Annotated in this window: 60 protein-coding genes (2 of these 60 running past the window's edge); 32 read left to right on the top strand and 28 right to left on the bottom strand. The window is 69.4% G+C overall.

Annotated features, from left to right (window positions below; translation table 11 throughout):
* The 3 genes from H284_RS0108430 to H284_RS0108440 all read left to right on the top strand — a co-directional run.
* Positions 1–775, top strand: partial view of a TrkH family potassium uptake protein gene (locus H284_RS0108430; protein WP_020075900.1) — the 3' portion only. The gene continues 665 nt to the left of window position 1, outside the view; only the last 775 of its 1,440 coding nucleotides appear in the window; its start codon lies off the left edge, out of view; its stop codon occupies positions 773–775.
* On the top strand, positions 768–1,439 hold the full coding sequence (locus H284_RS0108435; RefSeq protein ID WP_018189412.1) for a potassium channel family protein: 672 nt from the start codon (positions 768–770) through the stop codon (positions 1,437–1,439). Before H284_RS0108430 ends, H284_RS0108435 begins: the two co-directional genes overlap by 8 nt.
* Positions 1,440–1,586: 147 nt before the next feature.
* Positions 1,587–2,474, top strand: a complete 888-nt coding sequence (locus H284_RS0108440) for a putative endonuclease domain-containing protein (RefSeq protein WP_020075901.1) — start codon at positions 1,587–1,589, stop codon at positions 2,472–2,474.
* An 84-nt stretch (positions 2,475–2,558) separates the two neighbouring features.
* Here the strand turns inward: H284_RS0108440 and proC are convergent, their stop codons facing one another.
* Positions 2,559–3,404, bottom strand: a complete 846-nt coding sequence (proC, locus tag H284_RS0108445; protein ID WP_020075902.1) for a pyrroline-5-carboxylate reductase — start codon at positions 3,402–3,404, stop codon at positions 2,559–2,561.
* Positions 3,405–3,427: 23 nt separating this feature from the next.
* Here proC and H284_RS0108450 point away from each other — a divergent pair, with 23 nt between their 5' ends.
* Complete coding sequence (locus H284_RS0108450; protein WP_020075903.1) at positions 3,428–4,390, top strand: cation diffusion facilitator family transporter; 963 nt, start codon at positions 3,428–3,430, stop codon at positions 4,388–4,390.
* Positions 4,387–5,088 (top strand): glutamine amidotransferase, encoded by a 702-nt coding sequence (locus H284_RS0108455; RefSeq protein ID WP_018189408.1) that lies wholly within the window; start codon positions 4,387–4,389, stop codon positions 5,086–5,088. Before H284_RS0108450 ends, H284_RS0108455 begins: the two co-directional genes overlap by 4 nt.
* Positions 5,089–5,128: 40 nt before the next feature.
* Here H284_RS0108455 and tadA read toward each other — a convergent pair whose 3' ends face one another.
* Entirely contained in the window at positions 5,129–5,596 is a 468-nt protein-coding gene (tadA, locus tag H284_RS0108460; protein WP_020075904.1) for a tRNA adenosine(34) deaminase TadA, read from the bottom strand.
* A gap of 43 nt (positions 5,597–5,639) precedes the next feature.
* Here tadA and upp point away from each other — a divergent pair, with 43 nt between their 5' ends.
* Both upp and H284_RS0108470 read left to right on the top strand, forming a co-directional pair.
* Positions 5,640–6,272 carry a uracil phosphoribosyltransferase gene (gene upp / locus H284_RS0108465; protein ID WP_026307013.1) on the top strand — a complete coding sequence of 211 codons (633 nt, stop codon included), beginning with the start codon at positions 5,640–5,642 and terminating at the stop codon, positions 6,270–6,272.
* A 379-nt stretch (positions 6,273–6,651) separates the two neighbouring features.
* Complete coding sequence (locus H284_RS0108470) at positions 6,652–7,383, top strand: winged helix-turn-helix domain-containing protein (protein ID WP_020075905.1); 732 nt, start codon at positions 6,652–6,654, stop codon at positions 7,381–7,383.
* A 116-nt stretch (positions 7,384–7,499) separates the two neighbouring features.
* Here the strand turns inward: H284_RS0108470 and H284_RS0108475 are convergent, their stop codons facing one another.
* The 3 genes from H284_RS0108475 to H284_RS0108485 form a co-directional block, all read right to left on the bottom strand.
* Positions 7,500–8,324 carry an ABC transporter permease gene (locus H284_RS0108475; protein ID WP_020075906.1) on the bottom strand — a complete coding sequence of 275 codons (825 nt, stop codon included), beginning with the start codon at positions 8,322–8,324 and terminating at the stop codon, positions 7,500–7,502.
* Positions 8,321–9,334, bottom strand: coding sequence for an ABC transporter ATP-binding protein (locus H284_RS0108480; RefSeq protein ID WP_020075907.1), 1,014 nt, complete (start codon positions 9,332–9,334; stop codon positions 8,321–8,323). The genes H284_RS0108475 and H284_RS0108480 overlap by 4 nt, the downstream gene beginning before the upstream one ends.
* A gap of 154 nt (positions 9,335–9,488) precedes the next feature.
* Entirely contained in the window at positions 9,489–10,163 is a 675-nt protein-coding gene (locus H284_RS0108485) for a PadR family transcriptional regulator (protein ID WP_020075908.1), read from the bottom strand.
* 136 nt (positions 10,164–10,299) lie between these two features.
* On the opposite strand from H284_RS0108485, the gene H284_RS0108490 reads away from it, so the two are divergent.
* The gene (locus H284_RS0108490) at positions 10,300–10,485 is read left to right on the top strand and encodes a MerR family transcriptional regulator (protein WP_020075909.1); all 186 of its coding nucleotides are present in this window, start codon (positions 10,300–10,302) and stop codon (positions 10,483–10,485) included.
* Here H284_RS0108490 and H284_RS0108495 read toward each other — a convergent pair.
* The 13 genes from H284_RS0108495 to H284_RS0108555 are packed head-to-tail and all read right to left on the bottom strand — an operon-like array spanning position 10,474 to position 24,208.
* The gene (locus tag H284_RS0108495; protein ID WP_020075910.1) at positions 10,474–11,928 is read right to left on the bottom strand and encodes an aldehyde dehydrogenase (NADP(+)); all 1,455 of its coding nucleotides are present in this window, start codon (positions 11,926–11,928) and stop codon (positions 10,474–10,476) included. The genes H284_RS0108490 and H284_RS0108495 overlap by 12 nt on opposite strands.
* Positions 11,925–13,088 carry an acyl-CoA dehydrogenase family protein gene (locus H284_RS0108500; RefSeq protein ID WP_020075911.1) on the bottom strand — a complete coding sequence of 388 codons (1,164 nt, stop codon included), beginning with the start codon at positions 13,086–13,088 and terminating at the stop codon, positions 11,925–11,927. The genes H284_RS0108495 and H284_RS0108500 overlap by 4 nt, the downstream gene beginning before the upstream one ends.
* 31 nt (positions 13,089–13,119) lie before the next feature.
* Positions 13,120–14,238, bottom strand: coding sequence for a CaiB/BaiF CoA transferase family protein (locus H284_RS0108505; RefSeq protein ID WP_020075912.1), 1,119 nt, complete (start codon positions 14,236–14,238; stop codon positions 13,120–13,122).
* Complete coding sequence (locus H284_RS0108510; RefSeq protein WP_020075913.1) at positions 14,239–15,690, bottom strand: aldehyde dehydrogenase family protein; 1,452 nt, start codon at positions 15,688–15,690, stop codon at positions 14,239–14,241.
* A gap of 3 nt (positions 15,691–15,693) precedes the next feature.
* Entirely contained in the window at positions 15,694–16,482 is a 789-nt protein-coding gene (locus tag H284_RS0108515) for a sugar isomerase domain-containing protein (protein WP_018189396.1), read from the bottom strand.
* 32 nt (positions 16,483–16,514) lie between these two features.
* Positions 16,515–17,270: a nucleoside phosphorylase gene (locus H284_RS0108520; protein ID WP_018189395.1), complete on the bottom strand. Its 756-nt coding sequence runs from the start codon at positions 17,268–17,270 to the stop codon at positions 16,515–16,517.
* Positions 17,267–18,187 carry a PfkB family carbohydrate kinase gene (locus tag H284_RS0108525; protein WP_018189394.1) on the bottom strand — a complete coding sequence of 307 codons (921 nt, stop codon included), beginning with the start codon at positions 18,185–18,187 and terminating at the stop codon, positions 17,267–17,269. The genes H284_RS0108520 and H284_RS0108525 overlap by 4 nt, the downstream gene beginning before the upstream one ends.
* Positions 18,184–18,759, bottom strand: coding sequence for a cysteine hydrolase family protein (locus H284_RS0108530; RefSeq protein WP_018189393.1), 576 nt, complete (start codon positions 18,757–18,759; stop codon positions 18,184–18,186). Before H284_RS0108530 ends, H284_RS0108525 begins: the two co-directional genes overlap by 4 nt.
* A 22-nt stretch (positions 18,760–18,781) precedes the next feature.
* Positions 18,782–19,684, bottom strand: coding sequence for an ABC transporter permease (locus H284_RS0108535; protein WP_018189392.1), 903 nt, complete (start codon positions 19,682–19,684; stop codon positions 18,782–18,784).
* Entirely contained in the window at positions 19,681–20,790 is a 1,110-nt protein-coding gene (locus H284_RS0108540; protein ID WP_020075915.1) for an ABC transporter permease, read from the bottom strand. The genes H284_RS0108535 and H284_RS0108540 overlap by 4 nt, the downstream gene beginning before the upstream one ends.
* Positions 20,787–22,361 (bottom strand): ABC transporter ATP-binding protein, encoded by a 1,575-nt coding sequence (locus tag H284_RS0108545; protein WP_020075916.1) that lies wholly within the window; start codon positions 22,359–22,361, stop codon positions 20,787–20,789. The genes H284_RS0108540 and H284_RS0108545 overlap by 4 nt, the downstream gene beginning before the upstream one ends.
* Before the next feature lie 13 nt (positions 22,362–22,374).
* A complete protein-coding gene (locus H284_RS0108550; RefSeq protein ID WP_018189389.1) occupies positions 22,375–23,445 on the bottom strand; it encodes a BMP family lipoprotein in 1,071 nt (356 codons plus the stop codon).
* On the bottom strand, positions 23,366–24,208 hold the full coding sequence (locus H284_RS0108555; protein ID WP_231371124.1) for a GntR family transcriptional regulator: 843 nt from the start codon (positions 24,206–24,208) through the stop codon (positions 23,366–23,368). The genes H284_RS0108550 and H284_RS0108555 overlap by 80 nt, the downstream gene beginning before the upstream one ends.
* Positions 24,209–24,497: 289 nt before the next feature.
* Between H284_RS0108555 and H284_RS0108560 the strand changes: the two genes are divergently transcribed.
* The 6 genes from H284_RS0108560 (at position 24,498) to H284_RS0108585 (ending at position 29,656) form a co-directional block, all read left to right on the top strand.
* The gene (locus tag H284_RS0108560; protein ID WP_231371125.1) at positions 24,498–24,731 is read left to right on the top strand and encodes a histidine ammonia-lyase; all 234 of its coding nucleotides are present in this window, start codon (positions 24,498–24,500) and stop codon (positions 24,729–24,731) included.
* 108 nt (positions 24,732–24,839) lie between these two features.
* On the top strand, positions 24,840–25,130 hold the full coding sequence (locus H284_RS0108565) for a hypothetical protein (RefSeq protein WP_155885451.1): 291 nt from the start codon (positions 24,840–24,842) through the stop codon (positions 25,128–25,130).
* Between the two features lie 154 nt (positions 25,131–25,284).
* Positions 25,285–25,725, top strand: coding sequence for a DoxX family protein (locus tag H284_RS0108570; protein WP_018189386.1), 441 nt, complete (start codon positions 25,285–25,287; stop codon positions 25,723–25,725).
* A gap of 372 nt (positions 25,726–26,097) precedes the next feature.
* The gene (locus H284_RS0108575; RefSeq protein ID WP_020075920.1) at positions 26,098–26,565 is read left to right on the top strand and encodes a MarR family winged helix-turn-helix transcriptional regulator; all 468 of its coding nucleotides are present in this window, start codon (positions 26,098–26,100) and stop codon (positions 26,563–26,565) included.
* A 130-nt stretch (positions 26,566–26,695) separates the two neighbouring features.
* Positions 26,696–28,972 (top strand): transglycosylase domain-containing protein, encoded by a 2,277-nt coding sequence (locus tag H284_RS0108580; RefSeq protein ID WP_020075921.1) that lies wholly within the window; start codon positions 26,696–26,698, stop codon positions 28,970–28,972.
* A 99-nt stretch (positions 28,973–29,071) separates the two neighbouring features.
* A complete protein-coding gene (locus H284_RS0108585) occupies positions 29,072–29,656 on the top strand; it encodes a TetR/AcrR family transcriptional regulator (protein ID WP_020075922.1) in 585 nt (194 codons plus the stop codon).
* 36 nt (positions 29,657–29,692) lie between these two features.
* Here H284_RS0108585 and H284_RS0108590 read toward each other — a convergent pair whose 3' ends face one another.
* From H284_RS0108590 to H284_RS0108605, 4 genes are read right to left on the bottom strand one after another with little or no spacing between them, the layout of a single operon-like run.
* Complete coding sequence (locus tag H284_RS0108590; RefSeq protein WP_029042872.1) at positions 29,693–30,163, bottom strand: SRPBCC family protein; 471 nt, start codon at positions 30,161–30,163, stop codon at positions 29,693–29,695.
* 46 nt (positions 30,164–30,209) lie between these two features.
* Positions 30,210–31,934 (bottom strand): glycoside hydrolase family 13 protein, encoded by a 1,725-nt coding sequence (locus tag H284_RS0108595; protein ID WP_020075924.1) that lies wholly within the window; start codon positions 31,932–31,934, stop codon positions 30,210–30,212.
* Positions 31,935–31,943: 9 nt separating this feature from the next.
* Positions 31,944–32,852: a Gfo/Idh/MocA family protein gene (locus H284_RS0108600; protein ID WP_020075925.1), complete on the bottom strand. Its 909-nt coding sequence runs from the start codon at positions 32,850–32,852 to the stop codon at positions 31,944–31,946.
* Entirely contained in the window at positions 32,849–34,036 is a 1,188-nt protein-coding gene (locus H284_RS0108605; RefSeq protein WP_020075926.1) for an ROK family transcriptional regulator, read from the bottom strand. Before H284_RS0108605 ends, H284_RS0108600 begins: the two co-directional genes overlap by 4 nt.
* 165 nt (positions 34,037–34,201) lie before the next feature.
* Between H284_RS0108605 and H284_RS0108610 the strand changes: the two genes are divergently transcribed.
* The 13 genes from H284_RS0108610 to H284_RS0108670 all read left to right on the top strand — a co-directional run bounded on the left by H284_RS0108610 (position 34,202) and on the right by H284_RS0108670 (position 46,748).
* The gene (locus tag H284_RS0108610; protein WP_020075927.1) at positions 34,202–34,954 is read left to right on the top strand and encodes an amino acid ABC transporter ATP-binding protein; all 753 of its coding nucleotides are present in this window, start codon (positions 34,202–34,204) and stop codon (positions 34,952–34,954) included.
* Between the two features lie 73 nt (positions 34,955–35,027).
* Positions 35,028–35,966 (top strand): glutamate ABC transporter substrate-binding protein, encoded by a 939-nt coding sequence (locus H284_RS0108615; RefSeq protein WP_020075928.1) that lies wholly within the window; start codon positions 35,028–35,030, stop codon positions 35,964–35,966.
* A 112-nt stretch (positions 35,967–36,078) separates the two neighbouring features.
* Positions 36,079–36,723 carry an amino acid ABC transporter permease gene (locus H284_RS0108620; protein WP_018189376.1) on the top strand — a complete coding sequence of 215 codons (645 nt, stop codon included), beginning with the start codon at positions 36,079–36,081 and terminating at the stop codon, positions 36,721–36,723.
* On the top strand, positions 36,720–37,673 hold the full coding sequence (locus H284_RS0108625; RefSeq protein ID WP_020075929.1) for an amino acid ABC transporter permease: 954 nt from the start codon (positions 36,720–36,722) through the stop codon (positions 37,671–37,673). Before H284_RS0108620 ends, H284_RS0108625 begins: the two co-directional genes overlap by 4 nt.
* Entirely contained in the window at positions 37,666–38,682 is a 1,017-nt protein-coding gene (locus H284_RS0108630) for an asparaginase (RefSeq protein ID WP_020075930.1), read from the top strand. Before H284_RS0108625 ends, H284_RS0108630 begins: the two co-directional genes overlap by 8 nt.
* Positions 38,679–39,434, top strand: a complete 756-nt coding sequence (locus H284_RS0108635; RefSeq protein WP_020075931.1) for a copper homeostasis protein CutC — start codon at positions 38,679–38,681, stop codon at positions 39,432–39,434. Before H284_RS0108630 ends, H284_RS0108635 begins: the two co-directional genes overlap by 4 nt.
* On the top strand, positions 39,431–40,333 hold the full coding sequence (locus H284_RS0108640; RefSeq protein ID WP_020075932.1) for an ROK family protein: 903 nt from the start codon (positions 39,431–39,433) through the stop codon (positions 40,331–40,333). The genes H284_RS0108635 and H284_RS0108640 overlap by 4 nt, the downstream gene beginning before the upstream one ends.
* A gap of 88 nt (positions 40,334–40,421) precedes the next feature.
* On the top strand, positions 40,422–41,924 hold the full coding sequence (locus H284_RS0108645; RefSeq protein WP_029042873.1) for an FUSC family protein: 1,503 nt from the start codon (positions 40,422–40,424) through the stop codon (positions 41,922–41,924).
* A 108-nt stretch (positions 41,925–42,032) separates the two neighbouring features.
* On the top strand, positions 42,033–42,506 hold the full coding sequence (locus H284_RS0108650; RefSeq protein ID WP_196802416.1) for a MarR family winged helix-turn-helix transcriptional regulator: 474 nt from the start codon (positions 42,033–42,035) through the stop codon (positions 42,504–42,506).
* Positions 42,506–42,928 (top strand): organic hydroperoxide resistance protein, encoded by a 423-nt coding sequence (locus H284_RS0108655; protein ID WP_018189369.1) that lies wholly within the window; start codon positions 42,506–42,508, stop codon positions 42,926–42,928. The genes H284_RS0108650 and H284_RS0108655 overlap by 1 nt, the downstream gene beginning before the upstream one ends.
* A gap of 21 nt (positions 42,929–42,949) precedes the next feature.
* Positions 42,950–43,927, top strand: coding sequence for a zinc-binding dehydrogenase (locus tag H284_RS0108660; protein WP_029042874.1), 978 nt, complete (start codon positions 42,950–42,952; stop codon positions 43,925–43,927).
* A gap of 62 nt (positions 43,928–43,989) precedes the next feature.
* On the top strand, positions 43,990–46,128 hold the full coding sequence (locus H284_RS0108665; protein ID WP_020075934.1) for a S9 family peptidase: 2,139 nt from the start codon (positions 43,990–43,992) through the stop codon (positions 46,126–46,128).
* Positions 46,125–46,748, top strand: coding sequence for a GyrI-like domain-containing protein (locus H284_RS0108670; protein WP_020075935.1), 624 nt, complete (start codon positions 46,125–46,127; stop codon positions 46,746–46,748). The genes H284_RS0108665 and H284_RS0108670 overlap by 4 nt, the downstream gene beginning before the upstream one ends.
* 11 nt (positions 46,749–46,759) lie before the next feature.
* On the opposite strand, the gene H284_RS0108675 is transcribed toward H284_RS0108670, so the two are convergent.
* Positions 46,760–47,584, bottom strand: coding sequence for an aldo/keto reductase (locus tag H284_RS0108675; protein ID WP_020075936.1), 825 nt, complete (start codon positions 47,582–47,584; stop codon positions 46,760–46,762).
* A gap of 58 nt (positions 47,585–47,642) precedes the next feature.
* On the opposite strand from H284_RS0108675, the gene H284_RS0108680 reads away from it, so the two are divergent.
* From H284_RS0108680 to H284_RS0108690, 3 genes are all read left to right on the top strand, one after another.
* Positions 47,643–48,185: a type 1 glutamine amidotransferase domain-containing protein gene (locus tag H284_RS0108680; protein WP_020075937.1), complete on the top strand. Its 543-nt coding sequence runs from the start codon at positions 47,643–47,645 to the stop codon at positions 48,183–48,185.
* 101 nt (positions 48,186–48,286) lie between these two features.
* Entirely contained in the window at positions 48,287–48,568 is a 282-nt protein-coding gene (locus H284_RS0108685) for a hypothetical protein (RefSeq protein ID WP_018189363.1), read from the top strand.
* 196 nt (positions 48,569–48,764) lie between these two features.
* Positions 48,765–49,154: a hypothetical protein gene (locus tag H284_RS0108690; protein WP_020075938.1), complete on the top strand. Its 390-nt coding sequence runs from the start codon at positions 48,765–48,767 to the stop codon at positions 49,152–49,154.
* Positions 49,155–49,170: 16 nt separating this feature from the next.
* On the opposite strand, the gene H284_RS0108695 is transcribed toward H284_RS0108690, so the two are convergent.
* From H284_RS0108695 to H284_RS20055, 4 genes are all read right to left on the bottom strand, one after another.
* Positions 49,171–49,572 carry a hypothetical protein gene (locus tag H284_RS0108695; RefSeq protein WP_020075939.1) on the bottom strand — a complete coding sequence of 134 codons (402 nt, stop codon included), beginning with the start codon at positions 49,570–49,572 and terminating at the stop codon, positions 49,171–49,173.
* Positions 49,573–49,780: 208 nt separating this feature from the next.
* Positions 49,781–51,760 (bottom strand): ABC transporter ATP-binding protein, encoded by a 1,980-nt coding sequence (locus H284_RS0108700; protein ID WP_020075940.1) that lies wholly within the window; start codon positions 51,758–51,760, stop codon positions 49,781–49,783.
* A gap of 1 nt (position 51,761) precedes the next feature.
* On the bottom strand, positions 51,762–53,495 hold the full coding sequence (locus H284_RS0108705) for an ABC transporter ATP-binding protein (protein WP_020075941.1): 1,734 nt from the start codon (positions 53,493–53,495) through the stop codon (positions 51,762–51,764).
* A 144-nt stretch (positions 53,496–53,639) separates the two neighbouring features.
* Entirely contained in the window at positions 53,640–54,197 is a 558-nt protein-coding gene (locus H284_RS20055) for a dihydrofolate reductase family protein (protein WP_020075942.1), read from the bottom strand.
* A 319-nt stretch (positions 54,198–54,516) separates the two neighbouring features.
* On the opposite strand from H284_RS20055, the gene H284_RS0108715 reads away from it, so the two are divergent.
* Both H284_RS0108715 and ykgO read left to right on the top strand, forming a co-directional pair.
* Entirely contained in the window at positions 54,517–55,368 is an 852-nt protein-coding gene (locus tag H284_RS0108715; protein ID WP_020075943.1) for a trypsin-like serine protease, read from the top strand.
* Positions 55,369–55,437: 69 nt separating this feature from the next.
* Positions 55,438–55,560, top strand: coding sequence for a type B 50S ribosomal protein L36 (gene ykgO, locus H284_RS0108720; protein WP_018189355.1), 123 nt, complete (start codon positions 55,438–55,440; stop codon positions 55,558–55,560).
* Positions 55,561–55,622: 62 nt separating this feature from the next.
* Here ykgO and H284_RS0108725 read toward each other — a convergent pair whose 3' ends face one another.
* Positions 55,623–55,807 carry the 3' portion of a hypothetical protein gene (locus H284_RS0108725; protein WP_231371126.1) on the bottom strand. Its footprint extends 757 nt past the window's final position, so only the last 185 of its 942 coding nucleotides appear in the window; its start codon lies beyond the right edge, outside the window — the gene reads right to left on this strand; it ends in the stop codon at positions 55,623–55,625.

Raw genomic sequence — 55,807 nt, forward strand, 5'->3', positions numbered from 1 at the left:
CTACTGGTTCCTGAGCGCACTGATGATCGGCGTGTTCCTCGGCGCGATCGGGTTCCCGGTCATCCTGGCCATCGCCTCCAATCTGCGTCAGAAGCGGCGGCGATGGTCCATCCACGTGAAGCTGACGCTGCTCACGTCGGTGATCCTGCTCGTCGCCGGGGCGGTGCTCTACATCGTCCTCGAATACGACAACCCGAAGACGTTCGGCCGGCTGGATGCCGGGCACACGGTGTTCCAGTCGTTCTTCCTGTCGACCATGGCCCGGTCGGGCGGGTTCTCGACCATCCCCATCGACGACCTGCACGGGTCGAGCCTGCTCGTCACCGACATGCTCATGTTCATCGGCGGAGGGTCCGCATCCACCGCCGGCGGCATCAAGGTCACGACGCTGGCCGTCCTCTTCCTGGCCGCGTTCGCCGAGGCGCGTGGGGTGGAGTCGATGGATGCGTTCCGCCGCCGCATCCCCATCGACGTGCTGCGGCTGTCGGTCGCCGTTGCGCTCTGGGGCGCGACGATCGTGGCGGTGTCGAGCATCCTCATCCTGCAGATCACCAAAGCGCCGCTCGACCACGTGCTGTTCGACGTGATCTCGGCGTTCGCGACGTGCGGTCTGTCCACCGGTCTGACCGAGCGGCTTCCGGACGCCGGCGTCTACGTCATGGCCGCGACGATGTTCTGCGGGCGCGTTGGTACAGTGACTCTCGCCGCGGCGCTGGCCCAGAGCCAACGCCGCCAGCTGTACCACAACCCGGAGGAGAGGCCGCTCGTTGGTTGACCGGATCAGACACAACGCGCCCGTCCTCGTCATCGGACTCGGCCGGTTCGGCGCCGCGACGGCCGGGCAGCTCGACCGCCTCGGCCGCGAGGTGCTCGCGATCGACACGGATGCGAACCTCGTGCAGAAGTGGGCCGACCGCGTGACCCACACCGTGCAGGCCGACGCGCGTTCGATCGAGACGCTGCGGCAGATCGGCGCTGAGGACTTCTCCATCGGGGTCGTCGCCGTCGGATCGTCGATCGAGGCGAGCGTGCTGATCACGGCGAACCTCGTCGACCTGAAGGTGCCCCAGATCTGGGCGAAGGCGATCTCGAAGTCGCACGGCAAGATCCTGGAGCGCATCGGCGCCAACCACGTGATCTACCCGGAGGCGGAGGCGGGCGAGCGGGCGGCGCACCTGGTGTCCGGCCGGATGCTCGACTTCATCGAGTTCGACGACGACTTCGCGCTGGTCAAGATGTACCCGCCGAAGCCGATCCGCGGCCTGCGTCTGGGCGCATCCGGTGTCCGCTCCAAGTACAACATCACGGTCGTCGGCGTGAAGAGCCCCGGCAAGCCGTTCACCTACGCGACGCCCGACACGGTCGTCTCCGACCACGACCTCGTCATCGTCTCGGGCGCCTCCGCCGACATCGAGCGCTTCGCCGCCCTCGACGCCTGACCCTCCCCGCCCTCGCCCCTCTCCCCCCACCGTCGAGTCCGCAAACTTTGCACGCTCCGGGGCCGTCCGGCGTGCAAAGTTTGTGGACTCGACGGCGGGGCTGTGGATAGGTCGGTCCGGGCAGGACCGAGGCGCTTGGGTAGGGGGATGGATGAGCACGGCGTACGGACGAGAGAACTGCTGCGGGACGGGGTCTCGTGGCGCACGGTCTACGGGCAGAAGCTGCACCGCCCCTTCTTCGGGATGCGCTGCGCCACCGAGCCAGCGGGACACATTGCGCTCTGTCGTGCTGCCGCAGTCATACTGCCCGCTGAGGCCCTGTTCAGCCATCGTTCGGCTGCCGTCATCCACGGGATGCCGCTGCCCGGCTGGGCCGAACCCGAAGAAGTCGAGATCTCGGTGTTCGAGCCGACGCGGCCCCCTCGTGTCCGCGGGATCGTCTCCCATCAGCTGACCCCCGACGAACATCGGTGGGCAGTTGTCGACGGGCTCCGCGTGATCGCCGCTCAGGACACGTGGGCCCAGCTGAGCACCCGGTTGCAGGTTCCCGACCTGGTCGCCATCGGAGACTTCCTGATCACAGGTGACGAGCCGTACTCCCAGAAGCCGCCGCTGCTGACCCGCGCCGACCTTGAGGCGGCGGTTCGACGGCACGGCCGACGGCGCGGCGTTACGACTCTCCGGCAGGCGCTGGCGCGCATCCGCTACGGCTCCCTCTCACCCCAGGAGTCCCGCCTGCGCGTGGCGCTCGAGGACTCGGGCCTTCCCGCGCCGGAGCTCAATCACGTGGTCCGTGCATCGGACGGCGATCGGGTGGAAGCCATGATCGACCTCGCGTATCCCGCAGCCCGCGTCGCCATCGAGTACCTCGGTGATCACCACCGGACGGACACGTCGACGTATAGAAACGACATCCGTCGCCGGGAGCGCCTGGTCGACTCGGGATGGGACGTCATCTTCGTGACCGCCGCGGACCCTTTCGACGACGTCGCGCTGCGGGTCCGTCGCGCCCTCCACCGGTCGAGTACGCGATAACTGCACGGAATCCACCCCCGCAGCGGTAAGTCTTTGCGGACTCGACGGTGGGGCTTGAGGGGGTGGGGAAGGGCTCGGGGGCGGTCAGCCGGCGGCGAGCTCGCGCGCGCGGGCGAGGGCGGCGTCGGTCGCGCGGGCGAAGAGAGCGGGGAGGTCGGCCTCGGAGAGGACGGCGATCGCCCGCTCGGTGGTGCCGTTCGGGCTGGTGACGCGGCGGCGCAGCTCGGCCGGGTCCTCGCCGGAGGAGACCAGCAGCTCGGACGCCCCGAGGAACGTCCCGTTGACGAGGGTCGCCGCCTGCTCGGGCGTGAAGCCCTTCTGCACGGCCGCCTCGGTCAGCGCCTCGATGAGGAGGAACACGTACGCCGGGCCGGATCCCGAGATCGTGCTCAGCGCATCCAGCTGCGACTCCGGCACCTCGACCACCTCGCCGACCGTCTCGAACAGGGCGCGCACGACCTGCAGGTCTTCCGGATCGGTGCGCGAGCCCGCGCTGATGCCGGTCACCGCCTTGCCGACGACGGCCGGAGTGTTCGGCATCGAGCGGACGACGGAGACCGAGTCCGGCAGAAGCGACTCCATCGTCTCCGTGGTGACCCCGGCCGCCACGCTGACGACGACGGTCCCCGGCGCCAACGAGTCGGTGATCTCGGCCAGGAGGTCGCGGACCATCGCCGGCTTCACCGCGACGATCACGACCTGCGCTCCATCGACCGCGAGCCGGTTGGCGTCCGCCTTCGTCTCCGTCGCGTAGGAGGTCACGCCCGGCGTCCCGGCGAGCTCCGCCGCCCGCGCCTCCGACCGGTTCGTGACCCGAATCCCGGCGACCTGCACGCCCGGCGCGAGCAGACCGCTCAGGATCGCACGGCCCATGGAGCCCGCACCGAGCATCGCGATGGTCGGAAGGGTCACGTTCTGCGCGTCGTCCATGCGGCCATCCTAGGATGAAGGGCATGAGCGCATCCGGCGGTAACAGAGCGATCATCGCTGCTTTCGCGGCCAACCTGGGGATCGCCCTGACCAAGTTCATCGCGTGGGCGTTCTCGGGCTCGTCGTCGATGCTCGCGGAGGGCGTGCACTCGGTCGCCGACTCGGGCAACCAGCTGCTCCTGCTCCTCGGCGGTCGGCAGTCGCGCCGCAAGGCCGACCGCGAGCATCCCTTCGGCTACGGGCGCGAGCGCTACGTCTACGCCTTCGTCGTCTCCATCATCCTGTTCTCTGTCGGCGGCGTGTTCTCCATCTACGAGGGGATCGAGAAGCTCGCCCACCCGCACCCGCTCGAGAACGCCTGGCTGCCGATCCTGGTGCTGCTCATCGCCATCGGTCTGGAGTCCTTCTCGCTGCGCACGGCGGTCCACGAGTCCCGCCCGCACAAGAAGGGGATGTCGTGGCCGCAGTTCGTGCGCCGCGCGAAGGCTCCCGAACTCCCCGTGGTCCTGCTCGAGGATGTGGCGGCGCTGACCGGCCTCGTCTTCGCCCTGATCGGCGTCGGCCTGACGATCATCACCGGCAACAGCGTCTGGGACGGCATCGGCACCCTCTTCATCGGCGCGCTGCTGGTCGCGGTCGCCGTCGTGCTGGGTATCGAGACGAAGAGCCTGCTCGTCGGCGAGGGCGCGTCGGACGCCGATCTCGCCGCGATCGAGAGCGCGGTGACGTCCGGCCCCGAGGTGGAGCGCATCATCCATATGAAGACCCTGTACCTCGGCCCGGACGAGCTGATGGTGGCCGCGAAGCTCGCGTTCTCGGGCGAGCACCGCCTCGCGGACGTCGCCGCGGCGATCGATGTCGTCGAGCACCGCATCCGTGAAGCCGTCCCCGCGGCGCGCGTCATCTACATCGAGCCGGACGTATGGGTCGACCCCAACGAGGCCGCTCCCGCAACCGACACCATCGTCATCAAAGGACTCGAGTGACCCGCACCGCCGTCATCCTGCAGCACGACCCCAGCATCCACCTCGGCAACATCGGTCCGGTCCTGACCGAGCACGGCTACGACCTGCGGATCGTGGATGTGACGACGGAGGACGTTTCGGCGATCGACCCGGCGGAGGCCGACCTCGTCGTCGTCCTCGGCGGGGAGATGGGCGCATACCAGACCGACGAGTTCCCCTTCCTCGAACAGGAGAAGGAGCTGCTGCGGGAGCGCATCGCCGCGGAGCGTCCCGTGCTCGGTGTGTGCCTCGGCGCTCAGCTGATGGCCGGCGCGCTCGGCGAGCGCGTCTACAAGGGTGAAACCACCCAGATCGGTTACCGCCGGGTCGAGCCGACGACAGCCGGCGCGGACTCGCCGATCCGCCACTTCGATGGCGTTCCGGTCGTGGAGTGGCACGGCGACACGTTCGAACTGCCGGAGCAGGCGACGCTGCTGGCCTCCTCCAGCGACTACTCGAACGAGGCGTTCGCGATCGGCGGCTTCGCGCTCGCCGTGCAGTTCCATCCCGAGGTCACGGATGAGATGCACGAGGCGTGGGTCGCTGACGGATACAACGAGCTGGATGAACTGGCCATCGACCCGGACGCCCTCCGACGCGACCGCGAGGTGTACTCGGCGCGGATGCAGGAGGCGTCGCGCGCGGCGTTCTCGGAGTGGCTGGAGCGCCTTCCCGCCTGACCGGTCGTGCTGTCAGCGCCCAGCGTTGAGAGCCCGGCGTTCAGCGCTTGGCGCGGAAGAAGTCCAGAAGCACTTCGCCGCAGTCCTCCGCGAGCACGCCCGCGAACACCTCGACGCGATGGTTGAGGCGGCGATCGCGCAGGACGTCGTACACCGATCCCGCGGCGCCCGCCTTCTCGTCCCAGGCGCCGAACACCACGGTCGGCACGCGTGCCGCCAGCACGGCGCCCGCGCACATCACGCACGGCTCCAGCGTGACCACGAGCGTGCATCCCTCGAGGTGCCAGTCGTCGCGGATCGCCGCCGCCTCCCGCAGGGCCAGCACCTCGGCGTGCGCCGTCGGGTCATGCCGGAGCTCGCGTTCGTTGCGGCCCCGTCCGATGACCTCGCCGTGCTCGTCGAGCACGAGGGCGGCCACCGGCACGTCGCCCGTGTCGAAGGCGAGCCGGGCGTCGTCGAGCGCGCGCCGCATCCACTGCTCGTAGTCGCTGGGCACGGGCAGGCTCACGGCGGTCCTCTCGGCGTTCGGGGGTTCGGCTAGCCTTGAGCCTATGCGAGTGCACGTTGCGGACCACCCACTCATCACCCACAAGCTGACGGTGCTCCGTGACAAGCGGACGCCGTCGCCGGTGTTCCGCCAGCTCACCGAGGAGCTCGTGACGCTGCTCGCGTACGAGGCGACGCGCGGTGTCCGTGTGCAGCCCGTCGAGATCCAGACCCCGGTCACCACCACGACCGGCGTCGCCCTGAGCGAGCCGCGCCCGCTCGTCGTCCCGATCCTGCGTGCGGGCCTCGGGATGCTCGAGGGGATGGTGCGGCTCATGCCGACCGCCGAGGTCGGCTTCCTCGGCATGGTCCGCAACGAGGAGACACTCGAGCCGACCACCTACGCCGAGCGACTTCCGATGGACCTGTCCGACCGGCAGTGCTTCGTGCTGGACCCGATGCTCGCCACGGGCGGGTCGCTCGGCGCAGCGATCGAGTTCCTCTTCGCGCGCAACGCCGTCGACGTGACGGCCATCTGCCTGCTCGCGGCCCCGGAGGGTCTCGAGGCGCTCGAGAAGGCGACGGAAGGCCGCAATGTGACCATCGTCCTGGGCGCGCTCGACGAGCGCCTGAACGAGAACGGCTACATCGTTCCAGGCCTCGGAGACGCCGGCGACCGCCTCTACGGCACCGTGTAGCCGCACGAAACATTGCGTAATGATTTGACACGTCGAGTCATCGTCGGTTTTACTAACCTGCATGACTGACAACTCGCGTACCCTGACCTCCTTCGAGGCCCTTGGGGATGCCGGCATGATGATGGCCGGCCGCGACTCCGTCATGTGTTGCCGAATGTGTCGCTGATCTGACGACCCTCGCCGAGCAGCAGCCCTCCGACGTCATCTCGTCGTGACCGGGCGCACGCTCCCCGGGAGCGCCACACTCACGCTCCCGCGCATCCGCCCCACCGTCTAGGGGCACACAACACGACATTCCCCGGAATCCCTGCACTCCGCCGTACCCGCGGAGCTTCATCGCATCGGGATCCGGAACATCATCACTAAGGACTCGATTCCCATGTCTCTGGCCACCATCGACACCGCCTTCCCCCGCACTTCCGCCGTCTCCCCCGTCAGCCCGGTCCGTCCGGCTCCCGCTCCCGCCGCCGAGCCGGCTCCCCGTATCCGCGCCGTGCCCGAGGGCACCGAGGCCCGCGGCTTCGTGCTCTACGTCGGCATCGACGAGGCGAAGGCCGCCGCCGCAGGCACCGATCTCGGCCGCATCGTGGAGGCGCTGAAGCGTCTCACCGCCGAGATCGCCCCGACCGCTGAGACCTACGCCGCCGTCGCCCTCGCCCCGGCCGGCGCCGGTGGACGCGACGTGGATGTGGTGCGCCTCGCCCTGCAGGACCCGGCCGCCATCGCGAAGCACCGCCACGCTGTCACCGTCGACGAGGATGAGGACCGCGCCGCATCCGGCGTCGTCGTCGACATCTCGCGGAAGCGTCTCGTGCTCGACAACCAGACCGTCGCGCTGACCTACAAGGAGTTCGAGCTTCTGCAGTACCTCGTGCTCCGCGAGGGCCGCACCATCGAGCGCTCCGAGCTCATCTCGTCGCTGTGGAGCGGCGCGGACGAGGATGAGATCCCGAACGAGCGCACCATCGACGTGCACGTGCGCCGCCTGCGCGCGAAGCTGGGCCGCTACGAGGACATCGTGCGCACGGTCCGTGGAGTCGGCTACCGCTTCGACCGTCACGCCGACGTCTCGATCCGCTACGCGAGCGCTCCCTCCCCCGACCTCTTCTAACCGCCCCGCCCCGCCCCGCCCCGGCGCCCACCGCCGAGTCCGCAAAGACTTACCGCTTCTCGGGGGAGAAACGTACAAATTGTGCGGACTCGACGGTGGGCGGATGGAGCGAGCGGTCAGGCGGAGCGCTGGTAGACGCGGAAGGCGCTGGTCGCCCAGGCGGCCATGACGACCGCGAGCGCCGCCAGCAGACCGGCGTGCGCCCACAGTGTCGCCCAGTCGGGATGCGCGCTGAGCGCCTGGCGACCGACGATCACCGCCCACTCGAACGGGTTGTAGGCGGAGACGTTCTGCACCCACTCCGGCGAGAGCTTCGTGTTCATGATCGCCGAGCTGAGGAACATCAGCGGCAGCGTGATGAGCTGCGAGATTCCGATCAGCGCCGTCTGCTCGCGCGCCAGCAGCGCGACCGCGTTCGACAGCGAGCAGAACACCGCGGTCAGCAGCACCACTCCGAGGAGGAGAAGCAGGATGCCGACGACGCCTCCCTCGAACCGCGCCCCCGCCCAGAACGCGATGCCGACCACCACCAGCGACTGCACCACCGCGAGCAGCGACTGGTAGACGAGCGTCGACACGATCATCGCGCCGCGGTTCGTCGGCGAGGTGAGGAAGCGGTCCATCACGCCGCGATCCATGTCCTGGATGTACACGGTCCCCGACCACGCGGACCCGAACAGCGCCAGCATCATCACGACGCCGGGCGTGAGGTACTCCAGGTAGCTCTGGCCGACGCCGAAGCCGGGGATGTCGATCACCGACTTGAACAGCTGACCGAACAGCAGGAGCCAGATCACCGGCTGCACCAGGTTCATCACCAGGAAGGCCGGCATCCGCCAGGCGGCGCGCAGCTGCCGTCCGGTCAGCAGCAGCGTGTGCGTCAGGAAGGTGGGGCCGTTCCGCCGCTGCGGACGGGATGCGGGAAGGGCGGTCGTGGTCATGATGCGTTCTCCAGGACGAACTCGGCGGACTCCTGCGCCCGCGTGAAGGTGCGGCCGGTGTGCCGCAGGTAGACGTCGTCCAGGCTGGGCCGCGCGACAGTGGCGGAGGCGACGGCGACGCCCGCGGCCTCCAGTGCGGCGAGCGCCAGCGGGAGCGTCGCAGCGCCGTTGTCGGCGCGGGCGCGCAGGGTGCGGCCGTCTCCGCCCACCTCGCGGAGCGCATCCACCCGCTGCAGGGCGGTGAGCCCCGCGAACGGATCGGCGTCGCCGGCCAGCTCGACGATCACGGCGTCGCCGCGGAGGTCGTTCTTGAGCTCCTCGGGCGTGCCGCCGGCGACCACCCGGCCGTGGTCGACGATCGCCAGCCGGTCGGCCAGACGGTCCGCCTCGTCGAGATAGTGGGTCGTCAGCAGCACGGTCAGGTTCTCGGCGGTCGTCATCCGTTCGAGCTCCAGCCAGAGCTCGGCACGCGCCTCCGGGTCGAGGCCGGTGGTCGGCTCGTCGAGGAACAGCACCTCCGGCCGGTGCATGAGGCCGATCGCCACATCCAGCTTCCGTGCCATGCCGCCGGAGTAGGTCTTCACCTGGCGGCGGGCGTGGTCGGTCAGGCCGAAGCGGTCGAGGAGTTCACGTGCGCGGGCCGCGGCCTCCCGGCCGGACATCCCCTGCAGCCGGCCGGCCAGCACGAGGTTCTCCACTCCCGTGTCCATCGGGTCGGACACGGGCTTCTGGGCGACGAACCCGAGGGCACGGCGGACGCGCGCCGGATGGCGCGCGACGTCGATGCCCGCGACGTAGGCCGTTCCCGAGTCCGGGCGGGTGAGCGTCGACAGGATCTTCATGGTCGTCGACTTGCCGGCGCCGTTGGGTCCGAGCAGGCCGAACACGGTGCCTTTCTCGGCCACGAAGCCGAGGTCGTCGAGGGCGCGGAGCGGAGGCTTCCCCCGCCCTCCTGGATAGGTCTTCACGAGGTGGTCGGCGGCGAGCGCCGGCCCGTTTGCGGTTGGCATGGTGGCTTCTCTCTTTCAGGTAGGCAGCCACCGACAGGGATATCCTTGAAGACAGCCCTCGGTGACTGTTGACGCAGGTTCCTCACGGAACGACTGAAGGTGTGGATGGCCGGAGAGTTGCCGCTCTCCGGCCATCGTTCTGTGGCACGAGGCCTTACGACAGGAACAGCTCGGCCGCCTCCTTTCCGAAGGCACCCGCGGCGATGCGCTCGCGCAGCTCCTCCATGCCGATCCCCTGGGCGAGCAGCTCATGCAGCTGCTCCCACCAGTCGTAGCCGCCGATCGAGCGGTCGCGGATGCGTGCGGCCAGGCCGGCCACGAACGTGCGCTCCGCCTGGAGCACGGCCATCCGGTAGTGGAACTCGACCATGAAGAGCTCCGGGAGGCCGCTCGCCTCCGCCAGCAGGACGGTGCGTTCGGCGATGTCGGCGTCGATCCGGTCGCGCCGGCGCTCGAGCAGATCGGCTGCGACCTGCGGCGGCAGCATCGGAAGGAGCGAGAGGCCGGTTTCGATGGCCGGGTACTCCTTGACCGGGATCTCGACGAGCTCCCGCAGCCATTCCTCGGACTCCTGCCGCCCGGCCGGCGTGATCGCGTAGACGACGCGCTCCGGCCGGTTGCCCTCGCGCTCGGTCTGCGACACCTCGATGAAGCCGTGCTTCTCGAGCGACTTGATGACGGCGTAGAGCGACCCGAAGTTCAGGCGGATGCTGTCTTCCTTCCCGCGCTCCTTCATGGTCGTCGTCATCTCGTACGGGTACATCGGCCGCTCCCAGAGGCAGGCCAGGACGGCCAACGCCAGCGGGTTGGATACCGCACGCTTCGCCATGACGCCTCCTCCGGGTGTGGATTACTCTGAGTAGAGTACTCGATTCAGAGTAACGCTGTCCACCCTCGCGGCTCAAGGGGTTCGCATACCCGTACTCGCGACCTCCCGCCTCGACGCACGCGATTACGGTTTTCCCGTGGACGACCCGACTTTTCTCCTCCCCGAGGTGGCGGCTTCGCGGATCGGCATCGGAGAGCTGCAGGTGCACGAACTCATCGCGGCCGGCGGGCTTCGTACCGTGTTCTACCGCGGAGCCGTGCGGATAGCCCTCGACGAAGTGAACCGTTATCTCGAGAGCCTGTCCGACGTCTCACGCACGTAGTCGGCTCGGGGAGACCATTTCACCGTCGATTCGGCGAGGAACCGTGCTCTCATCGGTGAGTTCTTCGGGAAGCAACGCGGGCGGGCAGTCCTGGTACGCGATCGGTGTGAGGAACCTGCGGATCGCCGTTGCACCGACCGATGTGTGGATGGACGACGTTGTCGCCGGCCACGGCCCGCCGTGGTGCTGCCCCCACGCTATGGCGACGCCGGTCGGCCAGCTGTTGAAGATCACCCGTCCGGACCGGGCCGAAAGCTGCTCGACCAGGGCGGCGATGTCGTCGGAGTCCTCTATGTGGAGTGTCGCTGTGAGCGAACCCTCCACCTGCACCAGTCCGACAGACAGGTCCCGGTCCTCGCGGTACCGCACCACGACAGCGAACGGGCCGAAGCACTCGTGCACGAAGTAGTCATGGCGGTCGAGGAACTGGCCCAGGTCGACCGTGACGACGACCGGGTCCGTCTCTCCGACCGCGGCGCAGCCTCGGAGGATGCTTCTCCCGTCGAATTCTCCCCGGGCGACGTGGTGGTCGAACGCGGCGGTCACGTGTTCGGTGAGAAGCATCTGTGACGGCGCCAGCAGCAGTTGCTCTTCTATGGCGGCGACGAGGGCGTCTCCGGCATCGCTGTCGGGGACGAACACGAGTCCCGGTTTGGTGCAGTACTGTCCGCCATCCCGGGTGAAGGAGCCCACGAAGCCGGCCGCGATGCTCGGCCCCCGGCGTCTGGCGGCCGCCTCGGTGACCACGACCGGATTGATGCTGCCCAGCTCCCCGTAGAACGGGATCGGCGCCGACCGGGCGCAGGCGATGTCGAAGAGCGCTCGGCCGCCAGCGGTCGAGCCGGTGAAGCCCACCGCCCGGATCGCCGGGTGCCGGACGAGATCGACGCCGTCCTCCACCCCTTCGACGAGGTCGAAGACACCGGGGGGCGCGCCGGCATCCGAGAGCACGCCCCGGGCCAGCTCCGCGACGCGTCGCGACAGCAGCGGGTGTCCTGGGTGGGCTTTGACGACCACGGGGCAGCCGGCCGCGAGGGCCGACGCCGTGTCGTTGCCGAGCACCGAGAACGCGAACGGGAAGTTCGATGCAGCGAAGACGCCGACCGGCCCGAGCGGGCGGAGGATCCGCCGGAGGTCGGGCCTCGGCGGGGTGAGAGTGGCATCCGCGGTATCGATGGTGGCCTCGAGGTACGACCCTTCGAGCACCACCCCCGCGAAGAACCTCAATTGGGCGGCCGTCCTGGTGACCTCCCCGTCGAGACGGGACGTCGACAGGTGTGTCTCCTCTGCAGCGAGTTGCACCAGCTCGTCCCTGTGCGCCTCGAGCACGGCCGCAAGCGCGTCGAGCCAGCGGGCGCGGTCCGGACGCGGACTCGCCGCGACAAGCGCGGCCGCGTCGGCCGCGGCGACCGCTGCTTCCTCGACCGGGACCGGGCGGCTCATGCGAACGCCGCCAGTCCCGTGAGCGCACGACCGATCACGAGCGCGTGGATGTCGTCGGTGCCCTCGTAGGTGCGGACGGCCTCCAGGTTGGCGGCATGGCGCATGACCGGCCACTCGCTCGTGATGCCGTCGCCCGCGAGGATGGCACGCGCGGTGTGCGCGATCTCCAGCGCCTCCCGGACGTTGTTCAGCTTTCCGACGCTGATCTGCGCGGGTGTGAGCGCGCCGCTCTCTTTGAGCCGGCCCAGGCGATGGGCGAGGAGGATGCCCTTCTCGTACTCCAGCAGCATGTCGGCGAGCTTCGCCTGCGTGAGCTGGTGCTTGCCGATCGGCTTGCCGAACACCGAGCGCGACGTGCTGCGTTCGAGAGCCGCCTCCAAGCAGGCGCGAGCCGCCCCCATGACGCCCCACACGATCCCGAATCGGGCTTCGTTGAGGCAGCCGAAGGGGCCGGACAGTCCCTCGGCGCCGGAAAGGATCGCGTCCTCGGGCAGCCGGACGCCGTCCAGGACGATGTCGCACTGGATGGATGCGCGCATGGCGAGCTTGCCGTCGATCGGCGTCGCGGTGAAGCCGGGTGAGTCGGTGGGGACGAGGAAACCGCGCACCCCCTCGCCCGTGGCGGCCCAGACGACCGCGACGTCGGCGACGCTGGCCAACCCGATCCACCGCTTCGTGCCCTCCAGGATCCACCCATCGCCCTCGCGCCGGGCGGTCGTCGACATCGCGGCGGGGTCGCTGCCCCCGTGGGCCTCGGTCAGGGCGAAGCAGCCGATGGCTTCGCCGCGCGCCATCCGCGGGAGCCACTCCTCCTTCTGCGCCTCCGACCCGTACTTGTGGATCGCCAACATCGCCAGCGACCCTTGCACCGAGACGAAAGTGCGCCATGCACTGTCGGCGGCCTCGAGCTCGAGGCACACCAGCCCGTATGCGACGGCACCCGCGCCGGCGCATCCATAGCCCGAGAGGTGCATGCCGAGGAACCCCTGCTCCCCGAGCGGAGCGACCAGTTCACGGCGGAAGCGCGCGTGCTCGGCGTCGTCGTCGATCACCGGGAGGATTCGTTCACGGGCGAAGGCACGGGCCTTGGCCTGCCACTCCCGCTCCGTCGGGCTGAGGAGATCGTCGTAGTCGAACACTTGCTGCAGCTGGGTGGTCATTCGTGGGTTCTTTCTCTCGTCGGCTGAGGCGCTAGTCCGCCCAGAGTGCGCCGTCGTGCTCGCCCAGCGCCGGGGCGGCGCGGACGTACCGTGCGGGGTGGTCGGACAAGCGGATGGGGTTCGCGGGCTGTGCGCTGGAGCGGCCGGTCGCCGGGTCGACGAACCGGGCGATCGGTTCCAGCCCGAGGGATTCGGCGAACGCGAACGCCTCGGGGACGGTGTTCACGAGACCAGCGGGGACTCCTGCCGCTCCGAGCGCCTCGACCCAGGAAGACGCCTCCGCCGAGCGGAGCGCATCCTCGATCAGCGCGCGAAGCTCCTCGCGGTTGCGTACGCGGTCCGCGTTGGTCGCGAACCTCGGGTCGTCGGCCAGGTCGATGTCGAGCGTTTCACACATCCGACGGAACTGGCGGTCGTTCCCGACGGCGATCACCAGCCGGCGGTCGGCCGCCAGGTAGACGTCGTAGGGAGCGATGCTGGGGTGCCCGTTGCCCAACCGCGGCGGAGACTGCCCGGTCGCGATCGCGCTGGACGCCTGATTCGTCAACGCCGACAGCAGGGACGAGAGCAGGTCGACCTCGACCAACCCGCCGCGCCCGGTCCGTTCCCGCGCCCGCAACGCCATCAGCACACCGGACAGGGCGTGCGATCCGGTGATGACGTCGACGAGGGCGACCCCGACCTTGGTCGGGGCACGATCCGGCTCACCCGTGATGCTCATCAGGCCGCCCAGTGCTTGGACGAGGAGGTCGTATCCCGGGAGGGCCGTGGACGAGCCGAAGCCCGTGATGGTGCAGTAGACCAGCCCAGGGTTGGCTCGCCGCAGCGTCGGTTCGTCGAGACCGAAGCCGGCCATCACGCCGGGGCGGAAGTTCTCGACCAGCACGTCGGCGCTCTCGGCGAGCGTCCTGGCGCGAGCGACGCCCTCCGACGTGCGAAGGTCGCACACCACGGAGCGCTTGTTGCGGTTGACCGACGCGAAGTACGTGGAGTTGCCGTCGGCATCCACCGGCGGCGCCCAGCGGCGGGTGTCGTCGCCGGCGGGACTCTCCACCTTGACGACGTCGGCGCCGTGATCGGCCATCATCATCGTCGCGTAGGGGCCGGCGAGGACACGGGAGAAGTCGACGACGCGGACTCCGGAGAGCATTCAGCCCTCCGGCAGCCGATGGCGGCGGATGCGGATGTGGCGCTGCTGCGAGAACCCGGTGAGCCCCTCCGGGCCGAGCTCCCTGCCGAAACCGGACATCTTCCAGCCTCCGAACGGCGCCTGGAGCTCGGTGACGTCGTTCACGTTGACACCGACCCCTCCGGCGTGGAGACCCTCCGCGACCGCCCACGCGCGGTCGAGGTCGCGGCCGTAGACGTAGGCGGCGAGACCGAACGGCGTCGCATTGGCCAAGGCGGTGACGCTCTCGTCCGGTGCGAAACGATGGACGGCGACCACAGGCCCGAAGGTCTCCTCGTTCATCGAGAGCGCCGTGGTGGGGACGTTGTCGAGCACGGTCGGCTGGAAGAACAGACCGTCCGGAAGGTCCTTCAGCGTCGCCCTCGAGCCTCCCGCCGCCAGGGTCGCGCCCCGGGAGAGAGCATCGTCGATGTGCGCCCGGGCGGTGTCGATGACGCCGGAGGTGGTGGCGGGTCCGCACGTCACGTCTCCGTCCGTCCCGTGGCCCAGACGGATCCGCGACGCCTCCTCGGCGAGCGCGGCGACGAAGTCGTCGGCAAGCGAGTCCGCGACGAGCACGCGGTTCACGGCGATGCAGATCTGCCCGGTGTTCGAGAACGACCGGCGCGCGGCGGCCGCGGCGGCCTCCGCGACGTCGGCGTCATCGAGGACGATGAACGGGCTGTGACCCCCGAGTTCCAATGAGAGGCGCTTCATCGTGTCGGCGGCGGTCCGCATCAACGCCTGCCCGGTCCGCGTCGAGGCCGTGGCTGTGATCATGTCGATCCGCGGGTGCGCCGCCAGCCGCTGTCCCGCCTCGATCCCGCCGGGGAGATCGGCCAGCACACCGGCGGGGAGGCCGGCGTCGTGGAGCGTCTGCACGAGCAGCCCGACGGCCAGCGGAGTCTCCACCGGCGGCTTGACGATCACCGCGTTGCCGGCCGCGAGAGCCGGGCCGATCTTCCAGCAGTAGAGATCGATCGGGTAGTTCCAGGGGACGATCGCCCCGACGATGCCGACGGGCGCCCAGCTGACGATGGACCGGATGTCGGCTCTGTCGCTCGGACGGACGCTACCCCCGAGCCGCCTGCCCTCCTCCGCGTAGTAGTCGAGCACGACCGCCCCGAACAGGATCTCCTTGCGGCTGTCGGCCAGCGGCTTGCCCTGTTCGAGCGTGAGCACCGCGGCGATGTCGTCCACGCGCTCGTTCACGAGGGCCGCCGCCCGGTGGAGGATGGCGGCGCGCTCCGACGCGGACATCCGCGACCAGGTCGAGAACCCGGCCAGCGCTGCATCGACCGCGAGGTCGACGTCGGCCGCGCCGGCCACCGAGGAGCGGCCGACCGGGAGTCGGGTGGCCGGGTCGACGACGTCGATGGTCTCGCCCGACGAACTCGCGACCCAGCGGCCGCCGATGTAGAGGGACCTGTCCATGCGCTACTTCACCACCGGCGCCGAGAACTCGCGGTCGCGCAGCCGCCGCCAGAGGTCCGCGTAGTTGCGGTCGTTCTGCTGGTGGGCTTCGGTCGTGCGGTTCGAATTCGTGTTGACCATGATCATCGGCTGGTAACCGCGGGCGACCAGCGACGCGGTGGCGGACGCGTTGATGGCGTGCGAGACCGCGACGGCGACCGACGTGGACGTGGGGCCGACGGGATACTCCAGGCCGTCGATGAACTGAGACGCGTCTTCGAGCGGGATGCCCGTGTCCACCGTGACATCGGCGATCTCGAAGAGGCGCTTGCCCGACGAGTGTCTGCTGGCGACCTGGGACGAGTGCGGGACGCTGGTCACGCCGATGACCTTCAGCCCGCGCTCCTTGAACTCGATCGCCATGTCGAGGATGACGGCGTTGATGCCCGAGTGGCTGAACAGGATGAGCGCGTCACCTTCCTTGATCTGGTGGGAGCGCAGGATGGCCTTGCCGTATCCCTCCTGCGTGTGGAGGAACCGGTACTGGGCCGTTCCCATGTCTCCGAGCACGTGGTGCATCAGAGCGATGGACGTCTCCACGATCGGACGGAAGCCGGTGACGCCTCCAGTCCGGGGAAACGTCTCGAGCGCGGCAAACCCGCCGTGCCCGGTCCCGAACGCGAAGACGAGACCGTCTCCCTCGATCGTGTCGGCGCAGATGGCGCCGGCAGCCGAGATGTTCTCCTCCTGGGTGTCGCGGACCCAGGCGAGCTTGGCGATGACGTCGTCGAGGTAGCTGTGCGCGATGGTCATAGTGGTGTCCTCTCTGGACGGATGGGGATGGGTCAGAAGGTGTCGGGTTCGGCGACGAGCGCGTCGAATCCGGCGCGGAGCAGTCGCGCCTCGGCCTCGATCCGCTCGTCGTGCGGGAGCTTCTCGCGGGTGCTCCCGTCGACGCTGGCGAGGCAGAGGGAGGCGGCCGCCACGCCGAGCGCCCGCGCCGCGACGAAGAGGGCGCTGGTCTCCATGTCGGCCGCGATCACGCCGTTCGCCGCGTGGAACGCGAGCGTCTCCGCGGCCCTGGTCGACGCCGGGTCGAGATCGAACATGTCCGTGTAGAAGCCGTCGAACGTCGCGTACAGGCCGGAGCGCGTGGGGGTGCCGCTCGCCGTGGCCGCGCGTTCCGCGCGGCGGGTGAGGTCGAAGTCGGGCACCGCGGGATACTCGACGGGGAGGTATCCGGCGGACGTCCCCTCGTTCCGGACAGCGCCGTGCGCGACGACGAAGTCGCCGAGGCGTGTGGGGCCGAGCGTGAGCGCGGTGCCGAGCCGGATGAACTGGGTCACGCCGAGGGTACTGAGCTCGTGGAGCACGATGGCCGCGATCGGCGCGCCCATCCCGAAGGCGCTGACCGTGATCCGCTCTCCGCGGTAGGTGCCCGTGGCCGTCGTGAGCCCACGGTCCTCGTTGAGCACGACGGCGTCCTCGAGGATGGTGGCCGCGATCGCCACACGTCCGCGATCGCCCACGAGGACGGCGCGGTCGCCGACGTCGTCACGTCCGCATCGGAGGTACCAGGCGGTGGGAGGGGTGGACGTCACGGTGTCTCCTTGGTGATCGAGAGGGGGGTGCGGTGGCGGCGTTCGAGCATCGCTGCGGACGCTTCGGTGGAGGCCACCAGGTGCTGGTGGAGCTGTTGGGGCGTGAGCGCGCCGGCGGGCCGTTCGGCTGCCAGGAGCGCGGTGAGCGTTCCGATGAAGGTGTCGCCTGCACCGGTGGCGTCCGCGGCGGCGACGGGGACGACCTCGACCGAACCGGCCAGGGCCGGGTCGCCGACGACCGCGTAGTCGACGCCGCGCGCTCCCCGGGTCTCCACCAGAAGCGTCCCGGGGCGGACTCGGGCCTCGGGTCGGGCTCCACCGTCGCTCAGGAAGGGTGCCTCGCCGGAGCTGAAGCTCACGAGCGCGGAGCGACGGAGAAGGCGCTCGACGAGCTCGGGAGGAAACGCCGACGCGTCCGACTTGACCGCCCACGCCAGCCGGGTCGTGTCCGGGAGGAGGTCGAGCACCTGCTCGACGATGTGCCGAGGGGCGACGGTCAGGAGGCACCAGTCCGCGGCAACCAGGATCGCGGCCTGCGCGGGGGTGAGCTCGCTCCCGTGGCAGTCTCCCGGGTCAAAGAGGCAGATCGTCCCGCCCGCCTCGAAGTGGATGAGGGTCGATGTTGGCGTCCGGGAGCCGGAGACGGCGACGCCCGCGTCCGAAGCACCGTGCGAGCGGAGCGCCGCGCGCCAGCGGTCGCCGTTCTCGTCGGCGCCGACCCAGCTGACCGCGTCGGCCTCGGCCCCGGCGAGGTGGATCGCGCTGGTGATGTGGACGATGCCGCCGGCATTCCCGTCGGCGAGCTTCGGGCCGACGATGCTGGTGGCGTCGAGTCCCTGGAACCGCGGCGACCGGACCGTTGAGTCCAGGCTCGCGTATCCGACGACGGCCAGCCGATGCACAGAACCCGCCGTCATCGGAGCGCGTCCAGCGCCTGGTCGAGCGTCGGCACGCTCCCCATGTACCGCTCGATGTCCTCGAGGCTGGCAGCCGCCAGGTGGGGCCGGTTGGAGTTCGTCGTCTCGCGGGGGACGAGGACCTCGAAGCCGCCGGCGAAGGCGTCCTGAGCCGTGGCCCGGATGCACACGTTCGTCTTGACGCCCACGATCATGACCCGGCGGATGTCCTGCTCTCGGAGGAGGAGGTCGAGGTCGGTCGCATAAAACGCCGAGAACCTCCGCTTGGTCACCTCGACCTCTCGCGGCCCGAACACGGGCTCGAAGCCCGGCACGTACTCCGCGTCGGCGCTCCCCTCCTGATGGTGGCGCGGGAGCTTGGCGAACTCGAAGTCCTCGACCCCGGCGCGGTGGCGCTCGACGGCGTGCACGACGAACGCGTCGCTCGCCCTGGCCTGGTCGAGGAGCAGGTGGATGGGGTCGAGCGTGAGCGGAGCGTCCGGGTAGTAGTTCGCCTCCAACGGTCGGTAGAACGATGCGATCACGTCGACGAGCACGAGGGCGGTCTGTGCGGTCGTTGGTGCTGTGGTCACGGTGGGTGCCTCCTGGAGAGGGTCAGACGAGCCGGCGGGCGTTGCGGCGCTGCTCGCGGATCGCGGTCAGCGTGAGGACGAGGACGACGGCCACATACGGCAGCGTCGAGATGAGGTCGGGCGAGAGGCCGCCGACGGTCTGCAGACGGATCTGGAGAGCGTCGAAGAAGCCGAAGAGCACGCACGCGAGGGCCGTCGGCAACGGTCGGGACCGGCCGAAGTAGAAGGCGGCCAGCGCGACGAAGCCACGGCCCGCCGTCATGTTCTCGTTGAACAGCCCGACGGCTCCCAGGCTGAGGGCGACACCTCCCAGACCGGCAAGGGCCCCGGCGATGATCCCGGCGATGTCGCGGATGCGAAGGGTGCGGAGACCGAGTGACGTGCTGATCCCGGCCGACGCGCCGCTCGCCCGCAACCGGAGGCCGCCCGGTGTCCTGGCGAGGACCCAGGCGATCAGCGGGACCAGGGCGATCGTCAGCCAGAAGAGCGGGTCCTTGCCGGAGAGCACGGCTCCGAGGACGGGGACGTCGTCGATGCCCGGGATCGTGATCGCCGGAAGCCGCTGCAGGCCGGGGACGTGGAGTGTCCCGGAGACCGAGAAGACCGACCGGAGCACGTAGCCGACCAGACCGAGCACGACGATGTTGAAGCCGAGACCCACGATGATCTCGTTGGCCTTCAGCCGTGTGATGATCGCGCTCATCAGCCACCCGGACAGCGCACCGGCTGCCGCTCCCCCGAGCACCCCGAGGAGCCAGTTCTGACTGGCGCCGCTCACGAGCGCTCCGATGAACGCGCCGACCAGCATGTGCGCTTCCAGTCCGATGTTGACGATCCCGGCCCGACGGTGGATGGCGCCTCCCAGGGCGGCGAGCGCGATCGGCACGGAGAGGACGAGGGCGGAGGCGATGATGTCGTCGATCACGCGTCGTCCCTTCCCGCGCCGCGACGGGCGCGTTTCATGAAGCGGGGGATCGCGAAGGACGCCACCGCGAAGACCATCACGGTGCCCTGGAGGATGTCGATCAGCTGGATCGGGATGTTGACGAAGAGTTGGACGGTCGCCCCCGCGGAGTTGAGGGCGCCGAAGAGGATCGCTCCGACCACGATGCCGATGGGATTGAACCGTGCAAGCAGGGCGATGGCGATGCCGGTGAAGCCGAAGCTCGCCGAGAAGCCGCTGGTGTACCGGTGGACGATGCCGAGCGCGTGAGCACCGCCGCCGAGACCGCCGATCAGCCCAGCGCCGAGGATCGCGACGAAGACGACCAGACGGACCCGGAGCCCCTGCGCGAGGGAGAAGCGCGGTGCGCTCCCGACGGCACGGAACTCGAAGCCGAGGACCGAGCGACGCATCCACACGGCGTACCCGGCGACGACGACGATGGCGATGATGAGTCCGACGTTGGCCTGGTTCGGCGGGTTCAGTGGCGGTAGCTCGGCGGCCGGTGCGACGTAGGCCGTAGCCGAGTTGGCCTGACCACGCTGCTGGAAGAAGGCCTGGACGCTCCAATTGGCCACCCCGATGACGATGAAGTTGAACATCAGTGTGGTGACGACCTCGTCGACCGACCAGCGCGCGCGGAGCAGCGCGGGGATTGCGGCCGCCGCACCGCCGGCGACTGTAGCCGACAGGAGGGTGACGGCGACGGCGAGCACTGGGGGCAGGCCGCCGACCGACGAGCCGACGACGGCGGCGGTCAACCCGCCGAGCACGAAGCTGCCCTCCACACCGACGGTGAACACCCCCGCCCGATAGGCGAAGGCGGCGGCCACCGCTGTGAACAGCAGCGGCGTCGCGGCGGCGAGTGTCGCGTCGATCCGGTTGACGTCTCCGAAGGCCTCGCGGACGAGCATCCCATAGACGACGAAGGGGTTGTTGCCGGTCACGGCCAGAACGACTCCCCCGACAATCAGTGCGATCGCCACCGGCAGGCCCGCTCCGCGGACGCCGGCGAGGATGCGCGCCCGGGTGACGCCAGCGCGGGGGCCCGGCACGGCGTCGACGGAGGCGGTGCGCAGTTCGGTCATCTCCCCTCCTCCTCTGTTGTTGGGGTTGTTGCGATCTCACCGAGCATGAGGCGCCCGATCTCGGCGCGGGGCGCATCGCCGGGGAGCGTCCCGGCGACTCTGCCCTGGCAGAGCACGACGATGCGGTCGGCCAGGACATGCAGCTCGTCGAGCTCCTCGCTGAACAGGAGGACCGCGGCGCCATCGTCGCGCGCCTGCCGGAGCAGTTCGTGGATGTAGCCGATCCCGCGGACGTCGACGCCGCGGGTCGGCTGGCTGGCGATCAGGACGCGGGGTTCGTCGATCGTCTCCCGACCGATCACGACGCGCTGCTGGTTGCCGCCGGACAGACTCGATGCGGGGTCCTTCGCCGTGCCGAAGCGCACGGCGGCGCGGTCGAGGACGGCCCGGACCCTGGCGTCGACGGTGGAACGGCGCAACCAACCGGCGCGACCCAGCCGGGAGAGCCCGGACGACGCGATCGCGTTGTCGACGAGGCTCAGGTCGATGCCGAGGCCCTCTCGCTTGCGGTCGGCGCTGACATAGCGGATGCCGAGCCGGCGGCGCCCGCGAACCGTCTCCCGGGTGAGATCGACGCCGTCGAGCAGGATCGATCCGGACGAGGAGTCCCGGATGCCGAGAATCGCCTCCGCGAGCTCCTCCTGCCCGTTGCCCGCCACCGCGGCGACACCGACGATCTCGCAGCGGTGAAGGCTGAACCCGACACCGGAGAGCCGCTGGATCCCACGATCGTCGGCGGCGCTCAACCCGTCGACCACCAGCACGGCCTCGCCGATCGCGGGCCGGCCGGCCTCATCGCGCACCTCCACTGCCTGATCGCCGACGATCAGCTCGGTCAGGCCCGCCCGGTCGACCTCACCGCGGGAGAACGAAGCGACGGTGCGGCCCGAGCGCAGGACGGTGATGTCGTCCGCGATCTCGACCACCTCATCCAGCTTGTGGCTGATGAAGATCACCGTCCGACCCGCCGCGCGCAGCGACAGCAGCAGGCGGAGGAGTTCCGTCGCCTGCGCAGGGGCGAGAACGGCCGTCGGCTCGTCGAGGATGAGCACGTCCGCGCCCCGATACAGCAGTCGCAGGATCTCCACCTGCTGCTGGACGGCGATCGACGCGTGCGCGGCTGACAGGTCCCATTCGATCTCCACCCCGACGACCGCAGCGAGCTCGCGTGCGTCCGCGAGCGCCCGCTTCCGATCCCAGACGAGTCCGGCGCGGGGCTCTGCGCCGAGGACGAGGTTCTCGAGCAGGGTCAGCTCCGGGATGATCGCGAGCTCCTGCTGGACGAGGCCGATACCGCGGGCGATCGCGTCCCGCGGGCCGCTGAAGGTCACATCGGCGTCGTCGACGACGATGGCTCCGGCGTCGGGGGCGTCGAGACCGTAGAGCATGCGCATGAGCGTGGACTTGCCTGCACCGTTCTCTCCGACGATGGCGTGCACGGACCCTCGCCGGACGGTGACGCTCACGTCGACGTTCGCTCGGACGGAACCGAAGGCTCGGCTCACGCCCCGCGCGCCGATCCGGCAGGTCACCGGATCGGCGGCGGGGGTGGTGGGGGGAAGGATGGGCATCCGCTGGTGCTTCCTACTTGCCGCTGTAGAAGCTCGGGTAGCCCTGGTCGACCACGTTCCAGACCTTGAGGGAGCCGTCGATGATCTTCTTCTTGAGCGCGTCGACCTTGTCGATCGTGGCCTGCCCGATTGCGTCCTTGGTGTACTTGAAGTCGGTGAGGCCGACCCCGTCCTGCGCCAGGCCGTAATAGACCGTCTTGCCGCCGGGGAACGAGCCGTCGGCGTACTGCTTGACGATGTCGGCGACGGCGACGTCCGTCTTCTTCACCATGCTCGTCAGGACGCTGCCCGGTGCGATGCCGTCCTGGTCGCCGTCCACTCCGATCGCGTAGTGGTCGGCGTCCTTCGCCGCCTGGATGACGCCGGAGCCGGTGCCGCCGGCCACCGCGTAGACGATGTCGGCGCCCTGGTCGAACATCGACTTGGCGAGCTGCTGGCCCTTGGTCGGGTCGGCGAAGCTGTTGGCGTACGCGGTGAGCACCTTGACGTTCGGGTCGACGTCGTGGGCTCCCTGGATGTATCCGACCAGGAACTTGTCGATGCCGACCGACTGCGTGCCGCCGATGACGCCGATGACCTTCTCGGGGTTGATCTTCGGGTCCGACGTGTTCGTGGTCTGCATCGCGGCGAGGGCGCCTGCCAGGTACGACCCCTCCTGCTCCTGGAAGAGGACGGAGGCGACGTTCTTGCCCTTCGCGGTGGCATTCACCAACACCCAGTCGGTCTTGGCGTAGTCCGCCGCGACCTTCGAGAGGATCTCGTTGTGGGAGTACTCGAGGTCGACGACCAGGCCCAGGTTCTGCCCGCCTGCGCGGCGGAGGATCTGCTCGCCCTGGCCGACGACGTCGGAGGACTCGATCGGGGAGCCGGTCATCCCGTTCGCCTTCACTGCGGACTTGAAGCCCGAGTAGGCCAGGTCGTTGTACGACTGATCGCCGAGACCTCCCTGCGCGATGACGAGCGCAGCGGACTTGGCGGGGCCCGACGACGAGGACGATCCGGCGTCAGCGGCGCATCCGCTGAGCAGCAGCAGCGAGGCCGCCGCCGGAACGAGGAAAGCTGTGAGTGCGGTCTTCTTCTTCATGGGTCACTCCGGGGTTAGAGGGGGCGAAAGTGATGTGGTACAGGTACTGCGATCCGAGATAGCGGGCTCGCACGACTTCGACCAGCCGGCCGGTGGTGTCACGTGAGTCTCGGACGATTTCGATGAGCGCCGTCCCCTCGTCGACGTTCAGGACGGCGGCGTCGGAGGCGTTCGCGTTGATCGCGCGCAACGTCTCCTCGCCGGAGGCCAGGAAGATCCCGTGTGTCTGCAGCGACTGATAGAACGAGAAGCCGGGCGCCGCGGCCGTCTGCTCGTCCATCCCCAGGACATCGACGACATCGGCCGGCACCAGCGCACGATGGATGCCGACGGGGACACCATCGACGAGGCGGAGTCGCTCGACGGACACCACGGCCTGGTCCTCGGTGAACGACGAGTCCGGCCGCCCGGACGCATGCGGCTCGAAGCGGTCGAACGAGAGGAGCTCGCTGCCGGGCGTCAGTCCCAGCCCGTGGACGTGCTCGGAGAAGCTGGTGAAGTCGGGCAGCTGGCGTTCCATCGGCCGCGCGTTGACGAAGGTGCCACGACCCTGACGACGTGAGATGAGACCGCGCTCGATCAGGAGGTCGAACGCCTTGATCACGGTTGCGCGGCTCAGATGGTTCTCGCTGGCGAGGGCGTTCTCGCTGGGCAGGAGATCGCCGGGCTGGAGCTGCTCCTCGGCGATGAACGCCTGCAGTGCGTTGGCCAGCTGGAGGTACATGGGCGGGCCTCCACGACCCTGCTCGAGCGCAACTTTCATGCTGGATCCCTCTCGGTGCAACGACGGTGTTGTCGTCACATTGTCACGGTTGACCAGTTGTCCGGTCAAGTGGAGATTGTCAGACCGGAACGCGTAACGGAAGAGACGAAACAGCGAATTTACATAGGGGGTCGGAGCTGGAAACACGCCCCTAGAAACGACGGACGCTTCGCCCGTTCGAGGCCGCTGCACTGATCGGCGCCCACGGGAGCTCGGGATCGATCACGTACCCTGACAGAAGTTTCGGAACATGGACGCGGGGCGCGATGGCGGCAGGAGGAGGAGCACCATGAGCGTTGCATTCCCGGAGGGGATGATCTCGGTCACGACCGCGGACGGCGACATCGTCATCCTCCGCATCTGTGACCTGTGCGGTGCGGCCGTCGTCGAAGGTGAGGGCACCGACCTCGCGTTCCATAAACGCTGGCACCGGCTCACCGGCTCGGGCAACTGGATCGACCCGGCGACCGGCCGCCATCACGGCCCAGAGAACCCGGCTTACCCGGGCGCGTCGCCCTCCTGAGCGGGTGCGGCGCGTGTGGCTGATGTCCACGTCGCGTCCGCCTGGTTCATCGCGCCGCAGTGCGTGCCATGATCGATTTTCGTGGTCGCCCTCATTCCGCTTGTCCTCGTGCTCGCCGTGGCGGCAGTCGGCGGGTCATCCATCTGGCTCATGGAGCGCTCGAGACGCCGCGTCATTTCACCCAAGGGCGTCGTCGGAACGGTCCGCGAGAAGCGGCATGTCGATGAACACGGTGAGCTGCGGCTGCCTTCTCGGGGCGCCGGGGCCGGCGAAATCAGCGTCTCCCCGGAGTCGTACGTGCTCGGCATCCAAACATCCACCGGGTATAGAGAGATCGTCGTCGATCGCGATGTGTTCGATGCCGTGGAGATCGGCGACACGTTCCCGGACACCGACTGACGGCCACGACGCGAGATCGCGATCGATTCGGTTCACCTGACACGCCGCTGTCCGGCGATTCCCGGAGCATGTCCACCGGCGCTCCAGAAAGCGTTGCGAGGGTAGACCGCACGGTGCATCCCGCACCGGACGTCACCACGACCTGGAGGACTCCATGAGCCCACGCGCAACGTCTCGACCGTCGACTCGCGACCTCGGTCTGCTCCTGCTCCGCATCGCCGTCGGAGGCATACTCATCGCCCACGGCATCCAGAAGCTGTTCGTCTACACCCTGCCCGGGGTGACGGAATCCTTCGCGGGGATGGGTGTCCCCGCCGCGGAGGTCGTGGCGCCGGCGGTCGCGACCATCGAACTGCTCGGAGGTGCGCTCATCGTGGCGGGAGTCGGCACACGCATCGCCGGGCTCTTCGCCGCGGCCGCGATGCTGGGCGCCGTATTCACGGCCCACATCTCCGCCGGCTTCTTCGCCAGTGACGGCGGATTCGAGTTCCCGCTGCTGCTGGCCTGTGCGGCCGTCGCGCTCGCCCTGACCGGTCCCGGACGCCTGTCCTTGCACGCAGCCGTCCTGCATGGGCGGATGCCGCTGGCGGCCTGAGCCCGGTCGGTCGAGTTCGAGGGAAAACCGCGGCGTGCGGGATCGGCGACGTCGTTCCGACGACAGTTCTCACGTACGCATAGCGAACTCGCAGAAAAAATAACGACTTGATAACTAGATGCCGTTACCTCTTCGTTATATAGTTCAAGAGCAATGGTTGTTTGCTGTGGCAGCCATCGCGGAATGTGATTGCAGGACACTCTTGGTGCAAGGGAGAGGGCCGGCCGCTAGCCTCTGCGGCCGGCCCTCAATCTTTTGTCTCCCCGTCCTCTCCTTCCGCCCTCGCCGGTCCCCCGTGGTGGCACGGATGTCGGCCTCGCGCGCATGATGAGAAGATGCGAATGCATTGAGCTCGCGTAGGGAGGACGGGTCATGGCCGAGAGCGCGACGGCGGCGGAGTCGACGAAACGCGCCCGCATCAGCGCCGTCTCCGCGTGGGAGTCGCTGTTCCGGGCCCAGGTCGCCGTGATGCGGACGTTGGCGGCCGAGTTCCCCACCCGCGACATCTCGTTCAACGAGTACGACGTCCTGTTCAACCTGTCGCGGCAGCCGAACCGCGAACTGCGGCTGCGCGACCTGAACAAGCACGTGCTGCTCACCCAGCCGAGCGTCAGCCGCCTGGTCGACCGGCTGGTGGCGCGTGGGCTGGTGGCGAAATGCCCGGAGCCGTCTGATGCGCGCGGCACGGTGATCCGCCTGACCGACACGGGATACGACATGTTCCGCCGGGTCGCCGTCGATCACATGAAGACCATCACAGATCGCGTCGGCGGTCGGTTGACTCCCGAGGAACTCGAGACCCTCGCCGTGCTGTGCGACAAGCTGCGCGACGCCTCCTGACGAAGGTTTCCACAGGCCCAGCGGTCTTCGTTCTCTCCACCAACCTGAGCGTGCGGGTCCCGGACCCGTCGGATGCGACGCGTATCATTGCCGCCACGGACGGATGGTTGTTCCACGAGGGAGAAGACGCATGAGATGGGGATGGGCGCCTGCCCTGGCCGGCTTCGTGGCACTGAGCGGACTCGCCGGTGTGCTGGCTGCGGCGGCGGTGACACCGGCCGTCGCGCTCACGGGCAGCGCGGCCGATTCGACCATCAGCGTCTTCGACGGGCTGCCCGAATACATCAAGGTCGAGCCGCTCGCGCAGGCCTCGACGATGTACGCCCTCAGCAACGGCCAGCAGGTCCCGATCGCCAGCTTCTACTCGCAGAACCGCGTCGAGGTCGGCTGGGACGGCATCTCGCAGAACCTCAAGGACGCCGCGATCGCCACGGAGGATCCGCGGTTCTATGAGCACGGCGGCGTGGATGTCACGGGCACCGTGCGCGGGGCCGTTCTGACGGCGCTGCACAAGTCGGTGCAGGGTGGCTCGTCGATCACCCAGCAGTACGTGAAGAACATCCTCGTCCAGCGCTGCGAGAACAAGCAGCCGGACCCGACCGCGACCGAAGCGGTCCAGAAGAAGCAGCTGACGGTCTACGAGGCCTGCTACGACGACGCGACGAAGGTGGACCCGTCGCGCAAGCTGAAGGAGATGCGCTACGCGATCGGGCTCGAGAAGGAGTACTCGAAGAACGACATCCTTCAGAGCTACCTGAACATCGCGCTCTTCGGCGGTCGTGTGTACGGCGTCCAGTCCGCTGCCGAGTACTACTTCGGCGTCGCGGCGAAGGATGTGAACATCCAGCAGGCGGCGACGCTGATCGCCATCCTGAACAACCCCGACAACCTGCGCATCGACCGGCCGGACGAAAAGGAGAACGGCGCGGCCAACGGGTACAAGGAGACCCTCGACCGTCGCAACTACGTGCTCGATCGGATGTTCGCCAACGGGAAGATCACCAAAGAGGAGCACGACGCGGCTCGGGCCACCAAGGTCGAGCCGAAGATCACCCCGACGCAGAACGGCTGCATGACGGCGCAGCAGTACAACGCGGCCTTCTTCTGCGACTACGTCGAGCGCACCATCGAGCAGAACCCCATCTTCGGGAAGACCGAGGACGACCGCTCCAACTTCCTCACCCGCGGCGGTCTCAAGATCTACACCACGCTCAACCTCGACCTGCAGAGCCAGGCTCAGGCTGCGATCAGCGCGTACATCCCGCCGGCCGACCCGCGCCTCGATCTCGGATCGTCGAACGTCTCCGTGGAGGTCGGGACCGGGCGCGTCGTGACCATGGTGCAGAACCGGCCGTACGACAACACGGCGAATCCGGCCCCGGCGACGACGGCCGTCAACTACAACACCGACTACGACTACGGCGGCTCCGAGGGCTTCCAGACCGGTTCGGCGTACAAGGTGTTCGACCTGCTCGAATGGCTGCAGGAGGGGCACTCGCTCTATCAGACGGTGAGCGGAACCCAGCACGTCTTCCCGCAGACGCAGTTCCACGCGAGCGACCCCTGCAACGACATCGGCGGGGCCCCCTGGAACGTCTCCAACGACGAGGGCGAGAGCGTCACGGCGACGACCGTGATGAATGCGACCGCGCAGTCGATCAACACCGTGTTCGCGAAGATGGCGACCCAACTCGACCTGTGCGGCATCAAGCAGCGCGCCCAGGATCTGCTGGTCCACGGCGCGGACGAGGCGGCGAACCCGTTCATGGCCAACCCGTCGGCCGTGCTCGGTACGAACTACATCGCGCCGATCACCATGGCCACCGCCTACGCGGGCCTCGCCAACAACGGCGTCGCCTGCAGCCCGATCGCGATCGACAAGATCGTCGACGCCGACGGTGCCGAGCATGCGGTGCCCAAGACGGCGTGCTCGCCGACGCCGATCGACCCGCAGGTCGCCGCTGCCGCGATCTACGCGCTGCAGGGCGTGCTGCGCGGAGGCGGCACAGCGTCGTCGGCCAACCCCGGCGACGGCATCCCGATCTTCGGCAAGACCGGCACGACCGACAACTCCGTCGAGAACTGGCTCGTCACCTCCACCACCAAGGTCGCTCAGGCCACCTGGGTCGGCAACGTCCAGGGCGGCGTCGCGCTCCGCAGCCAGAGCTTCCAGGGCATCGGGGGCGGCAACGTCAAGTTCTCGATCGTCAAGCGGATCCAGACGGCGCTGAACGCGGCGTACGGAGGCGGGGCGTTCCCATCGCCGAGCGGCAAGTTCACGACGGCTCCGGTCGCACCCAAGCCGCCGACCGCTCCGGGGGCGCCGACGGCACCCGCACCGGGAGCCGGCGGCAACCCCGGGAACGGTGGCGGCCAGGGCGGTCCGGGCAAGCCCGGTAAGCCCTGATCGAGCCGCGAGTCGGCCCGGCCTTCGCACGCCGAAGGTCGGCAGCAGAGTCCACTGCTGTCTAGCCAGGCCGCCCGATATCCGGACTAGTGTTATCGCGTGGGACGCACACCAGATCCGAACCGCAAACCGGAACTGCTCGGCCGCATCATGGAGCACGTGGCGACGGAGCCGCTCTCCCGCATGACCTTTCGCAGTCTGGCCAGCGCCCTCGGGGTGAGCACCTACTCGTTCGTCTACCACTTCGGCTCCCGGCAGGAGATGATCGACGCCATCCTCGAGGAGGGCGTCCGTCAGCAGACCGAGTCGCTCGCCGGCGTCGACGTCACGGCGTTCGACCGCGACCAGTTCCACGACTGGTACAAGGAGGCGTTCCGCCACTCCCTGCGCGAGAACAACCGCACCGGGCTGCGGCTGCAGTTCGAGGCGGGAGCCCTGGAGCCGATCGACCCCGACATCGGCAAGCGCGTGACCACATCCTTCATGCAGTGGCGTGACACGGTCAAAGCGTGGCTCAAGAAGCAGGGCATCGAGACCCGGCGGGCGGGCATCCTCGCCACCTGGCTCGTCGACTCGGCGGCCGGACTCCACTTCGGCTTCCTGATGACCGGCGACCGAAACGGCACCGTGCAGGCGTTCGACGTGTTCCTCGTCGCGTTCCTCCGCGAGGCATTCGACGCCTGATCGGGCGACCGCGCCGCCCAACCCGCGAGCGGACGCCTACCGCGCGTCGCGCTCGGCCACCGTCTTCACACCCTCCAACATCTGCGCCCAGTTCGCCCGGGAGTGCTCGGCGGCCTCCCGCGTCGGGTTGTTGTCCTGGTCGAGGGTCACGCGCGTTCCGCCGGGGATCTCATCCAGCTCGAACCGGAGGGTGTGATAGTTCTCCGGTTCGTCGGGCAGGCCGCTCAGCGGGCTGAAGTGCGTCAGCACAATACGCCACGGCTCCTCGCGATCCTCCAGCTCGATCACCCGACCGTGGTCCTCGAACGCCTTGCCCTGCCATTCGCCGCGCCAGACGATCTCCGACCCCAGGCGCCAGTCGGACACCACTTCCGCGCCGAACAGGATCTCCGGACGCGCGCCGTTCGTGGTCAGCACATCCCACACCGCACGCCGTGGTGCGGCCACGTCGATCTCCGCACGCGCCACATAGTTGCCCATCGTCGCCTCCCGGGTCGTGTCGCCCATCCCACACCCGGCGCGCCGCCCGCGCAAGGAAGACCTGTCGCGAGGCTCAGCCCCGGGAGTAGACCACGGCCTCCCAGGGGCGGAGCGATCCGCTCGTCACCTCGGTCGCGGATCCCAGGTTGGAGAGCACCAGTTCGGCCGCAGGCGCATCGCCGCCACCGACCGCCCAGGCGGGAAGCTGCGCGGCATCGAACGTCGTCGGCTCGCTGCTGAGGTTCGCCAGCACCAGCAGCGACCGGTCGCCGAGGCTGCGGGTGTATGCGAAGACCTGGGGATGCTCCGGCAGCACGAGCGCGTAGTCCCCGGTCGCGACGACCTCCGACCTGTGGCGCAGGTCGATGAGCGCGCGGTAGTGGGCGAACACCGAATCGGGATCGGCCACCTCGGCTTCGGCGTTGATCTCGGCCGCGTTCGGGTTGACCGTGATCCACGGCGTCCCGGTGGTGAAGCCGGCGTGCGGACCGGGCGTCCACTGCATCGGAGTGCGGGCGTTGTCGCGGCTGGTCCGCCGCAGCGCCGCCAGCACCTCCTCCGCGGGTGCGCCCAGGATGTCGACGGCTTCCGCGTAGTGATTCAGCGACTCGATGTCGCGGAAGTCGTCGATCGAGGAGAACGGGACGTTCGTCATCCCGAGCTCCTCGCCCTGGTAGACGTACGGAGTGCCGCGCATCAGGTGCAGGACCGTCCCGAGCGCCTTCGCCGACGGGATGCGGTGCTCGCCGTCGTCGCCGAACCGGCTGACGACGCGCGGCTGGTCGTGGTTGTTCCAGTACAGGCTGTTCCAGCCGAGGTCGGCGAGTCCTTCCTGCCATGTGGAGAGGTTGCGCTTGAGGTCGAGCACGCTGAGCGGGCGGTGGTCCCACTTGCCGCCCGGTCCGTGGTCGAGGTCGACGTGCTCGAACTGGAACACCATGTCGAGCTCGCCGTTGCGGGGGTCGGTGAAGCGTCGGGCCTGCTCGATGTCGACGCCCGGCATCTCGCCGACCGTCAGGTACCGGTCCTCGCGGCCGGCGAACACGCGCTCGTGCATCTCGTGCAGGAACTCGTGGATGCGCGGGCCCTGCGCGAAGTACGGGTACGCGTCGCCGTAGAGGGCGCCCTCCGGGACGACCCCGTCGGGCAGCGAGGTGACCTTGGAGATGAAGTTGATGACGTCCATCCGGAAGCCGTCGACCCCGCGGTCGAGCCACCAGTTCATCATCTCGTAGACCGCGTCGCGGACCTCCGGGTTCTCCCAGTTGAGGTCCGGCTGCTTGCGCGAGAACAGATGCAGGTAGTACTCGCCGGTCTGCGGGTCGAGCTGCCAGGCCGGTCCGGAGAAGAAGGAGCCCCAGTTGTTCGGCTCCGCGCCCTGTTCGCCCGGCTGCTTGCCCTCGCGAGCGGGACGCCACCAGTACCAGTCGCGCTTGGGGTTGTCCGTGGAGGACGCAGACTCGATGAACCACGGATGCTCGTCGGACGTGTGGTTGACGACGAGGTCCATGACCAGCTTCATGCCGCGGGAGTGCATCCCCTCGAGCAGTTCGTCGAAGTCGTCGAACGTGCCGAACAGCGGGTCGATCGCGCGGTAGTCGCTGATGTCGTAGCCGTTGTCGTCGTGCGGGGACGCGTAGATCGGCGAGAGCCAGACCACGTCGACGCCGAGTTCGTTCAGGTAGTCGAGGTGCTCGATCACCCCGCGCAGGTCACCGATCCCGTCTCCGTCGCTGTCCGCGAAGCTGCGCGGATAGACCTGATAGACGACCGCCGACTGCCACCACTTGTCGCTCACGCGCCCACCCTACCGGGGCAGCAGGATGCGTCGCCCGGCGCGCGCGGACTCCCGCGCCGCGACGGCCACACGCAGTGCCTCGACCGCCGAGGAGACGGGTGCTCGGGTGGTCGGCACGCCCGCGGTCACGCAGTCGAGGAAGTAGCGCGCCTGCGCGGCGAACGCGTCGCCCGCCTCCTGCTCCGCCACATCCACCCCCGTGTCGCCGAGGACCTCGAACGTCGTGCGGAACGGCTGGCCCTCCGGGAGGTCGGACACGCTGAGCACCTGCGCGACACCGCCGCCCTCGTACTCGATCGTCGTGGTGACGGGGACGCCGAAGCCCGTACCCGCCGACGGGATGCTGGTCACGGCGACAGCGCGACCCAGGTAGGCGGACGCCTGGTCGATGTCGTGGATGGCGAAGTCGACGAGCATGCCGCCGGACCGCGATTCGTCCTCGAGCCAGTCGTAGCCGACCGGGGCCGCCGAGATCCGCGACGCGCGCACCACGCGGGGACGGCCGACGGCGCCCGCCGCGACGCGCTCCGCCAGCGCCGCGTATCCGGGGAAGAACCGGACGACGTGCGCGACCATCAGCGTCCCGCGCGCCCTGCCAGCCGCGGCCTCCACGCGCTCGGCGTCCTCCACAGTGAGCGCGATGGGCTTCTCCAGCAGCACGTGACGGCCCGCCTCGAGCGCCTGGATGGCCAGATCGGCGTGCGATGGCGTGGGAGTGCAGACCGAGACGATGGTGACGGCGGGGTCGTCGAGCGCCTCCTCCAGCCGGGTGGCCCAGCGGGCGTCGGGCGCCTCCGGGAGATCCGGGCGGCGGCGCGGCGACACCGCGTAGAGCACCGGGACGTCGTTGGCCGCCCATGCCGCCGCGTGCGCCCGGCCCATCCGGCCGGCGCCGACGATGGCGACGGCCTGGGTCATCGGACGACGAGGTCGACGCGCGCGGGGTCGAACACCGAGTCGAGGATGAGCCGCCCTGCCCCGCGGATGCCCGCCTGCTCCTTGGCGACGCTCACCGCGATGTCGAGTTGGTCGGTGATCATCGGCAGGCAGTCCGAGTAGATGGCGGAGCGCACCCCGGCGACGAACGCCTCGGCCTCCCCCAGGATGCCGCCGAGCACCAGGCGCTGCGGGTTGAAGAAGTTCATGATGGTCGCCAGGACGCCGCCGGTGCGGAGGCCCGCCTCCCGGAGCTCCTGTGTGGCGCGTGGATGCGCGTCCCTGGCGAGTGCGAGCACCTCGCGGGTGTCGGAGATCTCGACGCCGGAGGATCGCAGCGCCTGGACGATCGCGGCGCCGCCGGCCACCGCATCCAGGCAGCCGATCCGGCCGCACGAGCAGAGCACCGCTGGGGCGCCGGGGACGGTGACGTGGCTGATGTCGCCCGCCATGCCGTGGTGCCCGTGGTAGACGCCGCCGAAGGCGACGATGCCGCAGCCGATGCTCGATCCCGCCTTCACGAACACGAGCTCGCCGACATCGCCGCCCAGGGTGTCGTACTCGCCGAGCGCCATCAGGTTGGCGTCGTTGTCCGCCGCGGCGGGGAGGCCGGTGATCGCGGAGAGCTCGGCCGCCACATCCACACCGTTCCAGCCGGGCATGCGCGAGGGCGACACCATGCGGCCGGTGGTGGAGTCGACGGGGCCGGGGAGTCCGATGCCGAACCCGCGGAGCGTCTGGCCCGGCTGCGCGTGCGCCTCCGACAGCTCGGCGCTGACCTCGGCGATCCAGCGGAGCACGGCGGCAGGGCCGGTGGAGATGTCCATCGGCTCGGTCCGGGATGCGAGCACGCGCCCGCTGAGATCGATGAGCCCGAAGGTGGCGTGGTGAGAGCCGAGGTCTGCGGCGCAGACGACGCCGGTGGACGCATCCACTTCGAGGGCGCGCGGGCGGCGACCGCCGTGGGAGACGCCCGCACCCGCCTCGCGGAGGTAACCGGCGGCGATGAGGGCGTCGACGCGCTGCGAGACCGTCGAGGGCGAAAGGCCGGTGCTGCGGGCGAGATCCGCTCGCGACCGGGACCGGCCGGAGCGGACGAGCTCCAGGATGCCGCCCGGAGTGCCCGGTCCGGTCAGGACGGGCGCCCCCTCCATCGTGCTCGTCATCGCGGCATCCCCTCTGCGGCGATGGGCCTGCTGCCCGCCGTCTTGCGTCGAGAATACTGTACCGACTTCGTTCGATTTCGGATTAACTAATTTCGATATTGCGATCAACGGGCGATACTTAGTACGCTCATCGAAACCTTCCCGACGACGATGCGAGGACCCCCGATGACAGCAACCGACGCCCGGCCGATGGTGAGCCTGCGCGCGGTCGACAAGCACTTCGGCGACCTCCACGTGCTGCAGAACATCGACCTCGACGTCGCCGAGCGCGAGGTCGTCGTCGTCATCGGGCCGTCCGGGTCCGGCAAGTCGACGCTGTGCCGGTCCATCAACCGCCTGGAGACCATCGACTCCGGCGAGATCCGCGTCGACGGCAAGCTGCTCCCGGAAGAGGGCGCGCCGCTCGCCAAGCTCCGCGCCGAGGTCGGGATGGTGTTCCAGTCGTTCAACCTGTTCGCCCACCGGACGATCCTCGACAACGTCACCCTCGCTCCCCTCAAGGTGCGCAAGCTCGGCAAGGATGCCGCACGCGCCCAGGCGATGGAGCTGCTCGACCGGGTCGGCATCGCCGACAAGGCCGACAGCCACCCGGCCCAGCTCTCCGGCGGCCAGCAGCAGCGCGCGGCCATCGCCCGTGCTCTCGCTATGCAGCCGAAGGTCATGCTCTTCGACGAGCCGACCAGCGCCCTCGACCCCGAGATGGTCGGCGAGGTGCTCGACGTGATGACCTCCCTCGCGAAGGAGGGCATGACGATGATCGTCGTCACCCACGAGATGGGCTTCGCCCGGCGCGCCGCCGACCGCGTCGTCTTCATGGACCGCGGGCAGATCGTCGAGCAGGCCGCCCCAGCACAGTTCTTCGACTCCCCCGCCACCGAGCGGGCGAAGTCGTTCCTGGCCTCCGTGCTCTCGCACTAGCACCCGCACCGCACGAGGCCGCGCACCACCGTTCCACATCACACCGAAGTCCAATCAGAAAGGGATGCATCCCATGACCCGCAGCATCCGCAGGAAAGGCGCCGTCGCCGGCGTCCTGCTCGCGGCCGTGACGCTCGCCGTCACCGCCTGCTCCGGCAACACGGCACTGCCCGGCAGCGACGCGAGCTCGACCGCGTCGGGGGACTCCGTCCTCGCCGGCGCCCCCGTCGCGAAGGCCGACCTCATCCTCTCCGGCTCGACCATGGAGAAGATCAAGAAGCGCGGCAAGCTCATCGTCGCCGAGGCGCTCGACGCCCCGCTGCTCTCGCAGCAGGACCCGACCGACCCGCAGAAGGTCAACGGCTTCGACGCCGAGCTGGCCAAGCTGCTGGCGATCTACATCATCGGCAAGCCGAACGTCGAGATCGTTCCGCCGGCCTCCGAGACCCGCGAGGCGATGCTGCAGAACGACACCGTAGACGTCGTCTTCAACACGTACACGATCACCGAGGAGCGGGCCAAGCAGGTCGACTTCGCCGGCCCCTACTTCGAGTCCGGTCTTGCGGTCGCGGTCAAGAGCGACAACAAGGACATCAAGAGCTACAAGGACCTCGACGGCAAGAACGTGATCGTCGGCGCCAACACGCCGGCCGTCACCGAGGTGCCGAAGATCGCCCCGAAGGCGACGGTCACCGCGTTCGGCACCGACCCGGCCGCCGTCCAGGCGCTCATCCAGGGCCGCGGCGACGCCTACGTGCAGGACTACACGCTCCTCGCGAGCGACGCCGCCAGCGAGAAGCAGATCAAGGTCGTCGGGCAGCCCTTCACCAAGGAGCCGTACGGCATCGGCCTGAAGCACGGTGACGACGACTTCAAGAAGTTCGTCAACGAGTGGCTGAAGACCATCCAGAAGGACGGCCAGTGGGGCAAGGCGTGGAAGACCACGCTCGGCACCGTGACCGACTCGGACACCCCGACGCCGCCGGAGATCGGGTCGGTTCCCGGCTCCTGATCCGACCGCACCAGACCGGCCGGATGCGCGCGAGAGGCACCCACACAGGCCCGCGCGCATCCGGCCCCCCACTCCCCGACCGCCACTCCCCCGACCACTCGACGAGAGAACGATGAACCCCCTGATCGACAACCTCGGGCCGCTGGCCCAGGCACTCGGCACCACGCTGCTGATGGCCGTGGTGGCCGGCGTCGGCTCCATCGTGCTCGGCGTGCTGGTCACGATCGCCCGCGTCAGCCCCATCCCGGTGCTGCGCGCGGCTGCGTTCCTGTACGTCCAGTTCTTCATCAACGTCCCGCTGCTGGCCCTGCTGCTGCTCGCGGTGTTCGCCCTGCCGGATGCGGGCATCCTTCTCCCGCTGACTCCGACCGCGATCATCGTGCTCACCGTCTACGAGGCGGCGTACGTCGCGGAGGCGGTGCGATCGGGTGTCAACACCGTCCCCGTCGGCCAGGTCGAGGCCTCCCGTGCGCTCGGCCTCACCCTGTGGCAGTCGCTGCGCTACGTCGTCGTCCCGCAGGCGCTGCGCGCCGTCGTGCAGCCCATCGGCAACGTCATGATCGCGCTCGCGATGAACACGGCCCTCGCCGCGGCCGTCGGCGTCGTCGAGCTCACGGCCGAGGTCAATAAGGTCAACCTCGTCGCCGCGCAGCCCATCCTGATCTTCTCCAGCGCCGGACTCATCTACATGGCCATCGCCCTCGCCATCGGCCTCGCCGCCGGCTGGGTCGAGCGGAAGGTGGCGATCGCCCGATGACCGCACAGCTCATCCCGGACCGGCCGGTTCCCGCCCGCGCCCGGCGCCCGAAGCGTCAGTACGGCGCCTCCTTCATCTACGACGTTCCCGGCCCGCGCGGCCGTCGCAACATCCTCATCGGGTCGATCGTCAGCGTCGTCGTCTTCGCTGCGATCGTCGGCCTGGGGCTCTGGCAGTTCGCCGCCCACGGCCAGCTCGCACCGGAGCGCTGGGCGCCGTTCACCGAGTGGGCCATCTGGCAGTACCTGCTGGTCGGTCTGCTCGGGACGCTGGAGGCGGCGGCGATCGTCGCGGTGCTCGGCGCTGCGCTCGGAACCGTGCTGGCGCTCGGCCGGGTCAGCCAGGTGCGCTGGGTCCGCTTCGTCTGCGGGCTCTACATCGAGATCGCCCGTACCGTCCCGGTACTTCTGGTCATCTACCTGATGCTGTTCGGCCTCCCGCAGATCGGCATCAACCTTCCGACGCTCTGGAAGCTGGTCGTGCCGCTCACCATCGCGAACGCCGCGGTGTTCGCGGAGATCATCCGCGCCGGCATCCTCAGCCTGCCGCGCGGACAGCGCGAGGCGGCCCTCAGCCTCGGGATGCGTCCGGTCCAGGCGATGACGTACGTGGTGCTCCCCCAGGCGGTGCGCAACGTCACGCCGTCGCTCGTGACCCAGTTCGTCAGCCTCCTCAAGGACACCTCGCTCGGCTACATCGTCGCGTTCACCGAACTGCTGTACCGCGGGCAGGTGCTCGCCTCGTACCTGCACCTGCTCATCCCCACCTACGTCGCGGTGACGCTGATCTACCTCGTCGTCAACGGCAGCCTCTCGGCCTTCGCGTCGCGGCTGCAGCGCGGCTCGCGCCGGCGCAGCTCCCCGCAGCCGGTCCTCCCGACGCTCCCCGCCGTCGTCGCCGTCGAGCACGTCGACGACGGCACCGATTCCACGAAAGCCGACCATGTCTGACGCCCCCACCGTCTCCGTCCGCACCGCCGACTCCACCACCGGACTCGCCGAGCTGGCCGTCGTGCGGCGTTCCGGCCTCATCGAGAGCCGGCACTTCGGGAGCCTCGTGGCGCTCGACCCCGCGGGCGAGCCGCTGATCGAGCTCGGCGCCCCGGATGCCGTGGTGCTGCCGCGCAGCACCGTGAAGCCGCTGCAGGCCCTCGGCTGCCTGACCGCTGGCGCGCCGCTGGCCGGTCCGGAGCTCGCCATCGCTGCGGGCAGCCACACGGGCGAGGACGAGCACGTCCGGCTGGTGCGCGAGCTGCTGACCCGCGCGGGCGTCGACGACACTGCGCTCGGCTGCCCCGTCGACCGGCCCGAGGACGAGGCGACGTTCGAGCGGATGCTGCGCGACGGCGAGGGACGCTCGCGCGTGCGGATGAACTGCTCCGGCAAGCATGCCGCGATGCTCCTCGCCGCGGCGACCAACGGGTGGCCGACCGACGGCTACCTCGACCCGGAGCATCCGCTGCAGCAGCACATCCGCGCCACCATGGCGGAGTTGACCGGCGTGCCGGTCGGGCACGATGCGATCGACGGCTGCGGCGCACCGCTCTTCGGCACGAGCGTCCGCGGGATCGCGCGCGCCTTCGGCCGGCTGGTGCAGGCGGAGCCGGGCACGCCCGAGCGCGCCGTCGCTGACGCGATGCGCGAGCACCCCTATTACGTCGGCGGCACGGGCCACCAGAACACGACGCTCATGGAGACGGTCCCCGGAGCGCTCGCCAAGGGCGGCGCCGAGGGCGTGATCGGAGTCGCGGCAGCGGACGGCACGGCCGTCGCCATGAAGATCGTGGACGGCAGCCCACGGGCTACGACTCTCATCGCGCTCCGCGTGCTCGAGGCGCTCGGGACCCCGATCGCGGATGCGCGCGCTCTCACCGACCTCCCCGTGCTCGGCGGCGGCGTCCCGGTCGGTGCGATCGAGCTCGGCGCGGACCTCACGGCCGCGCTGGAGCGCCTCGCGTGACGGTCGTCGAGATCTGCCTCGACGACCTCGCCGGCGTCCGGGTGGCCGAGGAGGCCGGCGCCGACCGGATCGAGCTGTGCGCGGCGCTGGGCGAAGGCGGCATCACGCCGTCCATCGGCACGGTCGCAGGAGCGCTGCGCGCGACGACGCGGATCGGCATCCAGGTGCTCATCCGCCAGCGGCCGGGCGACTTCGTGTACGACGACGATGAGTTGCAGGCGATGGTGGACGACATCCACTCGATCCGTGCGCTCCCCAATCCCTCGGGCGTCGTCCTGGGCTTCGTCGTCGGAGCCCTGCGCGCCGACGGACGGGTGAACGTGGATGCGACCCGCCGCCTGGTGGCCGCGTGCGGCGACGCGCCGGTGACCTTCCACAAGGCGTTCGACCAGGTCGCCGACCGGGCGGAGGCGCTGCAGCAGCTCGCCGATCTCGGCGTGACACGCGTGCTGACCTCGGCCGGTGCCGCGACGGCGCTGGAGGGCGCGGATGAGCTCACGCGACTGGTGGAGCTCGCCGGTGACCGGGTGACGATCCTCGCGGGCGGCGGAGTCCGTCCCGCCAACGTCGCCGAGGTCGTGCGGCGGACCGGCGTCGCGGAGGTCCATCTGCGGGCGCCGCGCGCGGTCGCGACTCCTGGCGCGGGCGCCCCGACGGCCTACGACTCGGGCGAACGCGACGTCACCTCGGCCGAGCTGGTCCGCGCCGTGGTCGCCGCCGTCCGCGACACGGCGAGCGAGCAGTCCGCATGAGCGGCCTCCCGGTCGTCCTGGCCGTCGACCTCGGCGGTACCGCGATGAAGGGCGCCGTCGTCCGCGAGGACGGCGCGACCGTGACGGAGACGACTCTCGCGACCCCGACGGACGGCATCCTCACCGCGCTCGTCGGCTTGCTCGGCCAGCTGCGCCGCACGGCGGCCGACGACGGTCACGACGTCGTCGGCGCGGGCGTCGCCACTCCGGGGATGCTCGACGAGCAGCGCGGTCTGGTGCACTACGCATCGAACCTCGGCTGGCGTGACGTCCCCCTCCTCGACATCCTCCGCTCCGAGCTGCACCTGCCGGTGGCGGTCGGTCACGACGTGCGTGCGGCTGGGTTGGCGGAGCGCAACAGCGGGGCCGCGCGCGGCTTCGGCGACTTCGCCCTCGTGCCGATCGGCACCGGGGTCGCGGCCGCTCTCGTCTCGTCCGGCGGCGCCGTGACCGGTGCGACCGGCGCCGCCGGCGAGTTCGGCCACATCCCCGTCATCCCGAACGGCGAACCGTGCACCTGTGGCCAGCGCGGCTGCCTCGAGGTGTACATGTCCGGCGCGGGCGTGGCCCGGCGGTACCGGGCGGCAGGCGGAGACGCCCTCAGCACCCGCCGCATCGTCGAGCGGCTCGGGGTCGACCCGCTCGCCGACCGCATCTGGTCGGAGGCGCTCGATGTGCTCGCCCAGGGCCTCAACATCCTGACCCTGCTGCTCGATCCCGGACTGATCGTGCTCGGCGGCGGTGTCTCGCACGCCGGCGATGCCCTGTTCGAGCCGCTCGGAGAACGGATGTCGGCTGGGCTGGCATGGCGCGAACGGCCACCGGTCGTTCAGAGCGCCCTCGGCGGCGACGCCGGTCGGGCCGGGGCTGCCCTGCTGGCTTTCGACGCGGCTCGCTGAGCGTTCCGCGCTGAGCCGGGCTGAGCTCCGCCTGCCGGGCTCCGCCGCGCCGCCCACTTCTCCTCCCACGCGGTGAGAGGATGTGCCGGTGGGCGCGCGGCAGATCGGCGCCATCCTGGCGGACGGGACGACCGCGCTCGTCGCCACCGCCGCTGCCGCCGCCGCGTGCGCGAGCGTGTGGTGGCTCGGGTCCCTGCTGGCGGGCGGCGCGACCGCGGGCGTGACGAGTGCCGCGGTGCTGGCGACGGTCGTGGCGCTCAGCCTCGGTCGGCGAACCTTCGCATCCCGGACTGAGTTCGCACGCTCAGCCGTCGTGCTGCCGTTCATCGGACTCGTGGCGGGAGGCGTCGGATGGCTGCTCGTCGTCGCTCCTCCCGTGGGCGCGGCGCTCTTCGTCACCGGGATGAGCGTGCCGATCTGGCTCCGGCGGTTCGGTCCCCGCCTCTCCCGGCTGGGGGCCCTGGTCGCCCTGCCGTTCACCGCGATGCTGATCGCGCCGGTGTCGCCCGTCTCCGGCCAGCCGGGATGGATCACGACGCTGCTCGTCCTGCTCGCCGGTGTGATCGCAACCGTGTGGGTGGCCATCGCCCGCGAGATCCTGCGCCTGCTGCCGGGGCGGCGGCAGGAGGCCGCACCGGCCGACCCTCCTCCGTCCGCGGCCCGCGGCGCTGCGGCCGGATCGGGCCGCGCGCGTCTGCCCGCGAGCACGCGGATGGCGATCCAGCTCGCCGTCGCGCTCACCGCCGCCTTCCTCCTCGGCTGGCTGCTCTTTCCCGAGCATGCGATGTGGGTGGTGCTGACCGCCTTCCTGGTGTGCTCGGGCAACCGGGGGCGCGGGGACGTCGTGCACAAGAGCGCCCTCCGCGTGGTGGGGGCCCTCGCCGGAACGATCGCTGCCGTCGCGTTGACCGCTGCCGCCCCGCACGCCTCCGGTTTCGGCGGCGTCGTCATCATCTTCGTCGCGCTCTTCGTCGGCACCTGGCTGCGCGCGTACAGCTACGCCTTCTGGGCACTCACCGTGACGCTCGTCCTGACGCTTCTTCAGCAGCTGACCGGGACGGCGTCGCTCACCGGCGAGACGGGGATGCTGGCCGAGCGGATGCTGGCGATCGTCCTCGGCGCCGCACTGGGCATCGCCGCCAGCTGGTTCGTGCTGCCCGTCCGCAGCATCGACGTCCTGCGGCGCCGGCTGTCGGAGCTGCTGACAACGGTCGGGGCGGCGATCGCGGTGCCGTCAGACGACGAGGAGGAGCGGACCCGCGCGGTCGCCGCCGTGCGGGCGTCCGCGGCGCGCGTCGAGCAACTGGCGCCTGCGCACCGCGCGCGTCGGCTGCTCCGTCGCCCCGGCCGGGGCGTCGGTCGGGCGGGCACCTCCGCCGCCGCGCTGCCGATCGACTGCATCGACGCCGCCGCCGAGCTGCCGGGCGCCCTGGACGAGCACCTCTCCCGACGCGGAGTGGAGGACGCCGACCACGTGCTCACAGCGGTCAAGCGCGCCCGCGCGAGCCTCGCATCCCCTCCGGAGCTCACCCGCGTCCGCGCGGCCCTCATCGCCCTCGCGGCCGCGCTGCGCGCATCCCCCGCCCCCTGACCCTCCGTGGGTCGCAACACGCCGTTATCCGCTCCGCATAACGGCGTGTCGCGTCCCATGGCCACGCATTAAATTGTGCACAACTTTATTGTGTGCAACTATTAGCTCATGCCGGTGACCGATGAGATGGTGTGCTTCTCGCTCTACGCCGCCACGCGTGCCACCACGCAGGCGTACCGTACGCTCCTCGAGCCCTGGGGGCTCACCTACCCGCAGTACCTCGTCCTCATCACCCTCTGGGTCGAGGGCGAGCAGACCGTCGGGTCGCTGGGCGAACACCTGCAGCTCGACTCGGGGACGCTGTCCCCGCTGCTGCGGCGGATGGAGCAGTCCGGTCTCGTCCGGCGCGAACGCCGCGCGGGCGACGAGCGCGTCGTGACGGTGACGCTCGGCGATCGCGGCCGGGAGCTGCGCTCGGAGCTCGCCCACATCCCCGCCCGGATCGCGGCAGGCACCGGCCTGCCCGACCAGCAGGCGGCGGGCGCCCTCATCGACACCCTCCACCGGCTCACGGAGACCATGCACGCTGCAGCGCAGCCGCAGGCCCCCGCGCACAACAGAACACCCTCCGAAAGGAACTGATGAACGTCCTCTACACCGCAGAAGCCCTGTCGACCGGCGCCGGCCGCGACGGCCGTGTCGCCACCAGCGACGGCTCGTTCGCCCTCGACCTCGCCGTCCCCAAGGAGATGGGCGGATCGGGAGCCGGCACCAACCCCGAGCAGCTGTTCGCCGCCGGATACGCGGCCTGCTTCCACTCGGCGCTGCAGGCGGTCGCCCGCAGCCAGAAGGTGAAGCTCGACGGCTCGTCGGTCGGAGGCCGTGTGGAGATCGGCCCGAACGGCGACGGCGGCTACCAGCTCGCCGTGCTGCTCGAGGTCGTCCTGCCCGGGATCGAGGCCGAGCAGGCCCAGGCCCTCGCGGACGCGGCGCACCACGTGTGCCCCTACTCCAACGCCACGCGCGGCAACATCGACGTCACCATCACGGTTTCGGAGGACTGAGCCGTGACAGACGCCACCACGATGCGCGCCCTGGTCCACCACGAGTTCGGCGACCCCGCCGAGGTGCTCGCGGTCGAAGAGCGTCCCCTCCCCCAGCCGGGCGCCGGCGAGGTCCGCGTGCGCATGCTGCTCTCGCCCATCCACAATCACGACCTGTGGACGGTGCGCGGCACCTACGGCTTCAAGCCCGAGCTCCCCGCGCAGGCCGGCACCGAGGCGCTCGGCGTCGTGGATGCGGTCGGCGAGGGCGTCGAGCAGCTCACGGTCGGCCAGCGGGTCGTCACCGGCGGGACGTTCGGCGTGTGGGCCGAGTACTTCGTCACCCGGGCCGCCGGCCTCATCCCCGTGCCCGATGGGCTCCCCGACGAGTCGGCCGCTCAGCTGGTGTCGATGCCGTTCAGCGCGATCAGCCTGCTCGAGTCGCTCGGCCTCAGCGAGGGCGACTGGCTCATCCAGAACGCCGCGAACGGCGCCGTCGGCCGGATGGTCGCCCAGCTCGGCGCCGCACGCGGACTCAACGTCGTCGGCCTCGTCCGCCGGTCCGCCGGTGTGGAGGAGCTGCGCGCCCAGGGCATCGAGCGCGTCATCGCGACCGACGATGCGGGATGGCGCGACCGGCTCGCCGAGATCACCGGGGGCGCACCGATCAGCGCGGGCGTCGACTCCGTCGGCGGCTCGTCGGCAGGGGATGTGCTCTCCACGCTCGCCGAGAACGGCACCCTGGTCGTGTTCGGCGCGATGGCGTCTCCCACCCTCGAGCTCGCCTCCGGCGACATCATCTTCAAGCAGGCCACGGTCAAGGGCTTCTGGGGCAGCGTCGTCAGCCGCGAGATGCCGGCCGACCAGCGCGGGCGGCTCTTCCAGGAGCTGTTCGCCCGTCTGCAGGACGGCACGCTGACCCTCCCGGTCGCGGGCGTCCACGGGCTGGACGACATCGCCGGAGCCGTCGCCGCGAGCGGCGAGGCCGGACGCGTCGGCAAGGTGCTGCTGCGCCCCTGACGATGGCCGCGGCGACGGCCGCGACCGCGTGCGGGGTGGGCGCCGCCCGATAGCCTGGGCACATGCTCACCCCGCCGGTCACCGCCAAGAAGCCCGTCGAACGCATCCACCACGGCGACGTCTACGTCGACGATTACGAGTGGCTGCGCGAGAAGGACGATCAGGCGGTCATCGCGCATCTCCACGAGGAGAACGCGTACACCAACGCCCGCACCGAGCACCTCGCGCTGCTCCGCGAGCAGATCTTCGACGAGATCAAGGCGCGCACCCGCGAGACCGACCTGAGCGTGCCGGTCCGCGAGGGCGACTGGTGGTATTACACCCGCACGGTCGAGGGCAAGCAGTACGGCATCCACTGCCGGGCACCCATCGCCTCCGCCGACGACTGGGTTCCCCCGACGCTCGATGAGGCGGCCCAGCGTAACGGCCTCCCGGGCGAGCAGATCCTGCTCGACGACAACGCCGAGGCCGAAGGCCACGACTTCTACGCGCTCGGCAGCTTCGACGTGAGCGCCGACGGCACGCGCCTGCTGTGGGCCGTCGACACCGAGGGCGACGAGCGCTACACGCTCCGCGTCCGCTCGCTCGTCGACGACGGCGTGGCCTTCCCCGATGAGATCGAGGGGACCGCAGGCGGCGCCCTGTTCGACCAGACCGGCGCCTACATCTTCTACACGACGGTGGATGAGTCCTGGCGCCCCGACACCGTCTGGCGGCACCGGGTGGGCGATGCTCCTGCCGTCCCTGACACCCAGGTGTTCCACGAACCGGACGAGCGCTACTGGATCGGCGTCGGCCTGACCCGCAGCCGGCGCTTCCTGGTCATCGAGGCCGGCTCGAACATCACCAGCGAGGCGTGGCTGCTCCGCTCCGACGACCCCACCGGCGAGTTCCGCGTGGTCTGGCCGCGGAAGGAGGGCGTCGAGTACGACGTCGAACACGCCATCGTCGGCGGCCACGACCGCCTCCTCATCGTCCACAACGACGGCGCCATCAACTTCGAGCTCGTCAGCGTCTCGGCCGACGACCCGCAGGGACCCCGCCGGGTGCTCCTCGGGCACGATCCGGCCGTGCGCATCGAGGGCGTGGATGCGTTCCGCGACTTCGTCAGCGTCGAGTACCGCCGCGAGGGGATGACGCGGGTCGCCGTCGCCTGCGTGCCCGATCCGAACAGCGAACAGCCGGCGGACGACACCCCGCACGAGCTGCACTTCGACGAGGAGCTCTTCACCGTCGGGGTCGGCGGCAACCCCGAGTGGACGCAGCCGTTCCTGCGCCTCGGCTACGGCAGCTTCGTGACGCCCTCCACCGTGTACGACTACGACGTCCGCACCCGCGAGCTCGCCCTGCGCAAGCAGCAGCCGGTACTCGGGGCGTTCGACGCCTCCCTGTTCGAGCAGCGCCGGGAGTGGGCGACGGCACCGGACGGCGCACGCGTCCCGATCTCGCTCGTCTACCGCCGCGACCTGGTCACGCCCGGTGAGCCGGCCCCGCTCGTGCTCTACGGCTACGGCTCGTACGAGGCGAGCATGGATCCGTCGTTCAGCATCCCGCGCCTCAGCCTCCTCGACCGCGGCGTCGTGTTCGCCATCGCGCATGTCCGCGGCGGCGGCGAACTGGGCCGGCTCTGGTACGAGAACGGCAAGAAGCTCCACAAGAAGAACACCTTCACCGACTTCGTGGCCGCCGCCCGCCACCTCGTCGACCGTGGATGGACGGATCCGTCGCGCATGGCGGCGCAGGGCGGAAGCGCCGGCGGCCTGCTCATGGGAGCCGTGGCGAACCTGGCGCCCCGCGACTTCGCCGGGATCCTCGCCGAGGTGCCTTTCGTCGATCCGCTCACCAGCATCCTCGACCCGTCCCTGCCGCTCACCGTCATCGAGTGGGACGAGTGGGGCGACCCTCTGCACGATCCGGAGGTCTACGACTACATGAAGTCGTACTCGCCGCTCGAGAACGTGCACGCGACGCACTACCCGCGCATCCTCGCCATCACGAGCCTCAACGACACCCGGGTGCTCTACGTCGAGCCCGCGAAATGGGTGGCGAAGCTGCGCGAGGTGGATGCGGACCCGCTGCTCAAGATCGAGATGGCCGCCGGCCACGGCGGGGTCTCCGGGCGGTACGCCGCCTGGCGCGAGCGGGCGTTCGCGCTGGCGTGGCTCCTCGATGTCGTCGGGGCGCATCCATCGGGCGAGTGACCGTGAAGACCGACCTGAAGAAGGAGCTGGGGCTCTATGCTCCCCGGCGCGGGCGCTTCGAGGTCGTCACCGTTCCGCCGCTGCGCTACCTGATGGTGGACGGTCACGGCGACCCGAACACCTCGGACGAGTATCGCGATGCGGTTCAGACGATCTTCCCGCTCGCCTACGCGCTGAAGTTCCTCAGCAAGCGCAGCCTCGACCGCGACTACACGGTCATGCCGTTGGAGGCGCTGTGGTGGGCGGACGACATGGCGGCGTTCACGAGCGCCCGCGACAAGTCTCAGTGGCGCTGGACCGCGCTCAACCTCGTCCCCGACTGGATCACCGACGCGCACGTCGAGGAGGCGACGGCGACCGTGCGAAGCAAGGGCGGCGCACCGCGCCTGGACGAGCTGCGCGTCGAGACGCTCGACGAAGGGCTGAGTGTGCAGACCCTCCACGTCGGCTCCTACGACGACGAGGCGCCCGTGCTGGCGGAGCTGCACGACGTGTTCATCCCGGAGGCGGGGCTCACCATGACCGGCCGCCACCATGAGATCTACCTGAGCGACGCCCGGAGGACGGCGCCGGAGAAGCTGCGGACGATCCTGCGCCAGCCGGTCACCCGAGTCGACTAGGACGCAGCGGCTCAGCCCAGGTCGTCCGGGTCCTTGCCCGTGCGCTCCCCCGACTCGAGCGTTGCGATCGCGGCCAGGTCCTCCGCATCCAGTTCGAAGCCGAAGACGTCGATGTTCGACCGGATGCGCTCCGGCGACGTCGACTTCGGGATGACGACGTTGCCCAGCTGCAGCTGCCACCGGATCACCACCTGCGCGGGTGTCACTCCGTGCTTCGCGGCGAGCGCGTCGAGGACGGGGTCGCCGAGCACTCGGCCGCGCGCCAGCGGGGACCACGCCTCCGTCACGATCCCGTGGGACGCGTCATATGCGCGCACCTCGGCCTGCGGGAGCCAGGGATGCAGCTCCACCTGGTTCACCGCGGGCACTGTGTCGGTCTCGCGCGCCAGCCGGTCGAGGTGATGGATGTGGAAGTTCGCCACTCCGATCGACCGCGCGCGGCCCTCCTCCTGCACCCGCTCCAGGGCCCGCCAGGTGTCCACGTACCGATCGCTGCGCGGGGCGGGCCAGTGGATGAGGAACAGGTCGATGCTGTCGAAGCCGAGTCGCTCGAGGCTGGCGTCGAACGACCGCAGCGTCGAGTCGTAACCGTTCTCGGTCCACCACACCTTGCTCGTGACGAACACGTCCGACCGGTCGATCCCGCTGCGCCGCACGCCCTCGCCGACCCCGCGCTCGTTCTCGTAGAACGCCGCCGTGTCGATGTGGCGGTAGCCCGCCTCCAGCGCCGTCACCACCGCCTCCGCCGTCTCGGCCTCCGGGATCTTGTACACGCCGAAGCCCAGCTGCGGGATGGTGTTGCCGTCGTTGAGAGTCAGCTGCGGGATGCTCGCCATGGGTTCATTCTGCCGTGCCCCCGGCGTACAGGTGGGGCATCGGAAGGAGACGAACAACATGGCACTGACCAACAAGACAATCGCGTTCCTGGTGGGCCCCGAGGGCATCGAGCAGGCCGAGCTCGTGCAGCCCTGGCAGGCGGTGACCGAGGCGGGCGGCACGCCCAAGCTCGTGTCGAAGGACGAGGGCGAGGTGCAGGCGTTCAACCACCTGACACCGGCCGACACCTTCCCCGTGGATGTGACCCTCGGCTCGGCGAGCGCCGACCAGTTCGACGCCCTCGTGCTTCCGGGCGGTGTCGCCAACGGCGACCAGGTGCGCACGTTCCCCGAGGCCGTGTCGCTGGTGAAGGACTTCGCCGCCGCAGGGAAACCCATCGCCGTCATCTGCCACGGAGGCTGGGTGCTGATCGAGGCGGGCGTCGTGGACGGCCGGACACTGACCAGCTGGCCGAGCCTGCAGACGGACTACCGCAACGCCGGGGCGACCTGGGTCGACGAGGAGGTCGTGGTCGACGACGGCCCGTTCACCCTCGTCTCGTCGCGCAAGCCCGACGACCTGGACGCCTTCGACCGCGAGCTCGTGAAGGCCTTCGAGTAGAGCGTGAGCGTTCCCTGGCAATGGCCTCCGAGCCGGTTGCGGTCGACCGGAGTGCGCGGGAACGTAGGCGACTCCTGGACCATCGATAGGAAGGAGAGCACATGCTCACCCTCACCGAGAACGCCAGCACCATCGTCAAGACGCTGACCGACCAGTCCCCGGACGACTCCGCGGGTCTGCGGATCAGCAGCAGCAACCCCGACAACACCGCGTTCGCCGCGGCGGTCACCCCGGAGCCGGACCCTTCGGACCAGGTGGTCGAGTCGGGCGGCGCCCGCATCTTCCTCGAGACGCAGGCGGCCGAGGTCCTCGACGACAAGGTGCTCGATGCACAGGTCGACGACCAGGGAGCCGTCAGCTTCGCGATCGGCGTCACCGCGTAACGCGCGCGACGCGACGAAGGCCCGGAGCCGCTCGGCTCCGGGCCTTCGTGCGTGTTCGGGCCCTCTCGCCAGCAGGTCACCCGGAATGGTCATCTGCATCGGCGAGGCGACGTCATGATCGCCGGCTTCGTGCGTCTAAGAGGGTGACGGGTGCGGTACTGCAACTACTACGAATACAAGGTCGTGAGCTGATCCGATGCGAGTCCGCGACACTTCCACCAAAGCGATCTCGATCATCGCCGGCTATGCCCTTGCGGTCCTCGCCGCAATAACGGTCGGGCTGTCGACACAATCGGCGTGGGGCGTGGTGGCGGGCAGCGTCATCGTGCTGCTTCTCGTCCTCGTGCTCTCGCGATTGTTCCGGGGCGAGAACGAGTCGGACGCGCCCCGCAGCTGGTGGCGCATGACGGCCCGACCACCCGCCGGCTATGCGCTGGGCTGCTGGTTCGGGGCGCAAGCGATCGCATCCATCACCACGGCCCTACTCGACGATGGATGGATCGGATGGACGGGCGGCGTGGTCTCCTTGTCCATCGCCGCCCTCTACCTGAATTCGGCGATCCGCCTTTCGTCAATCCGCTCGTAGCTTCGCGACGGGGTCGTTACTGCGCAGAGTCCTGGGCGCGGAGACCCTCGCGCACCTCGACCGGCCCGGTCGGTGGCGCGATCTCGTCCGCGACGATGGGATGCGGCGCCGTCCGGTCGTCGGGGAGGCCCCACAGCGCCTCGCCCTTGCCCGCATCCAGCAGGAACTCCACCGCGAGCGTCCACAGCGGCACGATCTTCATCGGCGGGATGTCCTCCTCGCCCGGGAAGTGCGCCGCGAAATGGACCTCGGGCTCACCCCGGAGCGGCTCCGCCGCAGCGACCAGACCGTAGTAGTTCTCGTCGTCAACAACGCGCCAGCGCCCGGTCTGCCCGTGCTCGGGCTCCAGCTTCACCGTGTACCCGCCGTAAGAGAAGTCGGGGCCGGGAGGCAGGGAGGCGCGCTCGTCTTTCGTCATGTCCCCGTTGTACGGCGCTCCGGCCCGCTCGGCAACTCGTTCACTTGCCTAGCAAAAAGGTGTAGGGCTACACCGCCCATGGACCGTGTCGTCTAGCCGCACGCCGCGGCACCGGTGTCAACGAGAGTGACCCGGTGCCGCGGTGGTTGTTCACTGGTGTCCGGCGTGCGGACCGCCCCAACCCCGCTAGGCGGTCCGCGCGCCACCCTTACGGGGCGGCGACCTCTTCGGGCACGCCTGCCTCATCCTGCTGGTCGACCTCGGCCCCCGCGTCGTCGCCGCGGAACTGCGTCATGTACAGGTCGTAGTACGCTCCGCGCCGCTCGAGAAGCGTTGCGTGGTTGCCCTGCTCGACGATCCGGCCGTGCTCCATCACGAGGATGGTGTGCGCGTCGCGGATGGTGGACAGACGGTGGGCGATGACGAACGACGTCCGGTCGGTGCGCAGCGCCGCCATCGCGTGCTGGACGAGCAGCTCTGTGCGGGTGTCGACCGAGGAGGTGGCCTCGTCGAGGATCAGCAGCGACGGGTTCGCGATGAACGCCCGCGCGATGGTGATGAGCTGGCGCTCACCGGCCGAGACGTTGCCGCCCTCCGCGTCGATCACCGTGTCGTAGCCGTCGGGCAGCTGCCGGACGAAGCGGTCGACCATGGTGGCCTTCGCCGCCTCGATCACCTCGTCGTCGGTCGCTTCGAGGCGCCCATACCGAATGTTCTCGCGGATGGTGCCCGAGAAGAGCCATGCATCCTGCAGCACCATTCCGACCTGGCCGCGGAGTTCATCCCGCGACAGGTGCGTTGTGTCGATGCCGTCGAGGCGGATGGTGCCGCCGTTCAACTCGTAGAACCGCATGATCAGGTTGACGAGGGTGGTCTTGCCCGCTCCCGTCGGACCGACGATCGCGACCGTGCTGCCCGGCTGGACGCTGAGCGAGAGGTCTTGGATGAGCGGCGTCTCGGGGTCGTACGAGAAGTCCACCGCGTCGAGCTCCACACGGCCGTCCGCACGCTCCGGGAGGTGCTGCGTCGGCGTCTCGGGCATCTGCTCCTCCGAGTCGAGGAACTCGAACGTCCGCTCGGCCGAGGCGACACCCGACTGCAGCATGTTGGCCATGCCGGCGATCTGCCCGATCGGCTGCGAGAACTCGCGGGAGTACTGGATGAACGCGGTGGCGTCTCCGATGGTCAGCGTGCGCCCGGCGACCATCAGGCCGCCGACGACCGCGATGAGCACGTAGGAGAGGTAGGAGACGAAGTTCATCGCCGGCATGATGCTGCCCGAGACGAACTGCGCGCCGACCTGCGCCCGGTGCAGCTTGGAGTTGCGCTCGTCGAACTCGCCGAGCATGACCTCGTCGCGGCCGAAGGCGCGCACCAGGTCGAGACCGGAGTAGGACTCCTCGATGTGGCCGTTGAGCGAACCGGTCGAAGCCCACTGCGCGGTGAACAGCTTCTGCGAGCGCGAGCCGATCACACCGGCGATCACGCCGGAGAGCGGGATGGAGATCAGCGCGATCAGCGCGAGCTGCCACGACACGATGAACATCATGATCCCGATGCCGATGACCATCAGCACGGACTGGATCAGCTGCGAGAACGCCTGCTGCAGAGCCGTCTGGATGTTGTCGACGTCGTTGGTCACGCGGGACATGAGGTCTCCGCGCTGCCGGGTGTCGAAGTAGCTCAGCGGGAGGCGGTTGAGCTTCGACTCCACGTCTTTGCGCAGCCCATAGACCACGCGCATGACCAGGGCGTTGAGCAGGTAGCCCTGCCACCACTGCAGCAACGACGCGACCAGGTACATCGTGAGAACGATGAGCAGGAGGCGCCCGAGCTCCGTGAAGTCGATGCCCTGCTTCGTGACGTAGATGCCGTTGAAGATGACGTTGGTCGCGTCACCGAGGATCTTCGGTGCGATGACGACGAGCACGACCGACACGACCGTGAGCAGGGTGACCCAGGCCATCCCGAGCCACTCGGGCTTGAGGAGTCCCATGAGCCGCTTGAACGACGGCCAGAAGTTCTCCGCCTTCTTCGCCGGTGCTCCGCCGAACATGTCGCCGTCGGCTTCGGTGGGCGTGAAGTCGTATTCCTCCTCGAGCTCGTCGAGGACGATGTCCTTCGCGGTGGGGTTCTGCCCCTCCTCGGGGCGTCCGCCGCGCTTCTTGCGTTCTGTGGTCCGTGCCATCTCAGGCCACCTCCAGGCTCAGCTGCGACTCGACGATCTGGCGGTACGTCTCGTTGGTCTCCAGCAGTTCGTCGTGGGTGCCGCGTCCGACGACCCGTCCGTCGTCCATGACGATGATCGTGTCGGCTTCGCGGATCGTGGAGACGCGCTGCGCGACGACGATCATCGCCGCGTCCCCGATGGATTCGGCGAGCGCGCGCCGCAGGCGGGCGTCGGTCGCGACGTCGAGCGCCGAGAACGAGTCGTCGAAGAGGTACACCTTCGGCCGGGCGACGAGCGCGCGGGCGATGCACAGTCGCTGGCGCTGTCCGCCGGAGACGTTCGTACCGCCCTGGGAGATGCGCTCGTCGAGGCCGTGCTCCTTCGCTCGGACGAAGTCCTCGGCCTGGGCCACGCGCAGCGCCTCCCAGAGCTCCTCGTCGGTCGCATCCGGACGCCCGAAGCGCAGGTTCGAGGCGATCGTCCCGGAGAAGAGGTACGGCCGCTGCGGCACCAGCCCGAGCACCCCGGCGATCTGCTTGCGGGTGAGCGCGTCGACAGCGACGCCGCCGATGTGGACGTGTCCACTCTGCGGTGTGAACAGGTTGGCGATCACCGAGACCAGCGTGGTCTTGCCGGAACCGGTGGAGCCCACGATCGCGGTCACCTTGCCGGGCTCTGCCGTGAACGTCACGTCGCTGAGCACCGGCTTCTCGGCGCCCGGGTAGCCGAAGGTGACACCCTGCACCTCGACCCGGCCGTTCGTCGGGACCTCGTCGGCGTCGGCCTGAGCCTGAGCGGTGCTGGGCGTCGCACCGAGAACCTCTTCGATGCGCTCCGCGCAGACCATGGCGCGCGGGATCATCATGGCCATGAACACGCCCATCATGACGGCGACCAGGATCTGCAGGAGGTACTGCAGGAAGGCGGTCAGCGCGCCGATCTGGATGTCGCCGGCGTCGACGCGGTGACCACCGAACCAGAGCACGGCGACGGTCGCCGCGTTGAGGATGAGCATGATGATCGGGAACATCAGCACGAAGACGTTTCCGACCTTGACCGAGATGCGCGTGAGGGCCGCGTTGGCGTCGTCGTACCGCTTCGTCTCGAAGCGCTCGCGGACGAAGGCGCGGATGACGCGGATGCCGACGATCTGCTCGCGGATCACGCCGTTCACGCCGTCGATGCGCTCCTGCATGATGCGGAACATCGGCAGCAGGAGCGAGACGAGGACGCCGACGACGATGAACAGCACGGCGACCGAGACCCAGATCAGCCAGGAGAGCCCGGCGTCGACCTGCACCGCGAAGATGATCCCCGCGATGCACATGATCGGGGTGGACACCATGAAGTTGAACGTCATCAGCAGGAGCATCTGCACCTGCTGGACATCGTTCGTGTTGCGCGTGATGAGCGTCGGCATCCCCCAGCGGGCGAGGTCGAGCGACGGCAGCGCATCCACCTTGCGGTAGAAGGAGCGCCGGATGTCCTTGCCCGCGGACATCGACGCGCGCGCCCCGAAGTAGGTTGCCGTCACGGCGGCGATCACCTGGATGAAGCAGACGACGAGCATCATGCCGCCGGTGCGCCAGATGAAGTCGGTGTCGCCGGTGACGACGCCCTTGTCGATGATCTGGGCGTTGAGGGTCGGAAGGTAGAGGGCGGCCATGGTCGCGATCAGCTGAAGGACCACGACCGCGGTCACCGCGCGCCAGTAGGGGCGCACGAAGCGGAGTGAGAGACGAAGCAGAGTCACAGTGATTCCCGGGTGTGCTGTGTATGGATGTGATGGCGGAGCAGCCCCGCCATGAGCGAGGCTAACGTCGATTGCGGACGATGAGCGGCCTCAATTGAGAACCGGTCCGGCGGCCGCGATGGGGGCGGTCGCACGCGGGCGGTGTCAGGCGGCCGTGTAGTGGAGGTGGAGGACGCCGTTGTCGTAGGCGTCGTGGTGACGCAGCCGCAGCTTAGCGGGCGCGCTTCCCTCGGGGAACAGGCGTGCGCCCGTCCCACGGACCAGCGGATAGACGAACAGATGGAGCGAGTCGACGAGTCCGTCGGCCAGCAGGGACCGCACCAGCGAGCCGGAGCCGCTGATGTACACCCCGCCGCTGAACTCGCCGGCGAAGGCCCGGATGCGCTCGGCGTCGTACGCGCCGAGCGACCGCGAATTGCGCCACGTGCGCTCCGCGGTCTGGTCGTCCAGGGTCGAGCTGACGACGCCCTTCGGGCTGTCGTTGAAGAACGGCGCACCCGGATCGTCGTCGGCGGTGCGCGGGGACCACGCGGGAGCGAACATCTCGAACGTGCGCCTGCCGAGCAGGATCACGTCCGACGCCCGCGTGATGCGGCCGATGTCCTCGCCCATGTCGGGATCGAACCCGAACTCGAACGTCCAGCTCGGATCTTCGAACACGCCGTCCAGCGACACGAACTCGTGCACTGCGATCGCGCCCATCAGAATCCCCTTTCCCCCGGAACAGCATAGGGGGTGACGCCTTTTCGCGGAACGGCCCGCGGCGCACCCGATCAACGGTTCGACGGTGCGTGGGGGCGATGTGGCGGGACAGTTCCCGTACTCCCCGCCACATCGCCTGAAGGGGTCCGGCCCGTTCGCCCGAACCCTTCACATAGGAAGACGTGGGCCACCTCGTGATCGTGACGCTGCTCATCGAAGTGGTTTCGAACGAACATCGCACAGAAGTCGAGCCTTGGCCCCCGCCTGGGGGATGTGCATACTCGGAGGACTGAACCGCTACCGATCCAAAGGGGGATCCATGCGTAAGAGAATCCTGGCCGCCGCCATCGCGTTGGCCGCATTCGCCGGACTGGCCGTCGGCACACCCGCCGTCGCCAGCACGGGAGGAGTCGCCGACGGGAACAAGCATCCCGACGTCGGCCTGATCCTGTTCTACGACGCCGACGGGCGCTTCCGGTGCTCGGCGACGCTGGTGTCGCCGACGGTGGTCGTGACCGCCGCACACTGCACCTCGGGGACGCTGGGCAAGACACTCGTCACGTTCGACTCCGTGATCGCCGAGCAGCCGCCCGCTCCGTTCCCGGTCGCCGCCGACCCGACCGTCGGGTTCACCGCCGCCGAGATCACCGCGGCCGGCTACTACTCGGGAACCGCGTACACGCATCCGGACTACTCGGACTTCACCGACACCGCGAACTGGAACGACGTCGGCGTCATCGTGCTCGACCAGCCCGTGGCCTCGTTCGGATCCGGCTACCCGCAGATCGCGCCCGTGGGCACGCTCGACGCGATCAAGACGAGCAACCTGTCGAAGACGCTTTTCACCGCAGTCGGCTATGGAACAGAGGTGCGCAAGCCGGAGTCCGGCCCGCAGAAGCCGCAGCCGATGAGCTACCCCCTCATCCGGCGCTACGTGGACATGCCGGGCCAGAAGCTGACCCCGCAGATCCTGCAGACCAACGGCAATCCGAACGACACCCGCGGAACCGGCGGGACCTGCTTCGGCGACTCGGGCGGCCCGGTGTTCCTCGGCGACCAGCTGGTCGCGGTGACGAGCTACGGCTACACGGACAACTGCCGCTACCTCGGCGGCTACCAGCGCCTGGACATCCCGGTGGTCGATTCCTGGCTGGCCACATTCGGGATCTAGCCGCAGCCGGGCAATAAACGACGATCCTCCATTGTTATTGAGAATAGGTTTCAACAAGGGAGGTCCGTCATGAAGGTACGCAACTCGGTGAAGTCGCTCAAGGCGATGCCCGGAGCTCAGGTGGTGCGTCGCCGGGGCCGCACGTTCATCATCAACAAGAAGAACCCGCGCATGAAGGCCCGCCAGGGCTGAGCGGCGCGGAAGAAGGGCGCAGGGTCACGGACCCTGCGCCCTTCGTCGTCCATGCCTGCCGGCTACCGGAAACGCGTGGGAAAGGCATGGAACCCGGCCCCGGCATCCGTGAAACCGCGAAGCCAGCCGTGGAGTTGGGCGTCCACCGGTTCCGTCGTCGAGTCGAATGAGGCCGGGGATGACGCGGTGAAGGTGACCGGCACGCTGTCCGAGTCGACCATCCAGCACCCGGCGCTCCGGAAGCTCG

It is taken from the genome of Cryocola sp. 340MFSha3.1 (assembly GCF_000383315.1).
Taxonomy (GTDB): Bacteria; Actinomycetota; Actinomycetes; order Actinomycetales; family Microbacteriaceae; genus Leifsonia.

Coding starts and splice junctions, on each gene's coding strand:
- H284_RS0108575 (WP_020075920.1), top strand. CDS start 26,098: ATGGCCGAGAGCGCGACGGCGGCGGAGTCGACGAAACGCGCCCGCATC.
- H284_RS0108640 (WP_020075932.1), top strand. CDS start 39,431: ATGAGCGGCCTCCCGGTCGTCCTGGCCGTCGACCTCGGCGGTACCGCG.
- H284_RS0108555 (WP_231371124.1), bottom strand. CDS start 24,208: ATGAAAGTTGCGCTCGAGCAGGGTCGTGGAGGCCCGCCCATGTACCTC.
- H284_RS0108680 (WP_020075937.1), top strand. CDS start 47,643: ATGGCACTGACCAACAAGACAATCGCGTTCCTGGTGGGCCCCGAGGGC.
- H284_RS0108655 (WP_018189369.1), top strand. CDS start 42,506: ATGAACGTCCTCTACACCGCAGAAGCCCTGTCGACCGGCGCCGGCCGC.
- H284_RS0108570 (WP_018189386.1), top strand. CDS start 25,285: ATGAGCCCACGCGCAACGTCTCGACCGTCGACTCGCGACCTCGGTCTG.
- H284_RS0108525 (WP_018189394.1), bottom strand. CDS start 18,187: ATGACGGCGGGTTCTGTGCATCGGCTGGCCGTCGTCGGATACGCGAGC.
- H284_RS0108470 (WP_020075905.1), top strand. CDS start 6,652: ATGTCTCTGGCCACCATCGACACCGCCTTCCCCCGCACTTCCGCCGTC.
- upp (WP_026307013.1), top strand. CDS start 5,640: ATGCGAGTGCACGTTGCGGACCACCCACTCATCACCCACAAGCTGACG.
- H284_RS0108600 (WP_020075925.1), bottom strand. CDS start 32,852: ATGACCCAGGCCGTCGCCATCGTCGGCGCCGGCCGGATGGGCCGGGCG.
- H284_RS0108450 (WP_020075903.1), top strand. CDS start 3,428: ATGAGCGCATCCGGCGGTAACAGAGCGATCATCGCTGCTTTCGCGGCC.
- H284_RS0108695 (WP_020075939.1), bottom strand. CDS start 49,572: ATGACGAAAGACGAGCGCGCCTCCCTGCCTCCCGGCCCCGACTTCTCT.
- ykgO (WP_018189355.1), top strand. CDS start 55,438: ATGAAGGTACGCAACTCGGTGAAGTCGCTCAAGGCGATGCCCGGAGCT.
- H284_RS0108510 (WP_020075913.1), bottom strand. CDS start 15,690: ATGGACAGGTCCCTCTACATCGGCGGCCGCTGGGTCGCGAGTTCGTCG.
- H284_RS0108475 (WP_020075906.1), bottom strand. CDS start 8,324: ATGACCACGACCGCCCTTCCCGCATCCCGTCCGCAGCGGCGGAACGGC.
- H284_RS0108480 (WP_020075907.1), bottom strand. CDS start 9,334: ATGCCAACCGCAAACGGGCCGGCGCTCGCCGCCGACCACCTCGTGAAG.
- H284_RS0108630 (WP_020075930.1), top strand. CDS start 37,666: ATGTCTGACGCCCCCACCGTCTCCGTCCGCACCGCCGACTCCACCACC.
- H284_RS0108700 (WP_020075940.1), bottom strand. CDS start 51,760: ATGGCACGGACCACAGAACGCAAGAAGCGCGGCGGACGCCCCGAGGAG.
- H284_RS0108620 (WP_018189376.1), top strand. CDS start 36,079: ATGAACCCCCTGATCGACAACCTCGGGCCGCTGGCCCAGGCACTCGGC.
- proC (WP_020075902.1), bottom strand. CDS start 3,404: ATGGACGACGCGCAGAACGTGACCCTTCCGACCATCGCGATGCTCGGT.
- H284_RS0108500 (WP_020075911.1), bottom strand. CDS start 13,088: ATGACCACCCAGCTGCAGCAAGTGTTCGACTACGACGATCTCCTCAGC.
- H284_RS0108440 (WP_020075901.1), top strand. CDS start 1,587: ATGGATGAGCACGGCGTACGGACGAGAGAACTGCTGCGGGACGGGGTC.
- H284_RS0108650 (WP_196802416.1), top strand. CDS start 42,033: ATGCCGGTGACCGATGAGATGGTGTGCTTCTCGCTCTACGCCGCCACG.
- H284_RS0108560 (WP_231371125.1), top strand. CDS start 24,498: ATGAGCGTTGCATTCCCGGAGGGGATGATCTCGGTCACGACCGCGGAC.
- H284_RS0108715 (WP_020075943.1), top strand. CDS start 54,517: ATGCGTAAGAGAATCCTGGCCGCCGCCATCGCGTTGGCCGCATTCGCC.
- H284_RS0108540 (WP_020075915.1), bottom strand. CDS start 20,790: ATGACCGAACTGCGCACCGCCTCCGTCGACGCCGTGCCGGGCCCCCGC.
- H284_RS0108665 (WP_020075934.1), top strand. CDS start 43,990: ATGCTCACCCCGCCGGTCACCGCCAAGAAGCCCGTCGAACGCATCCAC.
- H284_RS0108685 (WP_018189363.1), top strand. CDS start 48,287: ATGCTCACCCTCACCGAGAACGCCAGCACCATCGTCAAGACGCTGACC.
- H284_RS0108505 (WP_020075912.1), bottom strand. CDS start 14,238: ATGCTCTCCGGAGTCCGCGTCGTCGACTTCTCCCGTGTCCTCGCCGGC.
- H284_RS0108675 (WP_020075936.1), bottom strand. CDS start 47,584: ATGGCGAGCATCCCGCAGCTGACTCTCAACGACGGCAACACCATCCCG.
- H284_RS0108495 (WP_020075910.1), bottom strand. CDS start 11,928: ATGAGCCGCCCGGTCCCGGTCGAGGAAGCAGCGGTCGCCGCGGCCGAC.
- H284_RS0108550 (WP_018189389.1), bottom strand. CDS start 23,445: ATGAAGAAGAAGACCGCACTCACAGCTTTCCTCGTTCCGGCGGCGGCC.
- H284_RS0108615 (WP_020075928.1), top strand. CDS start 35,028: ATGACCCGCAGCATCCGCAGGAAAGGCGCCGTCGCCGGCGTCCTGCTC.
- H284_RS0108660 (WP_029042874.1), top strand. CDS start 42,950: ATGCGCGCCCTGGTCCACCACGAGTTCGGCGACCCCGCCGAGGTGCTC.
- H284_RS0108690 (WP_020075938.1), top strand. CDS start 48,765: ATGCGAGTCCGCGACACTTCCACCAAAGCGATCTCGATCATCGCCGGC.
- H284_RS20055 (WP_020075942.1), bottom strand. CDS start 54,197: ATGGGCGCGATCGCAGTGCACGAGTTCGTGTCGCTGGACGGCGTGTTC.
- H284_RS0108605 (WP_020075926.1), bottom strand. CDS start 34,036: ATGACGAGCACGATGGAGGGGGCGCCCGTCCTGACCGGACCGGGCACT.
- H284_RS0108545 (WP_020075916.1), bottom strand. CDS start 22,361: ATGCCCATCCTTCCCCCCACCACCCCCGCCGCCGATCCGGTGACCTGC.
- H284_RS0108590 (WP_029042872.1), bottom strand. CDS start 30,163: ATGGGCGACACGACCCGGGAGGCGACGATGGGCAACTATGTGGCGCGT.
- H284_RS0108515 (WP_018189396.1), bottom strand. CDS start 16,482: ATGACCATCGCGCACAGCTACCTCGACGACGTCATCGCCAAGCTCGCC.
- H284_RS0108625 (WP_020075929.1), top strand. CDS start 36,720: ATGACCGCACAGCTCATCCCGGACCGGCCGGTTCCCGCCCGCGCCCGG.
- H284_RS0108580 (WP_020075921.1), top strand. CDS start 26,696: ATGAGATGGGGATGGGCGCCTGCCCTGGCCGGCTTCGTGGCACTGAGC.
- H284_RS0108610 (WP_020075927.1), top strand. CDS start 34,202: ATGACAGCAACCGACGCCCGGCCGATGGTGAGCCTGCGCGCGGTCGAC.
- H284_RS0108485 (WP_020075908.1), bottom strand. CDS start 10,163: ATGGCGAAGCGTGCGGTATCCAACCCGCTGGCGTTGGCCGTCCTGGCC.